At 38.2% G+C, this 57,671-nt stretch carries 51 protein-coding genes (2 of these 51 cut by a window edge); 29 read left to right on the top strand and 22 right to left on the bottom strand.

What is annotated here, in order from left to right; genetic code table 11:
- A protein-coding gene (locus ABXZ36_RS03085; protein WP_354614000.1) for a S8 family serine peptidase crosses the window boundary here: on the top strand, positions 1 to 1,411 show its 3' portion. The gene continues 800 nt to the left of window position 1, outside the view; only the last 1,411 of its 2,211 coding nucleotides appear in the window; its start codon lies off the left edge, out of view; it ends in the stop codon at positions 1,409 to 1,411.
- On the opposite strand, the gene ABXZ36_RS03090 is transcribed toward ABXZ36_RS03085, so the two are convergent.
- From ABXZ36_RS03090 to hemA, 11 genes are all read right to left on the bottom strand, one after another.
- The gene (locus tag ABXZ36_RS03090; protein ID WP_354614001.1) at positions 1,408 to 2,121 is read right to left on the bottom strand and encodes a 3'-5' exonuclease; all 714 of its coding nucleotides are present in this window, start codon (positions 2,119 to 2,121) and stop codon (positions 1,408 to 1,410) included. The genes ABXZ36_RS03085 and ABXZ36_RS03090 overlap by 4 nt on opposite strands.
- 305 nt (positions 2,122 to 2,426) lie before the next feature.
- Positions 2,427 to 2,900, bottom strand: a complete 474-nt coding sequence (locus tag ABXZ36_RS03095; protein WP_354614002.1) for a methylated-DNA--[protein]-cysteine S-methyltransferase — start codon at positions 2,898 to 2,900, stop codon at positions 2,427 to 2,429.
- Entirely contained in the window at positions 2,900 to 4,021 is a 1,122-nt protein-coding gene (locus tag ABXZ36_RS03100; RefSeq protein WP_354614003.1) for a CNNM domain-containing protein, read from the bottom strand. Before ABXZ36_RS03100 ends, ABXZ36_RS03095 begins: the two co-directional genes overlap by 1 nt.
- Before the next feature lie 383 nt (positions 4,022 to 4,404).
- Complete coding sequence (locus ABXZ36_RS03105) at positions 4,405 to 4,908, bottom strand: DinB family protein (protein ID WP_354614004.1); 504 nt, start codon at positions 4,906 to 4,908, stop codon at positions 4,405 to 4,407.
- A 105-nt stretch (positions 4,909 to 5,013) separates the two neighbouring features.
- Complete coding sequence (hemB, locus tag ABXZ36_RS03110; RefSeq protein WP_354614138.1) at positions 5,014 to 5,988, bottom strand: porphobilinogen synthase; 975 nt, start codon at positions 5,986 to 5,988, stop codon at positions 5,014 to 5,016.
- A gap of 91 nt (positions 5,989 to 6,079) precedes the next feature.
- The gene (locus ABXZ36_RS03115; protein ID WP_354614005.1) at positions 6,080 to 6,475 is read right to left on the bottom strand and encodes a YchJ family protein; all 396 of its coding nucleotides are present in this window, start codon (positions 6,473 to 6,475) and stop codon (positions 6,080 to 6,082) included.
- A gap of 22 nt (positions 6,476 to 6,497) precedes the next feature.
- A complete protein-coding gene (gene hemF / locus ABXZ36_RS03120) occupies positions 6,498 to 7,400 on the bottom strand; it encodes an oxygen-dependent coproporphyrinogen oxidase (protein WP_354614006.1) in 903 nt (300 codons plus the stop codon).
- A 74-nt stretch (positions 7,401 to 7,474) separates the two neighbouring features.
- Complete coding sequence (gene hemE, locus ABXZ36_RS03125) at positions 7,475 to 8,503, bottom strand: uroporphyrinogen decarboxylase (protein ID WP_354614007.1); 1,029 nt, start codon at positions 8,501 to 8,503, stop codon at positions 7,475 to 7,477.
- Positions 8,504 to 8,520: 17 nt separating this feature from the next.
- Entirely contained in the window at positions 8,521 to 9,207 is a 687-nt protein-coding gene (locus ABXZ36_RS03130) for a uroporphyrinogen-III synthase (RefSeq protein WP_354614008.1), read from the bottom strand.
- Positions 9,208 to 9,247: 40 nt separating this feature from the next.
- Complete coding sequence (gene hemC, locus ABXZ36_RS03135; RefSeq protein WP_354614009.1) at positions 9,248 to 10,162, bottom strand: hydroxymethylbilane synthase; 915 nt, start codon at positions 10,160 to 10,162, stop codon at positions 9,248 to 9,250.
- The gene (hemA, locus tag ABXZ36_RS03140; protein ID WP_354614139.1) at positions 10,159 to 11,415 is read right to left on the bottom strand and encodes a glutamyl-tRNA reductase; all 1,257 of its coding nucleotides are present in this window, start codon (positions 11,413 to 11,415) and stop codon (positions 10,159 to 10,161) included. The genes hemC and hemA overlap by 4 nt, the downstream gene beginning before the upstream one ends.
- A gap of 204 nt (positions 11,416 to 11,619) precedes the next feature.
- On the opposite strand from hemA, the gene ABXZ36_RS03145 reads away from it, so the two are divergent.
- From ABXZ36_RS03145 to ABXZ36_RS03190, 10 genes are all read left to right on the top strand, one after another.
- Positions 11,620 to 12,510: a helix-turn-helix transcriptional regulator gene (locus ABXZ36_RS03145; protein ID WP_354614010.1), complete on the top strand. Its 891-nt coding sequence runs from the start codon at positions 11,620 to 11,622 to the stop codon at positions 12,508 to 12,510.
- A gap of 373 nt (positions 12,511 to 12,883) precedes the next feature.
- Positions 12,884 to 13,330: a hypothetical protein gene (locus ABXZ36_RS03150; protein ID WP_354614011.1), complete on the top strand. Its 447-nt coding sequence runs from the start codon at positions 12,884 to 12,886 to the stop codon at positions 13,328 to 13,330.
- Between the two features lie 211 nt (positions 13,331 to 13,541).
- A complete protein-coding gene (locus ABXZ36_RS03155; protein ID WP_354614012.1) occupies positions 13,542 to 14,726 on the top strand; it encodes a transglutaminase domain-containing protein in 1,185 nt (394 codons plus the stop codon).
- 141 nt (positions 14,727 to 14,867) lie between these two features.
- Complete coding sequence (locus ABXZ36_RS03160; protein WP_354614013.1) at positions 14,868 to 15,953, top strand: flavin monoamine oxidase family protein; 1,086 nt, start codon at positions 14,868 to 14,870, stop codon at positions 15,951 to 15,953.
- A gap of 89 nt (positions 15,954 to 16,042) precedes the next feature.
- Positions 16,043 to 17,170 carry an aminotransferase class I/II-fold pyridoxal phosphate-dependent enzyme gene (locus ABXZ36_RS03165; RefSeq protein ID WP_354614014.1) on the top strand — a complete coding sequence of 376 codons (1,128 nt, stop codon included), beginning with the start codon at positions 16,043 to 16,045 and terminating at the stop codon, positions 17,168 to 17,170.
- 88 nt (positions 17,171 to 17,258) lie between these two features.
- Positions 17,259 to 18,299, top strand: a complete 1,041-nt coding sequence (locus ABXZ36_RS03170; RefSeq protein WP_354614015.1) for a zinc-dependent alcohol dehydrogenase family protein — start codon at positions 17,259 to 17,261, stop codon at positions 18,297 to 18,299.
- A 36-nt stretch (positions 18,300 to 18,335) separates the two neighbouring features.
- Positions 18,336 to 19,490, top strand: coding sequence for an N-methyl-L-tryptophan oxidase (gene solA, locus ABXZ36_RS03175; RefSeq protein ID WP_354614016.1), 1,155 nt, complete (start codon positions 18,336 to 18,338; stop codon positions 19,488 to 19,490).
- A 208-nt stretch (positions 19,491 to 19,698) separates the two neighbouring features.
- Positions 19,699 to 21,135: a pyridoxal phosphate-dependent decarboxylase family protein gene (locus ABXZ36_RS03180; protein WP_354614017.1), complete on the top strand. Its 1,437-nt coding sequence runs from the start codon at positions 19,699 to 19,701 to the stop codon at positions 21,133 to 21,135.
- An 8-nt stretch (positions 21,136 to 21,143) separates the two neighbouring features.
- Positions 21,144 to 21,818: a M24 family metallopeptidase gene (locus ABXZ36_RS03185; protein ID WP_354614018.1), complete on the top strand. Its 675-nt coding sequence runs from the start codon at positions 21,144 to 21,146 to the stop codon at positions 21,816 to 21,818.
- A 127-nt stretch (positions 21,819 to 21,945) separates the two neighbouring features.
- The gene (locus ABXZ36_RS03190; RefSeq protein ID WP_354614020.1) at positions 21,946 to 22,347 is read left to right on the top strand and encodes a hypothetical protein; all 402 of its coding nucleotides are present in this window, start codon (positions 21,946 to 21,948) and stop codon (positions 22,345 to 22,347) included.
- Positions 22,348 to 22,545: 198 nt separating this feature from the next.
- Here the strand turns inward: ABXZ36_RS03190 and ABXZ36_RS03195 are convergent, their stop codons facing one another.
- From ABXZ36_RS03195 to ABXZ36_RS03205, 3 genes are all read right to left on the bottom strand, one after another.
- On the bottom strand, positions 22,546 to 23,391 hold the full coding sequence (locus ABXZ36_RS03195; protein ID WP_354614021.1) for an N-acetylmuramoyl-L-alanine amidase-like domain-containing protein: 846 nt from the start codon (positions 23,389 to 23,391) through the stop codon (positions 22,546 to 22,548).
- A 13-nt stretch (positions 23,392 to 23,404) separates the two neighbouring features.
- Positions 23,405 to 26,923 (bottom strand): TraB/GumN family protein, encoded by a 3,519-nt coding sequence (locus ABXZ36_RS03200; protein WP_354614023.1) that lies wholly within the window; start codon positions 26,921 to 26,923, stop codon positions 23,405 to 23,407.
- Positions 26,924 to 27,043: 120 nt separating this feature from the next.
- On the bottom strand, positions 27,044 to 28,117 hold the full coding sequence (locus tag ABXZ36_RS03205; protein ID WP_354614024.1) for a mechanosensitive ion channel family protein: 1,074 nt from the start codon (positions 28,115 to 28,117) through the stop codon (positions 27,044 to 27,046).
- A 187-nt stretch (positions 28,118 to 28,304) separates the two neighbouring features.
- Here ABXZ36_RS03205 and hemH point away from each other — a divergent pair, with 187 nt between their 5' ends.
- The 10 genes from hemH to ABXZ36_RS03255 all read left to right on the top strand — a co-directional run bounded on the left by hemH (position 28,305) and on the right by ABXZ36_RS03255 (position 42,320).
- The gene (gene hemH / locus ABXZ36_RS03210) at positions 28,305 to 29,336 is read left to right on the top strand and encodes a ferrochelatase (protein WP_354614025.1); all 1,032 of its coding nucleotides are present in this window, start codon (positions 28,305 to 28,307) and stop codon (positions 29,334 to 29,336) included.
- Positions 29,336 to 30,727 (top strand): MATE family efflux transporter, encoded by a 1,392-nt coding sequence (locus ABXZ36_RS03215; protein ID WP_354614026.1) that lies wholly within the window; start codon positions 29,336 to 29,338, stop codon positions 30,725 to 30,727. Before hemH ends, ABXZ36_RS03215 begins: the two co-directional genes overlap by 1 nt.
- A 49-nt stretch (positions 30,728 to 30,776) precedes the next feature.
- Positions 30,777 to 33,911 carry a WD40/YVTN/BNR-like repeat-containing protein gene (locus tag ABXZ36_RS03220; RefSeq protein ID WP_354614027.1) on the top strand — a complete coding sequence of 1,045 codons (3,135 nt, stop codon included), beginning with the start codon at positions 30,777 to 30,779 and terminating at the stop codon, positions 33,909 to 33,911.
- Between the two features lie 79 nt (positions 33,912 to 33,990).
- On the top strand, positions 33,991 to 37,122 hold the full coding sequence (locus ABXZ36_RS03225; RefSeq protein WP_354614028.1) for a WD40/YVTN/BNR-like repeat-containing protein: 3,132 nt from the start codon (positions 33,991 to 33,993) through the stop codon (positions 37,120 to 37,122).
- Positions 37,123 to 37,218: 96 nt separating this feature from the next.
- Positions 37,219 to 37,770, top strand: coding sequence for a CopD family protein (locus tag ABXZ36_RS03230; protein ID WP_354614029.1), 552 nt, complete (start codon positions 37,219 to 37,221; stop codon positions 37,768 to 37,770).
- Positions 37,771 to 37,892: 122 nt separating this feature from the next.
- Entirely contained in the window at positions 37,893 to 39,299 is a 1,407-nt protein-coding gene (locus tag ABXZ36_RS03235; RefSeq protein ID WP_354614140.1) for an ATP-binding protein, read from the top strand.
- Between the two features lie 78 nt (positions 39,300 to 39,377).
- Positions 39,378 to 40,160, top strand: coding sequence for an enoyl-CoA hydratase/isomerase family protein (locus tag ABXZ36_RS03240; protein WP_354614030.1), 783 nt, complete (start codon positions 39,378 to 39,380; stop codon positions 40,158 to 40,160).
- Positions 40,161 to 40,183: 23 nt separating this feature from the next.
- Positions 40,184 to 41,734, top strand: a complete 1,551-nt coding sequence (locus tag ABXZ36_RS03245) for a hypothetical protein (RefSeq protein WP_354614031.1) — start codon at positions 40,184 to 40,186, stop codon at positions 41,732 to 41,734.
- Between the two features lie 262 nt (positions 41,735 to 41,996).
- Positions 41,997 to 42,140, top strand: coding sequence for a hypothetical protein (locus ABXZ36_RS03250; RefSeq protein WP_354614032.1), 144 nt, complete (start codon positions 41,997 to 41,999; stop codon positions 42,138 to 42,140).
- 24 nt (positions 42,141 to 42,164) lie between these two features.
- Complete coding sequence (locus tag ABXZ36_RS03255; protein ID WP_354614033.1) at positions 42,165 to 42,320, top strand: hypothetical protein; 156 nt, start codon at positions 42,165 to 42,167, stop codon at positions 42,318 to 42,320.
- An 83-nt stretch (positions 42,321 to 42,403) separates the two neighbouring features.
- Here ABXZ36_RS03255 and ABXZ36_RS03260 read toward each other — a convergent pair whose 3' ends face one another.
- The 4 genes from ABXZ36_RS03260 to ABXZ36_RS03275 form a co-directional block, all read right to left on the bottom strand.
- Positions 42,404 to 43,819, bottom strand: coding sequence for a Gfo/Idh/MocA family protein (locus ABXZ36_RS03260; protein WP_354614034.1), 1,416 nt, complete (start codon positions 43,817 to 43,819; stop codon positions 42,404 to 42,406).
- 104 nt (positions 43,820 to 43,923) lie between these two features.
- Positions 43,924 to 44,583, bottom strand: a complete 660-nt coding sequence (locus tag ABXZ36_RS03265) for an HD domain-containing protein (protein ID WP_354614035.1) — start codon at positions 44,581 to 44,583, stop codon at positions 43,924 to 43,926.
- A complete protein-coding gene (locus ABXZ36_RS03270) occupies positions 44,580 to 45,317 on the bottom strand; it encodes a lysophospholipid acyltransferase family protein (protein WP_354614037.1) in 738 nt (245 codons plus the stop codon). The genes ABXZ36_RS03265 and ABXZ36_RS03270 overlap by 4 nt, the downstream gene beginning before the upstream one ends.
- Positions 45,318 to 45,415: 98 nt before the next feature.
- Positions 45,416 to 45,826, bottom strand: a complete 411-nt coding sequence (locus tag ABXZ36_RS03275; RefSeq protein WP_354614038.1) for a BrxA/BrxB family bacilliredoxin — start codon at positions 45,824 to 45,826, stop codon at positions 45,416 to 45,418.
- A gap of 131 nt (positions 45,827 to 45,957) precedes the next feature.
- Between ABXZ36_RS03275 and ABXZ36_RS03280 the strand changes: the two genes are divergently transcribed.
- The 4 genes from ABXZ36_RS03280 to ABXZ36_RS03295 all read left to right on the top strand — a co-directional run bounded on the left by ABXZ36_RS03280 (position 45,958) and on the right by ABXZ36_RS03295 (position 49,531).
- A complete protein-coding gene (locus ABXZ36_RS03280; protein WP_354614039.1) occupies positions 45,958 to 46,692 on the top strand; it encodes a TerB family tellurite resistance protein in 735 nt (244 codons plus the stop codon).
- A gap of 55 nt (positions 46,693 to 46,747) precedes the next feature.
- Positions 46,748 to 47,332, top strand: a complete 585-nt coding sequence (locus ABXZ36_RS03285) for a HupE/UreJ family protein (RefSeq protein WP_354614040.1) — start codon at positions 46,748 to 46,750, stop codon at positions 47,330 to 47,332.
- A 131-nt stretch (positions 47,333 to 47,463) separates the two neighbouring features.
- Positions 47,464 to 47,901: a deoxycytidylate deaminase gene (locus tag ABXZ36_RS03290; RefSeq protein ID WP_354614041.1), complete on the top strand. Its 438-nt coding sequence runs from the start codon at positions 47,464 to 47,466 to the stop codon at positions 47,899 to 47,901.
- A gap of 10 nt (positions 47,902 to 47,911) precedes the next feature.
- On the top strand, positions 47,912 to 49,531 hold the full coding sequence (locus tag ABXZ36_RS03295; protein ID WP_354614042.1) for a S41 family peptidase: 1,620 nt from the start codon (positions 47,912 to 47,914) through the stop codon (positions 49,529 to 49,531).
- A 13-nt stretch (positions 49,532 to 49,544) separates the two neighbouring features.
- On the opposite strand, the gene ABXZ36_RS03300 is transcribed toward ABXZ36_RS03295, so the two are convergent.
- Positions 49,545 to 49,748 carry a hypothetical protein gene (locus ABXZ36_RS03300; protein WP_354614043.1) on the bottom strand — a complete coding sequence of 68 codons (204 nt, stop codon included), beginning with the start codon at positions 49,746 to 49,748 and terminating at the stop codon, positions 49,545 to 49,547.
- Positions 49,749 to 49,802: 54 nt separating this feature from the next.
- Positions 49,803 to 50,381, bottom strand: a complete 579-nt coding sequence (locus tag ABXZ36_RS03305) for a MarC family protein (RefSeq protein ID WP_354614044.1) — start codon at positions 50,379 to 50,381, stop codon at positions 49,803 to 49,805.
- A gap of 121 nt (positions 50,382 to 50,502) precedes the next feature.
- Between ABXZ36_RS03305 and ABXZ36_RS03310 the strand changes: the two genes are divergently transcribed.
- Positions 50,503 to 51,072, top strand: coding sequence for a DUF3109 family protein (locus tag ABXZ36_RS03310; protein WP_354614045.1), 570 nt, complete (start codon positions 50,503 to 50,505; stop codon positions 51,070 to 51,072).
- Here ABXZ36_RS03310 and ABXZ36_RS03315 read toward each other — a convergent pair.
- Positions 51,065 to 52,972: a tetratricopeptide repeat-containing sensor histidine kinase gene (locus ABXZ36_RS03315; protein ID WP_354614046.1), complete on the bottom strand. Its 1,908-nt coding sequence runs from the start codon at positions 52,970 to 52,972 to the stop codon at positions 51,065 to 51,067. The genes ABXZ36_RS03310 and ABXZ36_RS03315 overlap by 8 nt on opposite strands.
- Before the next feature lie 79 nt (positions 52,973 to 53,051).
- Positions 53,052 to 53,786, bottom strand: coding sequence for a LytR/AlgR family response regulator transcription factor (locus tag ABXZ36_RS03320; protein ID WP_354614047.1), 735 nt, complete (start codon positions 53,784 to 53,786; stop codon positions 53,052 to 53,054).
- A 389-nt stretch (positions 53,787 to 54,175) separates the two neighbouring features.
- Between ABXZ36_RS03320 and ABXZ36_RS03325 the strand changes: the two genes are divergently transcribed.
- The 3 genes from ABXZ36_RS03325 to ABXZ36_RS03335 form a co-directional block, all read left to right on the top strand.
- Positions 54,176 to 54,352 (top strand): hypothetical protein, encoded by a 177-nt coding sequence (locus tag ABXZ36_RS03325; protein WP_354614048.1) that lies wholly within the window; start codon positions 54,176 to 54,178, stop codon positions 54,350 to 54,352.
- A gap of 619 nt (positions 54,353 to 54,971) precedes the next feature.
- The gene (locus ABXZ36_RS03330) at positions 54,972 to 55,958 is read left to right on the top strand and encodes a ribonucleotide-diphosphate reductase subunit beta (RefSeq protein ID WP_354614049.1); all 987 of its coding nucleotides are present in this window, start codon (positions 54,972 to 54,974) and stop codon (positions 55,956 to 55,958) included.
- 208 nt (positions 55,959 to 56,166) lie between these two features.
- Positions 56,167 to 57,671 carry the 5' portion of a ribonucleoside-diphosphate reductase subunit alpha gene (locus ABXZ36_RS03335; RefSeq protein ID WP_354614050.1) on the top strand. 988 nt of this gene lie beyond the right edge of the window, so only the first 1,505 of its 2,493 coding nucleotides appear in the window; the start codon lies at positions 56,167 to 56,169; its stop codon lies beyond the right edge, outside the window.

The raw sequence follows: 57,671 nt of genomic DNA on the forward strand, positions 1-57,671 counted from the left end.
AATTTATGGTAAGTCTTCTGATGGTTTTGACCTGATGTTAGGTTTTGCTGCTTCAAAAAATGGGGTGACGGTTGCTGCCGCAGATACCAGAATTAATACTGATGGGTCTTTGGTTTCGGCCACTGTTGCGAATTACAGTAATTTTGGTCCTATGGATGATAGTCGCATTAAACCAGACATCGCAGGCGGAGGAAATAATATCTACGCAGCCAATTCCTCAAGTGCTACAAGTTATGATACATCTTCTGGTACTTCTATGGCTACTCCAGGCATCACGGGATCTATGTTATTGTTACAAGAATATTACGAACGTTTAAATGAAAGCTTTATGAAGGCGGCTACCTTAAAAGGTATTGTACTACATACTGCTGACGATGTTGATGCTCCGGGCCCAGATTTTAAAATGGGTTGGGGAATTATGAATTCCAAAAGAGCGGCAGAACTTATTACCAATAAAGACTATACATCTATCATATCTGAAGAAATATTAAATGAAGGGGATACGTACTCTATTATTGTAAAAGCGGATGGAAATAATACACTTATCGCTTCTATTTCTTGGACCGATCCTGCTGCCGATTATGTCAATAGGGGACTATTAAATGATATTACTCCTGCTTTAGTGAACGATTTGGATATTAGGATATTAAAAGATGGAAAAGAATTTCTTCCTTGGAAATTAAGCGCAGCCAATGCTACTGACGCTGCTGCTAAAGGAGATAATAGCGTGGATCCTTTTGAGAGAGTTGAAATTGCTAATGCTTTTGGAGAGTATATCATACTAGTAACTAACAAGGGTAATTTTAAGGAAAAGTCTCAAAATTTTTCAATTATTGTTTCTGGGATTAAAACGACGGATTGTATGATCGCCGTTCCTACAGGAGTTTCTCTAGAAGAAGCAACGGAAGATGCGGTGAATATAACTTGGGATGCACAGACAGATGCACTTTTCGAAGTACAGTATAGAGAGGTAGGCATAGGAGATTGGACAACAGAATATCATTACGAAACCACAGATTCTTTAAAGGGATTGGTGAATGGAAAGTCGTACGAAGTGAGACTACGAACTTTTTGTAGTGAGAACGTTGTGTCCGCTTATTCTCCTATTATCGAATTTACCTTTCAGGGAACTGAAACCCACTTGGAAGAAGTATTTGTTTTAGAAGAGCTTTCGGTAATAGAGCCACTTAAATTATCCATCTATCCTAATCCTGCTGTGGAGCAGATTAGCATTAATGGTTCGGTTTCACAGAATGCAATGTTTTCTATAGTTAACACCATGGGTGTGACTATAAAAACAGGAGAAGCCAATCAGAAAAAGATAGATGTGGCCAACCTTTCTACCGGACTTTATATTCTTACAGTTCAGGATTTGGTCGGTGTAAAAGCCACAAAATTCTACAAGAGCTAAACCCTTTTAATATCTTCCTCCAAAAGGTATTCCTCATTTCGTAATCGCAGAAATACCTGTACGGTGGTGATCACATCTAATTCACAATATTTAATTATTCTGTCTATATCATTCTCCTTATAATACACGTCCTTCACCATACTACCGTCTATATCTTCTTTAGGAGACGGAATGCCTAAGACATTCGCCATGAGTTTCAGAGAGGTAAAATGTTTATAATCTCCAAATTTCCATAGCTCCATAGTGTCTAAATGCGGAATTTCCCAAGGCTTTTTGCCGAAAAGATCAAGTTTTGCAGGCAAATCGATTCCGTTTATGATCATTCTTCTTGCGATATATGGGAAATCAAATTCCTTTCCGTTATGGCCACAAAGTAGGTATTTGGGATGGTTGAAATAGGAGTCCAAGAGATTTTTGAATTCTTTTAAAAGACCTTTTTCTTCCCCATGAAAGCTAGTAACCCTAAGGGTTCTAGTTTCTCCCTTATGGGAAAAGTATCCAACGGAAATACATATGATTTTACCAAATTCTGCCCAGATGCCAGCTCTTTCATAAAATTCTTCAGCTGTAAATTCTTCCTTGCGTTGGTATTTAGATTTCAGTTCCCAGAGTTCCTGTTTTTCTCCTTTTAGCTGTGAGAATTTTTCGTGTTCTGGGACCGTTTCAATATCGAGGAACAGGATATGTTCTAGGCTTATTTTATGCAGCATCTAGATGTATTTTATAAAAAGACGGGTTTTGTAATTGATTGTTTAGACTGAATCTTCTTCCAAATTAAATATAAACAAAATTGGGATATTGTTTAAGTTCTATAATTTCATTATTAAATAAAGAGGTACTATAGAGCTAGGTTTTTGCAGAAGATATGTTTTTAGTGAGGTTATTTAGCTTTGGATGGTAATGCGATTTAAAAAAAACAATAAGAAAACTTAACTATAGTGAATGAACTTTCTCTGTACACACCCGTGACGATCTGCGTTATAAATAGAAAAATCAACTAGATGGTCAGTTTTTTTTAAAAAAGAGATTGTTGTTTAGCCGGACTTTCGTGTTCCAAAAGCCATTTTTTACGCTGCAAACCCCCAGCATAGCCTGTCAGGGAACCATCACTTCCTATGATCCTATGGCATGGAACAATAACCCATAGTGGGTTTTTACCGTTGGCGGCCGCAACGGCCCTTATCGCTTTGGTATCACCTAGATTTTTGGAAAGCTCTAAATAGGAAATCGTTTGGCCATATGGGATATGTTCCAAGGCTAACCAAACCTTTTTTTGGAAATCTGTTCCTTCAGGATTTAAGGTTAAACTAAATTGGGTGCGCTTTCCCTCAAAGTACTCGTGGAGTTGATAAACAGCATCTTCTAATTCTTCCGGTATTATATCGGTTAACTTCTCATCGGAATCTAATAGGGTTAGATTTGACAGTCCCATTTCATCCCCTTCCAATTTTGCGATGCCCAAAGGTGTATTTATAAAAACAGTTTCCATTAGCTATCTTCCTTGGTAGTATCTATAATGCCGGTTCGCATTGCCCTATTTTGCCAATTTTTTCGAGCTAGTTGTTGCAAGTTCTCTATATCGTCGCTTTCATCCATGATTTCCAGACCCAATAAGGTTTCTATTACGTCTTCCATGGTTACCAATCCACTTACAGACCCATATTCGTCTACCACCAGGGCTATATGTGCCCTTTTAGCTATAAATTGTTCAAATAATTTAGGGATAGGTTTGTCTCTTTCGATGACGTGAATATCCCTTTTAATTTGGGATAATGGAATGTCTCCATTTTCATTGATAATTTCTTCTAAAACCTCATCTTTAAGAACAAACCCGGAAATATTGTCCATCTTTCCGTTATACACAGGGATTCGGGAAAAACGAAGATTCTGATTGGCTTGGAAAAATTCTTTGATGCTCGTGTTTTCTGATGCCGTCTTCATAACGGTGCTTGGGGTCATAATATCCTTTGCCAAAATTTGGTCAAATTTAAGAAGGTTTTTAATGACGGTAGATTCTGATTTTTCAAAGACCCCTTCTTCTTGGGCAATATCTGCCATTGCCGTAAAATCTTCTCTGCTCAGAATACTACCATGATGTCCTTTTGTTCCTATGAGTTTGGTAAATAACTGTAAGATCCATAACAAACCTGTCCATTTAAGGCCTAATACCATCACTTTCAACGTTTTCGCACAGAAATTTGCCAATTTCTTCCAATACGTAGCACCTATGGTTTTAGGAATAATTTCTGAGGCTACTAAGATGAGAATTGTCATGATGGTGGAAACGACTCCGACCATAGCTTCTTCTGTAAAGGGAATTCCAAAAAGACTTTTTTGACTGCTTCCATAAAGTTCCACATAAGCCACTTTGGCCTGGACACCAACTAAGATGGCACCAACGGTATGTGCAATGGTGTTCAAGGTCAGAATTGCTATTAGTGGTTGGTCCACATCTTTTTTAAGCTCCTCTAAGGTAGCAGCAAATTTTTTTCCTTCCTTCTTTTTTACATTGATAAATGTTGGAGTAATGCTTAAAAGTACCGCCTCCAAGATGGAACATATAAATGATACAAGGATGGATATAATGGCAATTAAAATAAGTAAGCCCATATGTTTTTCTAAAATTCTAAGGTAAGCATAAAATGAAAAAGAGAACACCCCTTACCAATTAGTTTGTGTTATCTATTTAAAATTAAATACACTCTTGAATTATTTTAAGAGGTGTTGATTTCGTAAAATATGTGATTTAAAAATTGCAAAAAAAAGGCAGCAATAATATGTTATACCTATAAGTTTATTGTACCAATAATTATATTATATTTTAAATATTCGTGATTTATATATTTAAACTAAAGTTAGCTTATATAGTTGTAACTAATTAATATTGAATTAATAATGTGATAATATAACGCATTAAATAAAGAGTTTAAGATAGGCGCTAAGGAGCAGATGTCAGGTAGTAAATTAACTTGATCTATTCGAATATCTAGATATTACCAGCCCGTATATTTAGGAGGTTCAACGTTGTTGAGGTTGAGATATACAATCAGCTGACCTCTATGATGAGTAACATGATCCTGTAATAAGTTCAACATTTGAAACTTTGTCTTTTCACCGGCAAAGAAATCTACTTTAGTTTTTAGTTCTTCAGGATACGTGTTTAATACAGCTTGGTTAATACGTTCAAAAGCATCTTTTAGATTGGCTATGGTTTGTAATTTAATATTAGTTTTTATAGCTGTGGATCCTTCTTCCTTATCAAAATAGGTTGTTCCTAGCCACTCCATATTCTGTTGTATATGTTGTAACTGTGCTAAGAAGGTCATTTCCCTATTAGTAGGTTTGTAATCATATTTTTCAAGAGGCATGGCTTCGGCTATTTTCAATAGATAGGTTTTGGAGTTCTCCCATTTTTCCAAAAAGGTAGGTATGGTTTGATCTTGTGCATGCCCATAGCTAAATAATAAACCAATGAATATAAATAGTATCTTTTTCATTTTAAGAAGGTAGTTTGCAATTCATTAATGTGTGAAATTAATCAAAAAAAAAGCCTTTATATGCTTGATATAAAGACTTTTTAAAATATGTGATTTTTGTTATTCTTAGCTCATTAACTTCACGGCGTCTTTTGCAAAATAGCTGGCTATGATGTTTGCGCCTGCTCTTTTAATGGCCAATAATTGTTCCATCATGACAGCATCATGATCTAACCATCCTCTCTCGGCTGCTGCTTTTACCATGGCGTACTCTCCTGAAACCTGATAAACGGCTACGGGAACATCAACCGCGTTTTTAATTTCGCGTACAATGTCCAAATAGCAAAGCCCTGGTTTAATCATTACGATATCAGCTCCCTCGTCAATATCCATTTCGGTTTCCTTGATGGCTTCAAACCTGTTAGCTGGATCCATTTGGTACGTTTTTTTATCTCCAAATCCTGGAGCGGAATCTAAGGCATCCCTAAATGGGCCATAAAAAGCACTGGCGTATTTGGCACTATAGCTCATAATACCTGTATTAAACAAACCTTCTTCTTCCAAAGCTTCACGAATGGTCAATATTCTACCGTCCATCATATCGCTTGGGGCTACAAAATCTGCACCTGCCAAAGCGTGGGAAATACTCATTTCTGCCAAGACCTCTGTGGTTTCATCATTGATGATTTGTCCATCTTCCACAATTCCATCATGTCCATAAGAAGAATAAGGGTCCAAAGCCACGTCTGTCATCACTAGCATGTCTGGACAGGCATTTTTAATGGTCTTTATAGCCCGTTGCATTAACCCATCAGGATTCAAGGCCTCCGTACCTTTATTGTCCTTTAGGTTGACTGGGACCTTCACAAAGAGTAAAACGGCACCAAGCCCCATATACCAAAGTTCTTTGACCTCTTTTTCCAAATTATCCAAACTCAGTCTAAAATAGTTGGGCATAGATGGAATTTCTTCCTTAACACCTTTTCCTTCAACAACAAAAAGAGGAACCAAAAAGTCGCTTGGGGTGATAATATTTTCCCGTACTAATGTACGTATGGATTCATTTGTGCGCAGTCTTCTATTTCGTCTAAGAGGGTACATAGTATTTTTTAGTTTGAACATCAAAGATAATGCAACTTCACTTCTTTTTTAGGCCTCTTCTTCAGATGTTGATTTATTAAATTTCGAATTTTTATTCTTTGTTTTCCGCCAACCCAAGATAGACCCAATTGCTATCTTCCCGTGTAAAAGCAGAATTCTCGCTGATTACCTCGACTTTGCCATCTTCAAAATAATAGGCGTTAAAGGATACGGTACCGTCATTGTCCTTTTGGCTACCCTTTGATTTTTCCAAGACTTCCAGGCGAATCCAATTGACGGATTTGGCCCAATTGACCGCTGAATTTTTTTCTTTGGTAGGGCGAGTAGCCGAATGATGGCTGCGCATTAAATAATTCCCGTTAGCCATAACATAAGCCGTATATCTGGAACGCATTAATTGCTCTGCCGTTTTTACAGCCGATAGGTCATTGTGGGCAATTTCACAACAATCGGTATATTCTTTGTTGCTTCCGCAGTAACAATCCATACATTAATGCTCCTTTAGTTAATTAAACCCAGTCTTTTGGGGCTTTCAATACATTTAATAATTGTTCTTCTGTGCTTCCTTTTTCGGGATGATGGTCATAAACCCATTGGACATGTGGAGGCAGGCTCATTAAAATGCTTTCTATGCGTCCATTGGTCTTTAATCCGAACAAGGTGCCCTTGTCGTGAACTAAATTAAATTCCACGTATCTACCGCGACGAATCTCCTGCCAGTCCATATGTGCTTGGGTATAAGGCAATTCTTTTCGTTTTATAACAATTGGTACATAAGCTTCTAGAAAGCTGTTGCCTACTTCGGAAACAAAGTGGAACCAATCTTCCATTCCGATGTTTTCTGTAGCCTTGCAATAGTCAAAAAAGAGTCCGCCAATACCTCTAGCCTCTTCCCGATGGGTGTTCCAGAAATACTCGTCACACTTTTTTTTGTAGGTTTCATGAAATGCAGGATTATGGGCATCACAGGCCCTTTTACAAATTGTATGGAAATGTACGGCATCCTCTTCGAACAAGTAATAAGGAGTGAGATCCTGTCCTCCCCCAAACCATTGGTCCACAAGGTGGCCTTCCTTATTATACATTTCAAAATAACGCCAGTTCGCATGAACTGTTGGCACCATTGGATTTTTTGGATGGAGTACCAAACTCAGACCACAAGCAAAGAAATTAGCATCTTTGACCCCAAAATAGTCCTGTATGCTTTTGGGCAGTTTCCCATGTACACCAGAAATATTGACCCCACCTTTTTCAAAGACTTTACCGTTTTCTATCACTCGTGTGCGACCGCCCCCACCTTCCGGGCGTTCCCAAACGTCTTCCTTAAAAGTAGCTAGGCCATCAATTTCGGTTAGCTTTGTTGTAATGGTATCCTGTAGTTGAAGTATATAGTTGTAAAATTTATCTTTCATGATCTTATTAAATTGACCTGTAAGGTTTTCTTTCCGTCCTTTAAGGTTTTAAACTTAGCAGGATAAGGATGTGATTAGCCTTTATATTCCTTTACAGCATCAACAAAGGCTTTTGCATTTTCCAATGGGATGTTCGGTAAAATACCATGGCCCAAATTCGCTATATATCTGTCCTTCCCAAATTCATTGATCATTTGGGTCACCATTTTTTTTATCTCCGTAGGGGGCGATAACAATCGCGAAGGGTCAAAATTCCCTTGTAGGGTTATTTTTCCTCCGGTCAAGTATCTGGCATTTTGTGGGGAACAGGTCCAATCTACGCCTAAGGCTGCTGCACCTGAATTGGCCATTCCTTTTAGGGCAAACCAGCATCCTTTTCCAAAAGCAATGACAGGAATTTCATCTTTTAGGGCATCAATGATTTGTTGTATGTAGTACCAAGAAAATTCTTGATAGTCGGTTGGGGACAACATTCCACCCCAAGAATCGAATACCTGTACGGCGTTTACACCAGCGGCTACCTTTGCCTTTAAATAGGCAATAGTGGTATCTGTTATTTTTTGCAAAAGGGCATGGGCTACTAGTGGTTGGGTAAAACATAGCTCTTTGGCCTTATCAAAATTCTTGCTCCCTTGTCCTTGTGCACAATAGCAAAGTATAGTCCAAGGGGAGCCAGCAAAACCAATAAGCGGGATATCATCATTCAACTTTTCCTTGGTCATTTTAATGGCTTCCATCACGTAACCCAAAGAATCCTGAATATCTGGAACAATCACCCGATCCAGATCTTTTTGTGAACGGATAGGATTTGGTAAATACGGTCCAAAATTTGGTTTCATTTCTACATCTATGTTCATGGCCTGTGGAATCACTAAAATATCAGAAAACAGAATGGCGGCATCCATGCCATAGCGGCGAATAGGTTGTACGGTAATTTCCGAGGCCAATTCCGGAGTTTCACAACGGGTGAAGAAATCATATTTTTCCTTTAGTGCCATAAACTCTGGCAGGTAACGCCCTGCCTGGCGCATCATCCAAACTGGAGGGCGTTCTACCGTTTCCCCTTTTAAAGCTCTTAAGAATAAGTCGTTTTTTATGCTCATATATGAATTTTCTGACCCTAAGCGCTCTCTAAGGGCCTATTATTAAATGTTTTTATTACTTGTGCCAATATGTTTTCCACGGTTGGTTTGTTGGCAATTACAATGTTGTAGCTGTGTTTTTTTACAGCTTCGGCAGTGGTGTTTCCAATACAAAATGCTGTGCAGTTATCTAGGGAATTGGAAGCCGTATAGCTTTCAACGCCAGACGGACTATAAAAAAGGACCCCATCAAAATGGCGATCAAAGGCCTTGGGATTCAATTGGGTAATATAGACTGTAATTTCTTTAAAATTTATGCTGTCCTTTCTTAAACCATCGGGAATTTCATCCCTCCTCAGGTTTCCGCATAAGAACAAAAAGGACTGGTTTTTATAGCTTTTTGCAATTGTTTTAGCCAAATCTGCGCCATAATTGGCTAGTTCTATCACTTTTAGGCCATTTTCTTCCAAAAAGGAAGCGGTCTTTTCACCTACGCAAAAGCAGTTAAATTGACTTTTGTCTATATTTTTCTCATGCTCTAGATTTTGCAGATAAGCAGCAACAGCATTCTGACTGGTAAAAATGAGGTTTTGGATGTCGCCATCCATAGTAAAGGGTTGGTGTTGAATTTTTATGGCGTCATACGAGACCACGGCAATCCCTGCGTTCAGCAAACGTTCCTTTTGTGCAAGGGTCAGGATTTTTGTGGAAAGTATTGTCTTCATAGGTGTATCAACTTGCCTATTCCCTGAGCAAAGGAAACGGTTAGTTTTTCATTGCTTTTTTTATAGAAGCCATCAGCTCGCTTCCGCCTTGTTCTAATATTTTTTGGGCACAGCTTTTACCAAAATGTGTTGCTTGAGCCACTGGAATGCTTTTTTCGATCTCTAGTTTTTGGGTGCCGTCCAAAGAAAAGAGGACCCCTTTAAAATGTAACGTACCGTCATTTATTGTCGCTAGTGCTCCAATAGGTGCGGTACAACCCCCTTCCAATGTTTTTAAAAACGCCCTCTCTACCGTGGTGCAGATTTCTGTTTCTGAATGGTTCAATTTTGCTAAGGCCTCTCTACAAAAAGAGTCGTTTTCCATGGCGGCAACCACCATAGCTCCTTGTGCAGGTGCTGGAACCATCCAATCCAAGGCTAAGAAATGTGCGGGTAATAGGTTGATGCGTTCCAAGCCGGAGGCGGCAAAAATTGCGCCGTTCCAGGTATTGTCTTGTAGTTTTTGCATACGGGTGTTTACATTGCCCCTAAGGTCTACCACATTATGTGAGGGGTACTTGTTGAGCCATTGTGCCTTCCGTCTTAAACTTCCTGTAGCGATGGTTCCTGATGTATTTAGAAAATCCAATCCTTTGTGCACCATAATGTCTTCTGTCCGTGCGCGTTCCAAAACAGCGGCTTGCACCATCCCCAAAGGAAGAGCGGTAGGCACATCCTTCATGGAATGTACTGCGATATCAATGGTATCATTGATCATGGCAATATCCAACGTTTTGGTGAAAATGCCTGTAATACCAAGCTCGTACAAAGGTTTGTCCAGAATAATATCTCCTTGGGATTTTACGGGCAAGAGCACAGATTCGTATCCTAAAGCGGTTAGCTTGTCCTTAACGGTATTTGCCTGCCATAGTGCCAATTCACTATCGCGCGTACCAATGCGAATCACTTTGTTCATTTAGATTCTATTTCTAATTGAAATACTTTTTGGATAAGATCAAGGCTAATGTCTGCATCGGTATCATCTCCCTTCAGGTGGTTGGCGAAATGGGTGGTAATTTTTTGAATGAAGCGGTCAGATATGATTTCTGCCTGAATTGAATTGAAATCGGTCAGTTTTTTGCTTTGGAAATCTAGTTCCTCATCCTTCATCGTCTTAAGCTTCTTTTTCAAGGCTTTGATAACAGGGGCAAATTTTCTGGTCTCCAACCATTTGATAAAATCGTTCTTGGTCTCTTCAATAATGACTTCCGCCTGTGGGATAAATTGCTTCCTTCGTTCTAAGGTCTTATCCGTCATTTGGGAAAGATCGTCTAGATGCACAACTGTAACATTCTCCATGGCCGCTACATCGTCAGAAACGTTCTTGGGGATGGAAAGGTCTAAGATCAACAACGGCTTTTTGGTATAGATCAATTCCTTGGAAATGGTAGGAGATTGCGCGCCCGTGGCCACTACTAATACGTCTGTGGTGCGTATTTCTGTCTGTAGGTCCCCATAATCCTTTACTAATAAATTGAACTTGCCGGCAATCTTTTCTGCTTTGTCTTTAGTACGGTTGATGAGGGTGATATGGGTGTTCTTGGTGTGTTTTATTAAATTTTCACAAGTGTTGCGACCAATCTTCCCGGTCCCGAAAAGCAAAATATTCTTTTCTGAAACGTTGGGCACATTGCTCATAATGTATTGTACGGAAGCAAAGGCCACGGAGGTGGCACCAGAAGAAATCTCGGTTTCATTCTTAATCCGCTTGCTTGCCTGTATGACTGAATTGCATAAACGTTCCAAAAACGGATTTGCAATTTCCAAACGTTTAGATCTTGTGAAACTTTGTTTTAATTGGGCGATAATCTCAAAATCACCCAAAATCTGACTATCCAATCCAGTACCTACTCGGAACAGATGGCTGATGGCATCATTGTTCTTGTAGACATAGGCTACTTCTTGGAATTCTTCAACGGTACCGTTGGTATTGTCGCAAAGTAATTTGATTAGTTGATAGGGGTGCTGTGCAAAACCGTGCAATTCTGTACGGTTACAGGTAGATGTTACCAAAAGGCCATCAATATCCTGGTCCTTGGCCTGCCTTAACAGATTCTCCATCGTTTCCTCTTCCAAACTGAACTTACCGCGAACCTGGGCATCTGCCTTTTTGTAGTTCAGCCCTATGGTATAAAAAGAGTTATGTTTGGAAATATGGTAATTCTTCATACAATCCTTTGAATCGACCACAAAATTAAATTCATAAAAGCGATAAAAGTAACGCTGTAGGAACAATAAGTATCGATTCAAGTTTTTTAACGTCATTTTTAGATCATATCCGGCCATATATATTATTTTTGTTGGGGTTAGGACGTTACCATCCAAAATAATTTAGAACGTTTCTAAATAGATTAATCTTGTAGAAAAAGGAGTATGGAAACAAAAAATATCGCTGAAGGTTCTTTTGAGGAAGTATTTATTGAGGACGGATTTTATGTACTTAAAATTCAGAACGATGCCCCTCATATAGAGAAGGTTACGCGCCAGATAGATAGTTCCTTCATACAGTTTCATTTCTGTTTGAAGGGGAGTGTTAAATTCATTTTCAATGATGGGCGGTATGCTTTGGACGTATCAGAGGAAAACTCCCTACTGTTGTACAATACGCAAATGGACCTGCCCCTGAACTTGGAACTCAACCCGAACTCTTGGTTAGTTTCCGTGGTAATGACCATCCGTAAATTTCATTCCCTATTTTCCAAGGAGGCCAATTATATTCCGTTTCTAAGTGCGGAGAACAAGGATAAGAAATATTATACCCAAGAGGGGGTGACCCCAGCTATTGCCGTTATTCTAAGTCAGATCATGAATTATCATCTGCACCGGTCCATTAAGGAACTCTATATAAAAGGCAAGATCTATGAACTCATTGCCCTTTACTTTAACCGGAGCGAAGATGCCGATGTGGAGCAATGTCCGTTCTTGGTAGATGAGGACAACATTAAACGTATCCGCAAGGCCAAGGAGATTATGATTTCCAGAATGGCAGAACCGCCCACCTTGGCAGAACTGTCCGAAGAAATAGGACTCAGCCTTAAAAAATTGAAGGAAGGGTTCAAACAGATTTATGGGGACAGCGTCTACAGTTTCTTGTTCGACTATAAGATGGAGTATGCCCGTAAGATGTTGGAATCTGGTATGCACAATGTAAACGAGGTAGGCCTCAAAGTAGGGTACAGTACCGCTAGCCATTTTATAGCGGCCTTCAAGAAAAAGTATAGCACTACCCCAAAAAAATACCTGATGTCTTTGGCCAATGGCTAGGGCGCTTGCGCCTTTTGGTATTGGGTTTTGGAAATTGAAAAGGGGACGTGGAATTTGTCTCTTCTTGGAGGAATTCTCTCTTTTTAATTAATAATTTGAATTATTCACTAATTTTTATTGATGCCATTTAGTTATCAATAAGGCTCTATTTATACCCTATATAGTGCCTTATTAATGCTTTTGGGTATTAAAATGGTGTTTTATTGTATTTATCTTCCTATGTGTGGTGTCAATTTTTGGGCTAAAACATGCAGATTTATTTTCTACTATTTGGGAAGCGTACTATCGTATTATTTTCTATATTGTTCCTTATTGTAAATTGTTTTGATAGCAATAGTGTTAACTTTATACGGTGTTACTAAATACTAGATAGATGAAGAACATACAATTAAAATCATTCGCAAACGGAGAAATAAACCTAAAAGAGAAATCGGTTGAATTTGACGATAAAAGTAGTAGAGTGAATAAAGGAATCTTTAAAATTTATCATTTCATATTTTTATTTTTTGGAATTTATCAAATTTACTCTGGAATCATATCAGAAAGAGAGATTCAAATAATTTTGAGAATTATATCAGGAATTTTATTAATCTCGATTCCTGCATTGTTTTATCATTCTAATTTTATCAGAACAAATAAAAAGGAAATTGAACTGGATGAAATTAAGGAAGTAAAAATGAAAAAAATTTTTGGAGAAATTTTGATTGACTTTAAGTTGAAAGATAACTCTACAAGACGAGTTTATAATATTAAAAATATGACCGATTGGAATTTAATTAAAAGCTACCTGACAGAAAGAAAAATTATGTGCTTGAATTAAAAATATTTGGTAATACCGTATAAAATTAATTCCTAGTGCAACCCTACTTAAGTGGGACTCGCGGATTTTCTATTCGGTTTGTAGTTGCTAAACTAGGTGCTTAAAAGATGCAAATAATCTTATATCAACCGTTACTAACATAGCCATTTAATACTCCTTGGCAAGAAAATTGATTAATAGCTACTTAATTAAGAATAAAGCCATTTCAAAAATGACAAAATTACTTTCCTTTTTAATACTACTTTTATCAGTCGTCTCTCTTTTCGGGCAAACTGGTTTTGAGGAAATAGACAGCGCTTCCCAAAAGGTGTCCAAGGGATTAAAAACTGTAGATGAAATTGCACTTTATCTCACCAAGGATCTTAAACAAAAAGAAGAGAAAGTTAGGGCCATTTATATTTGGGTGACCCATAATATCCAATACGATATGGCTTTGGTCAATAATCCCATTACTTATACAGAAGAGACGAATATTGCGGATGAGGCCCTAAAAAACAGAAAAGGGGTTTGTGAACATTATGCCCAACTCTTTAACCGCATGTGCACTGCTATTGGGATCACCTCCTATGTGATTTCTGGTTATACCCGCCAGTCCGAAGGTGCCACCATAGACCCACTGAACCATGCATGGACTGGGGTAGTCATAAATAACCAATATTACTTGGTAGATGCCACTTGGGATGCAGGATATTTTGATAAAAGCACCTATGTACACGAGTTTCAGGACGAGTTTTTTCTGCTAGAGCCAAAAGAATTTATAAAAACCCATATGCCTTTTGACCCTATTTGGCAGTTTCACAACAATCCCATCACCCATACTGAGTATATGATCGAGGATTTTTCAAAACTGAGTCGCGTTGGTAATTATACGTTTCGTGATTCTATAGCAACAATGATCGCTTTGGATACAATTTATAGGATTGAAAAAAGCATTGCTAGGATTCAAAAGGCTGGGGTGACCAACACCCTCATTCAAGAAGAAATAAATGCCAATGAAGAGTTGTTAGAATATTACAAGTACAATAGCTGGCTTGAAAGTTTCAATAACTTCAATGGAGAACTTATAACCGCAGTAAATGAGATCAATTTGGCGGTAGCCTATCACAATTCCTTTTCCAGAGCCATTAACAAGAAGCGAGGCAATGCCCATGGAGAAGAACAGGAGATGAGTGAATATCTCAATAATGCTCAGGAACATATCACCAAAGGAAAGGAGCTCTTAAAAATATCCAGGTCTCAGATCTGGGCTTTGGAATATTCGGGGAAACGTAAAGAGCAAATAGTGAACACCAAAACCAACAAAAAAAAGCTCCTCGACTATATTTCCCAATTAGAGCAAACCGTCCTAAAATTGGAACCTTCCATTAAAAAGAACCTGGAATTTTACAAGGACTAGTCTTTTGCCACAGCAACATTTAATTTTTTTTTAAGAACACCCTTTGTGTCAATCGGTGCACTGAATCTCTATCTTGCGTTGCTGATAAAACAATCATCCTATGATTAGGGAATTGATTGTTTGTAGGTAGCAAAGTCAACTATGGAAACAGTAAAAACAGATATTATAATTATTGGTGCGGGATTAACTGGACTCACCTTAGCTTATTATTTAAAAAAACACCACATAAATGTGGTTCTCATAGAGGCGAGGGAGCGTTTAGGGGGCAGAATATACACCAAACAAAACCCAAATAATCCACCTTTAGAAATGGGGGCCACATGGATAAGCCCACAACACACGCTTTTGTTGGAACTGCTCCAGGAACTGGGATTAAAAATCTTTGAACAGAAAATGGGGGATACAGCCATATACGAGGCCTTTTCTACGAGTCCCTTTCAGTTGGTAAGCCTTCCCAAGTCGGACACCCCTAGCTACAGAGTACAACATGGAACCCAACAGATCATTGAAAAACTGGCCTCTAAAATCGACCAAAAACAGATGTATACCTCTCAAGTGGTACAATCCATTGTAAAAGAAGGAAATGCAATTATGGCAACATCGGAAACCCATAAATTTGTAGGGTCAATGGTGATTTCCACAATACCTCCTTTGTTGTTTGCAAACACCCTTACAGTAAGCCCATCGCTACCCAATGATTTGAAGGAAATTGCCCAAAGAACCCATACCTGGATGGGAGATTCCATCAAAGTTGCGCTCTCGTACAAAGAAAAATTCTGGGATCAAAAACAGTTGAGTGGCACCATCTTCAGTAATGCCGGACCCATTTCTGAAATGTATGACCATAGCAATGTGGAAGATTCTCTATTTGCCTTAAAAGGGTTTTTTAACGGAGCTTATTTTGCTATTTCCAAAGAAGAGCGATTACAACTGGTTCTAGACCAATTGGAAAAATATTTCGGCAATCAGGTAAAGGATTTCCTAAACTATGAGGAGCTAGTTTGGAAAAATGAACCCTATACAGCTACTGAGGCTTCTGGCTACATCTTACCACATCAAAACAATGGTAATGCAGTTTATCAAAAGGGATATTTGGATAATACGTTGTTTTTAGTGGGTACGGAAACGAGCCCTATAAATGGTGGTTATATGGAAGGAGCGGTGCATAGTGCAAACTATTTGTATACTACGTTGAAGTCAAAAGGGTTGCTTGGCCAATTGGTATAACATTCTTAAAATCGCACAAGTTGTAGATGGGTAAAGTTTCTTATCTTGAACCTTATATTTTAGGGTAAAACCCAACTAAAAATAGAGGAATGAAGATTAATGATTTTAAATTGGAACGCTATTTTGGGAAACACGAGTTTACGGCAAAATATATGCTTTCTAGTTCCGATTGCGATGGGTATGAAATGAAATATGTATTGGATCAGGCAACAAAGCAGGAGCTCGATCTTTGGGAAGGAATAACGCTGGGATATTCCGAAAGCGAGGGAAATTCTATATTGCGAGAGGCTATTTTGCAACATTATACTATAAAGAGCCTTGAAAATGTGATTGTAGCCACTCCCGGGGAGCTTAATTTCATTAGCATGAACGTGCTCTTGGGAGCATCAGATCATGTGATCACGGTTTCGCCTTGTTACCAATCCTTATACGAGGTGGTGAAATCCCTTAACTGCGAACTTTCCTATTGGCAGCCCAATCCAGAAAATTGGGAGTTTGATACTGATGATCTGGAAAAGTTGATTCAGAAAAACACCAAGTTGATCATCTTGAATTTTCCGCACAACCCAACGGGAAGCTATATTTCGCCCGCTCAATTGAATGAAATGATTGCTTTGGCAAGAAAGCATGACATTTATATCTTCTCAGATGAAATGTATCGTAAACTTATCATCAGTGATGTTCCCGAGTTGCCTCCTATTTGTGATCTATATGAAAAAGGGATAAGTCTGTGGGGGACCTCTAAATCTTTTGGATTAGCTGGTCTGCGTATCGGATGGCTTGTTTCCCAAGACACTAATTTTCTTCAAAAAGTAATTGCGTTCAAGGATTATCTGAGTATTTGTAATAGCACACCTTCTGAAATATTATCCATCATCGCCTTGAACCATATGGACAAGTTCCTACTACCCAATATTGAAAAAATCAAAAGGAATATGTCTGTATTTACCAAGTTTGTTGCAGAACATGATATCATCTCCTCCTTTATTCCCCCAAAAGCAGGATCCATTTCTTTTGTAAAACTGAACATTAAAACATCCTCTTTGGATTTTAGCAACCAATTGGTGGAAGCAACGGGGATAATGACGGTGCCTGCAGAAATGTTCGAATATCCGGGGAAATATATTAGGGTGGGATTTGGAAGAAAGAATTTGCCTGAAGTATTGGACGTTTTTGGGGCATATCTAAAAACCAAAAGGGATAGCCTTATCATGTAATAGTTAAAAGGGCAACTATTTACAGGAACTTTTTTGAATAGAGTTCTGGGCAAAATGGCATTAGAATATTAATTTTAAGAAATGAACAATGCGAGCAGCAATTTTTGAGAAGTTCCAAGGTCTTATTAGCGTACAAAATGTTGCAGATCCTACACCAAATGAACATGGAGTTGTAATTAAAGTGAAAGCTACAGGACTTTGTCGCAGCGATTGGCATGGTTGGATGGGACACGACTCGGATATCATATTGCCCCATGTCCCAGGTCATGAATTGGCAGGAACAATAGCCGCTATTGGTAAAAATGTTCGCAATTTTAAGGTGGGTGACCGTGTCACTGTTCCTTTTGTTTGTGGGTGTGGTACTTGTGGCCAGTGCATTTCTGGGAACCACCAGGTATGCGATCATCAATCTCAGCCTGGGTTTACACATTGGGGTTCGTTTGCAGAATACGTAGCCTTAGATTATGCAGACACAAACTTGGTACTACTACCAGAAGAGATCACTGATGTAACAGCAGCTACCCTAGGTTGTCGGTTTATCACCTCCTTCAGGGCCATAGTGGAACAAGGAAAGGTAACTGGGGGTCAGTATGTGGTGATTCATGGTTGTGGTGGGGTTGGACTCTCTGCCATAATGATTGCCAACGCTTTAGGAGCACAGGTGATTGCCGTGGATATTAATGAGGATACCTTAGATTTTGCAAAACAAATGGGGGCTATGGCCACGGTCAATGCAGCCAAGAGTGCTGATGTGGTCGGGGAGATCAAAGCCCTCACCAAGGGAGGCGCTCATGTCTCCATGGATGCCCTTGGAAGTCAGGCCACTTGCTTTAATTCCATTGCCAATCTGAGAAAAAGAGGGAAGCACATACAGGTTGGACTAATGACGGGGAACCATCAACACCCAAAAGTACCCATGGATAAGGTATTGGCCAATGAGCTAGAGATAATAGGCAGTCATGGCATGCAGGCTTTTAAATATCCTGAAATGTTGGACATGATCAAAAACGGGAAATTGCATCCCGAAAAACTCATAGAAAGAATCATTACGCTTCAAGAGGCGACCATCGCCTTACCCAATATGAACACGTTTCAGCATAAGGGGGTGTTGGTGATCAATTCATTTTAATCGATAAAATCAAAGAAAAAATTAAAACGAAGTTTTATGTCCAGTCAGCATTATGATGTAATAGTCGTAGGGATAGGTTCCATGGGAGCGCCAACCTGTTATAATTTGGCCAAGAGAGGGGTAAAGGTACTCGGTTTGGAACAGTTTACAATTGTACATGAAAACGGATCCCATGCCGGACAGAGCAGGATGGTGCGAAAGGCCTATTTTGAAAACCCGGATTATGTCCCTTTGTTAGACACAGCGTATGCCTTATGGGAGGAATTGGAAGAAATTACAGGCCAAAAACTATTTCATAAAACAGGCTTGTTCTATACAGGACCTAACCAGAATAATTTGCTAGAAGGGGTTAAGTTATCCGCTCAGAAATATAATATCACCATAAATAATCTAAATGAATCAGAGTGTTTAAAAAAATTCCCAAGCTTTAAGCTGACAAAAAATTATGAATATCTTTTTGAACCAGATGCAGGGTATGTGGTCCCGGAACAAATTATAAAGCTTTATACCAAATTGGCAATAAATGAAGGCGCTACCATTTTGGAAAATCAATTGGTGGAAGCTTGGAGTGATACTGAAAATGTCGTGAGCGTTAGGACTAAAACCGCTACCTATATCGCTGATAAAATTATTTTTACTGCGGGCGGATTTACGAACAACCTATTTCCTAAGGGAAAAAATCAATTGGTACCCCGTAGACAGGTAACTTGTTGGTTTCAACCTAAAAAGCCGTCGCTGTTTACCAGTGAAAAATTTCCTTGTTTCTTATATACCACTCCAGAACTACCAGGAGCGTTTTATGGCTTTCCCTTGCTTTCTACTGGGGATATGAATAGTAAAATGGGAATAAAAGTTGGCTATCATTATCCTGGGGAGGTCATTGATCCTTATACATTGCACAATTTTGATCATGAAAAGGAATCGAAGCTGATCAAAGAATTTATGCACAGCTACATTCCCGATGGGTATGAGTCGGTCTTGTCCACGAAAAGCTGTATCTATACCTATACAGAAGACGGAGATTTCATTTTGGAAAATCATAAGGACTACCAAAATGTTAGTATAGCTTGCGGGTTTAGTGGTCACGGATTTAAGCTAGCGCCCTTAGTAGGGGAGATTTTGGCAGATCTTAGCCTTGAAGGTAAAACAAAACACCCTATTGGATTTTTATCCTCTAATCGGTTTTTGTAATTGAAACCTACTTTAGATATGAGAGCCAAGGAATTGGTTTGCTGATCCCCAACTAATCCCATGAAACTTCTAAAAAAGGCATTAGTTTTTCTGCCAATATTTCTTATAGGTATGTAGCTTTTAATTGTTCTTTTTAGTCCCTATTTTAGCATGTCTTTAAACTCTCAGCGATATTTCCTCAAATTTTAATAGAGCATTAAATTAAATTATGAATCCAGACGAATTTCGAAAACAAGCCCATCTGATGGTAGAATGGATGGCAGATTATATGGAACATGTGGAGGACTATCCCGTAAAATCACAAGTCGCTCCCAAAACCATATACAACCAGATAGAATCCAGTATCCCAGATCATGGTCAAGAAATGGAGGCTATTTTCAAAGACTTTAAGGAGGTAGTACTCCCAGGAATTACCCATTGGCAGAACCCCAATTTTTTTGCCTACTTCCAGGCGAATACCAGTCCGCCTTCCATCTTGGCAGAAATGCTCACCGCCACTTTGGGGGTGCAGGGCATGAAATGGGAAACCTCTCCAGTAGCTACGGAATTGGAGGAGAAAATGATGGAATGGTTAAGGGATGGTATTGGAATTCCGAACGAATGGGCCGGAGTCATACAGGATTCGGCTTCCATGGCTACCCTATCGGCTATACTAACAGCTAGAGAACGTCTATCCGATTACCAAGTCAATGAAAATGGTTTTGAAGGATTTACCAAGTTGAGGGTATATTGCTCGGACCAAACCCATTCCTCTATAGAAAAGGGAGCTAAAATAGCTGGTGTTGGGAAGAAGAATGTAATCAAAATTCCCACGAATGATTTATTGGAAATGCGATCGGGCCTGCTACAGGAGCAAATAGAAAAGGATATAGAAGAAGGTTATCATCCCTTGTGCATTGTAGCTGCTTTAGGGACCACAGGAACCATGGCCATGGATCCCTTGGAAGCTATAGGGAGAATCGCAGAAAAGCATGGAATTTGGTTGCACGTGGATGCTGCTTATGCCGGTGCTGCCTTTTTATTGCCAGAATATCAAGGGCTAATGAAAGGTATTGAAAAAGCGGATAGTTTTGTATTCAACCCCCACAAATGGTTGTTCACCAATTTTGACTGCACGGCCTATTTTGTAAAGGATAAGAAGGTACTTTTGAATACTTTTTCCATCTTGCCAGAATACCTCAAAACGGCATCGGATGGTCTGGTGAACAATTATTGTGATTGGGGTATTCCATTGGGAAGACGTTTTAGGTCACTAAAATTGTGGTTTGTGATGCGGCATTATGGCATGGAGGGATTACAAAAACTATTGCGACTTCATATAGATCTGGCTATGTGGCTAGAAACTGAAATTGATAAGAATTCTTCTTTTGAACTTGTAGTTCCCCGCAGTATGAATCTGATCTGTTTCCGATACAGACCATATGAAATTGAAGATGAGGATGCGATTAATACTATTAATGAGCAACTGTTACAGCACCTAAATGCTATGGGTAAGCTCTATTTGACGCACACCAAGATCAATGGCATATATACTTTGCGCATGTCCATAGGGCAGACCAATGTCGCAAAATCTCATGTGGAAAAGGCATGGGAAACTATACAAAAGGTAGCTGAAGAAATAGCAATGAACAAGAAAATAGAATAGATGTACCAATGAACGTAGCAAAGCAAAATTTAATAAAAGCGGAACGGAAGGCAGAGGCCTTGTTCGATGAAATTGAAAATAGAGGGCTCATGCAGCCTGGAAAAACAGAAAAAGAACTGAATAGCGATATTTTTAACCTGGCTTTTGAGCTCTATGGGATAGAAAAGTATTGGCATAAGAGGATTGTTAGGGCTGGTAAGAACACCTTAAAGCCTTATGATGAAAACCCCGATGACCTTACTTTACAAGAGGACGATATACTTTTTATAGATTTTGGGCCGATTTTTGATGAATGGGAGGCAGATTTTGGACGAACTTACGTCTTGGGTAATGATCCTTTAAAACATAAGATCAAAAAGGATACCGCTTTAGCATGGGCAGAATGCAAGGCTTATTTTGATACCCAAAAGGAAATAACCGGAGCGGAATTTTATGCCTATGTAGTGGATATTGCCCAGAAATATGGATGGCAATACGGAGGGGAAATAGCCGGACATTTAGTTGGCCATTTTCCGCATGAGAAATTGGAGAAGGAGATAAAAACCAACTATGTGCATCCCAAGAACTATCAAAATATGCTATCACCTGATACCAAGGGCAATAAAAGGGAGTGGATTTTGGAAATTCATTTTGTGGATAGGGAAAAGGAAATAGGGAGTTTTTATGAGCAACTACTTACCTAATATAAAGTTTTAGATTGGTCTTTGTGTTTGCAAAATTTAACCGTGCCTTAATAGGTATGGGATCTACAGTTTTGGGCTATGGGCTTATACTTTTATAAAACGTAATTATTTAAATGAAAAAAATAACATGAAGCATATCCATTTTAATAAGTTAAATCGATTTCAATCGATTATTCTACTATTGATTGGGCTACTCCTAATCTTGATCGGATTTTATAAAAATTATCTAGGGGAAGGGAGCCTATGGACCACCACTTCCACTGTAATAGGGTATTTATTTTTTGGCCTCCACTTCAGTAAAATGTTCTGGTATAAAAATTATGTAGAATGGAATAAAAAGGGAATTGTCTATAAGATTAAAACGCGATTTGGAAAAACCCTAAGGTTCAATCAAATTGGAGGGGCAGTACTTAAAAAGGATATGCTGTTCATCACTTTGACCGATGGTTCCCTAATTGAGATCAATTTACATGAGGTGTTTCCGGAAGACCAGAAAAAGCTACATGAAATCTTTGTTAAGAAAGGGTAGTACTTGTAAAATGGATTACTATTTACCAAACCGAACACTTGGTTGGTTTTGGTTCATACTAAAATCGAACTGGAGACAATTGTTAAGGATGTAAAACAAAGAGCATCGCTAACCTGCGCCATTACGTAAAGAATATTCAAATAATTTGCCAATAATAAACTAGGTGGTTTGTATAACGATTCTGCAATGACTTCCTTTTTATAGCGGCCTGGCTATCATAATGCCCGTATTGCTTTTAATCTTTTTAAGATAATCTATCAAAGGAACATCTGAGACCTCTACCTCCATAGATCCTGTAGAGGCATGTAATAAATGAATACGCCCATCTGCTCCCCTGGTGGCAAAGCCGGTATGGGTAATATCTAATCCTTTTATGGAAGTGGTCAACGCGATGATATCTCCGGATTGTATAAGATGTTCATTTGCTGCTATACGGTCCTGTTGTAAAATACAGATAGTTTGGCCGTTGAGTTCCTGTTCTGTTTGCTTTATTTTTTCAAAATTTTGATTGTTTTTTAAAAAAGGATAGAGTTCCCTGTGGGTTCCCATAAAATTGATTTCTTTATCCAGGGTAATACCTCCTATATCCTTTGTTATATCTTTGACCAAACCTTTCTTTTCGTTGTTTTTGATCCATTGGGAAAAGTAATGGAGTCGAGACGGATATCCATCCAGCTTACCATCTAAGTATCTAATCTCTTCCAATGTCTTGGTGTAGGTGTCAAAGTCGGTTTTTTGGTTCCTGACCATAGTGCCAAAGGCCAGTACATTTTCCACATAAGTGGTACAATCCAATCCTTGCAGATTAACCACCAAGGCTTCAGTTGTTCCAATTTCCAAAGTTTTGGCTACATAGGGGATGCCAAAGAACGTTTTACCAACAGCAATTAAAAGGGCGCCATAAGTGGGCTGTTCTTTAAGTTGCTGCAGTGCCGTAATTTTATTTTCAAAAGCTACCTTGTCCTTTTGGGAACAAACCACTTCTTGAGCTAAAATGGGTTGGATCAAAAGAATGAAGGTTGTTATAAGAAGTGATTTTTTCATTGGGCTTTTGATTTTAAAATCCAAACTGATTAAAGGTACTAAATTGATAGGGTCGGTAAACAACGGCACGTTGCCTATCTTTCAACATAAACTCTTCGGTAACTAATTCTATTAGCTCCTTGTCTGTGTCGGTATCCTCAATGCGGATCCCTTGGCTCTTATAAAAAGGAATCGTATGAAGGTCATCTGTATTTTTATATACCACTAAGTACATTTTATATCCATCGTCATAATCTTGATTATTCCGCAATTTAAAATAATAACCTGTATATTCTGAATCTCTATATGCTATTGGTCTTTGGGTGATAAATAGTATTTTATTTTGCGTTTCATCATATTGTTCTTGATCAAAAAATGAAGCTTCTGCCAGCTGTTGTTGTGTCCTTAATTTTAAAGGGAAGAGAAAGAGTTTGCCTAAATTTTTTAGCTTCTTGAACAAGAGAGATCTGCTGTTTATATCAGTAGCTAAGGAGTCAATCATTCCAAAGGGTATGTTTTTATTGTCCTTCGCTAATAAGGCAACATAGGTGGTTCTTATTTTTGGATCGCTACTGAGTAAGAGACGATTAAAAAATTGCTGTACCTCTTTGTCTTTTATAAATGGGTAAAGCAGTATTTCATAGTCTTCCAAAATATTCGTGTTCTGAATTTGGGTATTACTAAAAAATCGCTTTTGACTATCTGGAGAGACCCATTGTCCCAAGTGCCTTTTAAGCTGTAATTTGGCATCATTTAAAATTTGCATCCTGTATTTTTTATAGCTTTTAGACTTTATAAACCCTTGGGTTAATAGATCGGCTAAAACGGAAAATATGGGTCCATTATATTCTTCAATAGTACTATAGTCCAAAATTTGAGGATATAATTTTTTTGCCAGTTCAAGGTTCTCCATATAGGGTTTAAATATGGTATAGATTTCCAGTTTATTGGAAACTAAGGGCAAGTCTTTGGACATTAGTTCTAATAGAAGCTCCGTGGAGTAATCGTCTCCTCTTTTAGAAATTGCCTGCAATATTTTGGTTTGGGCATTAGAGTTGTTGTAGGAGTTTACGTAGAGGTCTCTAAAGAATGGAAAAATAGCTGGGTCGTCTATTTCACCCATTTTTTGGATCAAGGTAGCCTGTATATTTTTTTGATCTTCCTTAAAATTAAATTCTGAAATGTAATACATAAGAGAATCTAAATGCTTGTTCGAAAATAGCAGAAAACGGATGCCATCTGTACTGATACTATCTTTTTCTCTCAGTGCCCTGAAAAAGTCTGGGACTTTATCCTCCATGAGATCTCTACCAATAAGGGTATCTGTAGGTTGAAAATTAGTATAGAACTCCGTTATATAACGACTCGGGGCGCCAAGGGTATCCAAGTTTGTTTTAAGCTCATAAAGTAGTCCCCCTTTTGATATGTTTTTTATTAAAATTCTCGTTGAACTAGCGGTATCTCCTAAGGTAAGATTTAGTTCTTGATATCCTGTGGGAGAAATGGATATCTTTTCATCATAGATGGCAAACTTACCATTAGAATAGAGCTTTTTACGGAGAGCCCAAACAGAATCAATATTTGGGAACATTAAAAAATCATGCGCCTTACTTACTTCAACGGTAATAGTTTCATTGTTCTTGTTTTGGTATTGTGTTTTCTTTACATAAGGACTAAAAGGCTTTGGCTTGTTTTTGCCTGTGTAGTAATTGTTGCTGTTTTCTACAAATTTTGGCGGAGCAATGTTGGTCACTGTTGTAAAATAAAGGGCCGTGTCCTTTACTTTTTCAAAGGGCTCTTTGTACAAGGGTGGTTGTATTGAAAATGAGTCAAAGTAGGCGTTGGCTTCTGCCTTGTTTTTTGATAATGCCCCCAATAAAAAGTAATCGCTTCCTTGGATTACAGTCTTTAAATATAATTTTTGATTGGCTTCAAAACTGGCTTCTGATGCTAAAGATTTTTGATCGAATGCGCCATAGGAGGGTTCCAAATGTAGATCTTGGTAAAAGCGTTTTTGTACCTGTTTCAATTCAAAGGTGTCCTCTTCTATAAAATTAAAATCATTCAAATTGGCTTTTTTAAGAAAGAAGTAGCTTCCTGTATTTTCGTCATAGCCTTCAATAGATCGTGTTCCATTTCGGAATTGATTTGGAAAAGTGTAGAAGGAAGGCATCTTAATCTCAAAATCCTTAAAACCGGAAGTGACTAGTTCTTTTTGTTTGTTAATCTTTTTAAAATTTATACTATTAAAAATGGTGTCAGAATATTGAGTAACATAATTGCCCTGTCCCCCCATTTTGAATATTAGAATTTCTAAAGGGGTAATATAAATTTGATATCGTTGGTGGTCCCCATTTTTCAATTCATTTTTTATGTCTAGTCCAAAATATCCGTCTTTGTTCAGTCTTTTTTTTTCAATGATTTTTCCTGGAATATTTTCAAAAAGAAACTTGTCAATATCCTCAATGGAATACAAGGCATCTTTCTTTAAAAAAGAAAATGTGGGTATACGATTCACCATGAAATAGCTCCCATTAGCTAAGTCGGGTGCTATATATGTGGTATTGGTCACCTCCGAGATGGGGTAAAGTTTGCTGGGCAATAAAAGGGAAAACAAACCATCATCAGGCGCAGTTTCCTTGTAGGTGTTCACCTTGACCTGTTTTTCAAGCCGCTCCTTTATACGTCTACCAGCACCACTTATTTTAGAGCTTAGGGGCTTAACTAGGTATCCTTTACTGCGCAATAAAGCAATAACTCCGTTAATTCCTGGTAAATGAGCAGCTCCAATACCAGCGAAAACTTTGTCCTTCTTCATTATAGTATCTAAACGTTGAACCATTTGGTAGTTGCGCACGTAGAGCATATTTTTTAAGTAGTACCTACTGTAAATCCCTTGGTTGATACTGTCTATAAGATTAATGTTTCGTGCTCTATAGGCATCCTGCATCAAGGTAACTGGATCTTGCTGTTGAATTATTTTCTTTAGCCATTCATCAGGTTTGGCCTTTAAAGCATTTAAATTAGCCCTGCCAACCAAGGCGGAAGATTCCCCTAAATCTTCCAAGGCTAGTATAGGTTTGTTTGATTTTTTTCCGGCTTGATAAATAAATAGGTCTAGGTAGGTTTCCTCCTCAAAGTTGCCAGAGAAGCCATCAGAACGGTATAAAATAGAATTGATTATCCTATCCTCAAAGGCTAAAAAAGCAGCGATCTCCTCTTTCTTAGGATTATTTACTAGGAATGGATAGATGTAGAATCCTTTTGCAGGAAAAGTCGAACCTCGACCATATCCAGAATTTTCCAAACTTTCCTCATCATCTAACCATGTATCTGGGTCGGATTCTAGGGCGATAATATTACTTTTTTCTAAGGCCTCATAAAATACATCATCTAAACGGAACGCAATTTTTTTGCTTACATGCATTGTACCATAGAGGTACGAGCTCTGCTCTAATCCGTTTCCTGAGATTTCCCAAAGCAAGCTGTTTTTTTCTTGGGCAACAGAACCCGTAGTAATAAATGTGATGGCCAAGGCCATGAAAAAGCGCATAGGGATCTCTTAATAGGGATTAAAAATGCTTCAAAAAAACATAGAAATAAAAAGTTATTGGTTAATTAACGTTTTCTTTGTCATGAAGGTATTTTGATGCAGTTTATTTTTTACTTGTTTTTATTCCTTTTCTGCTTCTTGGTCATTCATGTTTTTAATATATAAGCGGGTGTGGGGTAGGCTTTCTGGATAATTTTCCTGCAGAAAGGTAATCAGTTTTTCCCTGACCAAGACCCTCAGGTCCCAAGCAGTTGGAGAATCCAGAGCACTCATTAAAGCCCTAATCTCCACGCTCCTTTCTTTGGCATCTGTGACTTGAAGAACATTTACTTTTCCATCCCATAGTTCGGTGCTCTCTAAAATTCGGGTGAGCTCTCCCCTTAATTCATCAAAAGGAACGTGATAATCCGTATGGATAAAAACTGTTCCCATGATATCCGAAGAACTTTTAGTCCAGTTTTGAAATGGCTTTTCAATAAAATAGGGGGTTGGCACAATGAGTCTTCTTTTATCCCAAATAGCAATGATTACATAGGTTAGGGTTATTTCTTCGATTCGCCCCCATTCGCCTTCAACAATTACCACATCATCAATTTTTATGGGTTGAGTAATGGCTATTTGAATGCCGGCTAGGATAGTTCCTATCATTTTCTGAGCAGAAAACCCGATGATAATGCCTGCCACCCCTGCCGAGGCAAATAGACTTATTCCAAATTCCCTGATGCTTTCAAAACTAATCAATGCGGTAGCAATGGCCAGAAGGACTACAAGTACCATAAAAACACGTTCCAGAATATTGAATTGGGTGTATATTTTACGTGCTTTTAAATTGTCAGTGGCTTGTACATCATAATTTTGGATAATCAATTTTTTGGTAACCTTTAATGCTACTAAGATGAGCCAAGTAATACTGCCGATAATCAAAAGGGTGCTAGTTTTACCAATGACATAAGAGAAATCCTCTACCCTGAGAATGGTCTGAAGGGGTTGTGAGCCTATCAAAAAGGCAAAAAATAATAGAAACAATGGTGTACCAACTTTTTTTATGGTATCCCTGGGAATAAGGTATTTTGGATTGGCACCTAATTTTCGCAACGTATAATTGGCAATAATATAAAGAATGGCAAGCAGGAGAATGGTGCCCAAGGCATAGACGGTTGTCTGGATGTCAGAATTATTGAAGAACTTATCCATATTTTGAGACCCGTTATTTTGTAATTAGGGCATTAACTTACAAAAAAGAGTACTTCTATGGTCATTTTATGGGTTAAAATTAGATTTCTCTATGTAGGCATCAATAAAGTATTTAACACTTTTAATTTATAGTTCCTCCACAAGTGTTATTTTTGTTGTGAAAAAGAAAATTTAAAGAGAACGGTACATGAAAGGAGTTTTGTTTGTAAACCTTGGGTCGCCAGATAGTCCTACCCCAAAGGATGTAAAGCCTTATTTAGATGAGTTTTTAATGGATGAAAGGGTAATAGATGTTCCCAAAATACTGAGGAACATTCTTGTCAGGGGCATTATTTTGCAGACAAGACCTAAAAAATCAGCCAAAGCTTACAAGAAGATCTGGTGGGATGAAGGATCGCCATTGATTGTAATTTCTCAAAGGTTTACGGAAAAAGTAAAGGAACATACCAAGATGCCTGTGGCTTTGGGAATGCGCTATGGCACCATGACTATAAAAAAAGCACTTCAGAATCTTAAAGACCACGGTGTGGATGAGGTGTTATTGGTTCCTTTGTATCCTCATTATGCCATGTCCTCCTATGAAACTGTGGTGGTTAAGGTCATGGAGGAACAGCAAAAATATTTCCCTGAAATGAACCTTACCACCCTTCCTGCGTTTTATAAAAATCCGGATTACATCAAGGTGCTTTCCGAGAGTATTACTGAGGGCTTGAAAGATTTTGAATACGACCAAATTTTGTTTTCCTACCACGGGATTCCAGAGAGGCACATCAGAAAATCCGATCCTACAAAATTCCATTGTAAAATTGATGGTAGTTGCTGTCAGATAAATTCTGTGGCCCATCATACCTGCTACCGTCATCAATGTTATGAGATGACCAGATTAGTAAGGGAACATATGGGGTTGCCAGAAAGTAAGGTTAGCGTTTCTTTCCAATCGCGTTTGGCTGGTGATCCATGGTTAAAGCCTTATACTGACTATGAGTTTGAGCGCTTTCCAAAAGAGGGGAAAAAACGTCTAGCGGTAATTACTCCTGCCTTTGTTGCCGATTGTTTGGAAACATTGGAGGAAATTGCTATGGAAGGGAAGGAACAGTTCGAAGAGGGTGGTGGAGAACACTACAAGCATATCTCATGTTTGAACGACAGCCCAAACTGGGTGAACCTTATGGCCCAATGGGTCAATGAATGGGAGGCTACTGAAACCCTACCCCTATAATGGCAAATGTGTCTTCGGAACAGCTGGGTTCTGAATCTATAGGAAAACTGCTCATCAAGCAGGCCCTTCCGGCATCCATCGGTATTTTGGTGATGTCGCTCAATGTTCTTGTAGATTCTATTTTTGTTGGTAATTGGATTGGCTCTATCGCTATTGCAGCGATTAATGTGGTATTGCCAGTTTCTTTTTTTATAGGGGCTTTAGGGATGTCTATAGGTATTGGCGGTTCTAGCATCATTTCTCGTGCGTTGGGTGCTAATAACACTGAAAAGGCCCTAAAAGTTTTTGGTAATCAAATAACCCTATCGCTCTTGGTCACTATTTCCATGGTGCTCTTGGGGCTGTATTACATAGATACGCTAATCCCTGCCTTTGGTGGGAAGGGTGATATTTTTGGCCCAGCAAAGATTTACTATACCATAGTCCTGTATGGAGTGCCTTTTTTGGCTCTTTGTATGATGGGAAATACCGTTATCAGGGCAGAAGGGAAGCCCAAATTTGCTATGATCGCAATGATTATTCCTTCTGTAGGAAACCTAGTGATGGATTATATATTCATTTATATATTTGATTGGGGTATGGCAGGAGCTGCCTGGGCTACTACAATTGGGTATTTTCTTTGTTTTAGTTATGTCTTGTATTTCTTTCTCTCCAAAAATTCAGAGTTAAAGATATCTTGGAACCATTTTGGTTTAGATCGTATTATTCTTAAAGAAATAGGAGCCTTGGGTTTTGTGACTTTGGCAAGGCAAGCTGTAATAAGCCTTATTTACCTAATCATGAACAATATACTGTTCAATTTGGGGGGGGAGGCCATGGTGGCCGTCTATGCTATTATTGGGCGGATGTTGATGTTTGCCCTTTTTCCTGTTTTTGGGGTAACACAAGGTTTTCTTCCTATTGCTGGATTTAACTATGGTGCTGAAAAGTACGAAAGGGTAAGGGAGACTATAAATACTGCGATAAAATATGCGGCCATTTTAGCAACAATTGTTTTTGTGGGCCTTATGATTTTTCCAGCTGAAATAGCTTCCTTATTTTTAAGTGATAAACCAGGGATGTCGCCTTCAGAATTGGCTATGAATGCCTTTGTCCTGGAAAATACCCCTAGTGCAATGAGATGGGTTTTTGCAGCTACACCAATTATAGCCCTTCAGCTCATAGGAGCTGCGTATTTCCAAGCCGTGGGCAAAGCTGTACCTGCTTTGCTGCTCACCTTGAGTAGGCAAGGTTTCTTTTTTATTCCCTTGGTGCTAATTTTACCACAGTTCTTTGGTGAATTGGGGGTTTGGATATCATTTCCAATTGCAGATGTTTTGGCAACTGTTGTTACAGGATATTTTCTACGAAGGGAAATTCGCACTAATTTAATCACAAAGATTTCGTCATAAATAGTTTTTATCCCTACTTTTAGAGGGACTAATTCTAATACAACCTTAAATGAAAACTTTCCTTTCAAGGATTGGCATGCTTTTGCTGGTCTTTTTTCTACTACCTTTAAGTACAACAGCACAAAAAAAGAAGAAATCTTCAAGTTCGGATACCCAATATCAGGAAGAATTATACTCAAGTTTAGAATATCGTTTAATCGGTCCATTCCGAGGAGGCCGTTCAGCAGCCGTAACTGGGGTGCCAGGGGAGCCAAATCTATTTTATTTTGGTGCGGCCGGCGGCGGTGTCTGGAAAACGGAGAATGGCGGACGTGAATGGGAAAATATTTCAGATGGCTTTTTTGGAGGTAGTATTGGCGCTATTGAAGTGGCCAAAAGTGATCCTAATGTAATTTATGTTGGAGGAGGTGAGAAAACCTTGAGAGGAAATGTATCTTCAGGATACGGAATATGGAAATCTGAGGATGCTGGAAAAACATGGGTTTCTGCAGGATTAAAGGATAGTAGACATGTTCCAAGGATTCGTATTCACCCAACCAATGCCGATGTGGTATACGCAGCGGTGTTAGGGAATATATATAAACCAACTCAAGAAAGAGGTGTTTTCAAAAGTACAGATGGAGGGAAAACCTGGATCAAAAAACTATTTGTAAACGACCAGGCAGGAGCGGTAGATCTTACTTTTGATCCCAATAACCCAAGAATATTATATGCTTCTACATGGCGTGCCCAAAGAACGCCATATAGCTTGAGTAGCGGAGGGGAAGGTTCTGCCCTTTGGAAAAGTACCGATAGTGGCGAAACTTGGAAAGAAATTTCAAAAAATGAAGGATTCCCAAAAGATACCTTGGGAATCATTGGGGTAACTGTATCACCTAAAAATAGCGAACGTGTTTGGGCCATTGTAGAGAATAAAGAAAAAGGAGGCTTATATCGAAGTGATGACGGAGGTTCTAAATGGACCCTAGTTAATGATGAACGTAAATTGCGTCAAAGGGCTTGGTATTATACTAGACTTTATGCTGATACTGAGGATGAGGATGTCGTTTATGTTCTGAACGTAAATTACCATAAATCTTCGGATGGTGGAAAAACCTTTAGCACCTTTAATGCCCCACATGGAGATCACCACGATCTTTGGATAGCTCCAGAAGATTCCAATAGAATGATCATTGGAGATGATGGCGGAGCCCAAATTTCTTATGACGCCGGGGAGACTTGGAGTACCTACTACAACCAACCTACAGCTCAATTTTATAGGGTTACCACGGATAATTCGTTCCCATACCGCATTTATGTAGCGCAACAAGATAATTCTACCATTCGTATCAATCATAGAAGCGATGGTTCTAGCATCAGCGATGAGGATTGGGAGGAGACCGCAGGTGGTGAATCGGCCCACATTGCAGTAGACCCAGCAAATAATGATATCGTTTATGGTGGTAGTTACGATGGTTTCTTAACTCGTGTAAACCATAAGACGGGAACAGTAAGAGGGATAAATGTTTGGCCAGATAACCCTATGGGACATGGTGCAGACGGAATGAAATATCGTTTTCAATGGAATTTTCCTATTATATTCAGCAAACACAACCCAAAGAAATTATATACGTTTTCTAATCACGTTCACGTAACAGAAAATGAAGGGCAGAGTTGGACATTATTGAGTGGAGACCTAACTAGGAATGACCCAACGAAATTGGTTTCCAGTGGGGGGCCTATTACACAAGATAATACGAGTGTAGAGTATTACTGTACCATTTTTGCGGCCAATGAAAGTCCCTTAAAGGAAGGCTTGCTTTGGGTTGGTAGTGATGATGGTTTGATCCATGTTTCCAAGAATGGTGGACAAAGTTGGGAGAATGTAACCCCATCAGGAATGCCAGAATGGTCCATGGTAAACAGTATTGAGCCTTCGGCTTTTGATGAAGGAACCTGTTATGTAGCAGCAACTAGATACAAATTGGGGGATTTTCAGCCTTATTTATATAAGACCACTGATTACGGTAAAACATGGAGCAAAATTACCAATGGTATAGCCAATGAGCATTTTACCAGAGTGGTAAGGGAAGATCCTAAGCGCAAAGGCCTTTTATATGCTGGTACAGAAACAGGAATGTATGTTTCTTTTAATGATGGTTCAGATTGGAAGCCATTCCAATTGAACCTTCCTATTGTTCCGATCACTGATTTAGCGGTAAAAGACAACAACCTTATTGTAGCTACCCAAGGTCGAAGCCTTTGGATCATTGATGATCTTACAGTTCTTCACCAATTGAACGAAGCAAAGAAAAACACGTCAACTATTTTGTACAAACCAAAAGATTCCTACAGAACCAAAGGAAGAGCAGTAAAAACCCCTTCAAAAACGGCTGGGATGAATCACCCCAATGGAGTTATCACTCATTTCTATCTAAAGGATGTTAAAGAGGATGATAAAATAGCATTGACTTTTACTACAATGGCTGGGGATACCTTAGGGTCATTCAATACAAAAGCAAAAGAGAAGGATAAGAAACTTACGGTTAAAAAAGGTGGGAATACCTTTGTTTGGGATACCCAAGGTAAAGGTGCCGAAGAATTGGATGGAATGATTCTTTGGTGGGCAAATCTTGAAGGTGCTAAGGCAGTTCCAGGAGATTATAAGGTTCATTTAAATGTGAATGAAGCAACTTCCACGGAGACCTTTACCATTTTAGCGGATCCAAGAGCTGAGGTAGGGGTAGCGGCCATGCAAAAGCAATATGATTTTGTAGAGGATGTAAATGCAACCGTAGATAGAGCACACCAATCCATTAAAAAGATACGTAAAATCAGCACCCAATTGGATGCCTTTACCAAACAATACAAGGATAATGAGGCTACAAAGAAATTGGTGGAGAACGCTAAAAAGATGAAATCAGATTTTGAGAGCATCGAAAAGGCTTTGTACCAAACCCAAAACAGAAGTGGTCAAGATCCATTGAATTTTCCGATTAGACTTACCAATAAACTAGGACATTTGAATAGTTTGGTGACTATGGACGATTTTCCTCCTACGGATCAGGATATCCTTGTTAAAAACGAATTGACAGCGGAGATCAATAAGGAGTTGGGCACTTTTGATACCCTAGTGGATACCGAGATAAAGGCATTTAATGAGGCTTTCAACACTTTAAAACTCAATTATTTATTTTTAGAATAACAACACATCATTAAAAGGTCTCAAGAATATTTTTCTTGGGACTTTTTTCTTTATCATACCACCTAATCATTTTTCACTTATGAGAAAAAATCTTCTATTTCTAGTGTTCTTGTTACCGTTCACAATGGTATTTAGTCAGTCTGCGGAATCCTATTTTACACCTTTAAAATATCGCAATATTGGACCTTTCAGAGGGGGTAGGTCTGTTACTGCAACCGGTGTCATTGGTGATCCATTGACCTATTATATGGGAAGTACGGGAGGTGGATTATGGAAAACATCTGATGCGGGACAACGGTGGGAAAATATTTCAGATGGATTTTTTGAGCTAGGATCTGTTGGGGCAGTTGCAGTGGCAAGCTCAGATCCCAATATTGTATATTGTGGTATGGGAGAACATGCACCTAGAGGGGTAATGGCTTCCTACGGAGATGGAGTGTATAAATCTACCGATGCAGGAAAGACATGGAAAAAGATGGGCTTGGAAAAAACCCAACATATTTCAAGAATTGTTATTCATCCCACGAATCCAAATATCCTATGGGTAGCTGCACAAGGGGCACTTTATGGGCCTACTAAAGAACGGGGAATCTATAAATCCATAGATGGGGGGCTTACTTGGAAAAATGTACTTTTTGTTAATGACTTGACGGGTGCAGTTGAACTATCCTTGGATGTAAATTATCCTGAAGTACTTTATGCCGCTATGTGGCACCACCAACGTAAACCCAATATCGTGATCAGTGGAGGGGAAGGAAGTGGGTTGTACAAATCTATTGATGGAGGTGAATCTTGGTTTAAAATCCATGAAGGCCTACCGAAAGAAAAAGGTAAAATGGCCATAGCCGTTAGTCCTGCAAATTCAAATAAAGTGTATGCTTTAATTGAAAGTGATTCAGATAAGGATCAAGGCGGACTTTTTGTGTCAGAGGACGCAGGAAAATCTTGGAACATGGTCAGTGGGGATAATCGGTTGGTGCAGAGGGCATGGTACTATATTGAAGTTTTTCCAGACCCCAACAATGAAAATACGGTGTATGTCATGAGTGCACCGGCCCTACGGTCCATAGATGGCGGTAAAACGTGGGAAACCCTTTCGGGGCCACATGGGGACTATCACGACTTATGGATCAATCCAAATAATTCCAAGAACATGGTCATAGCCGATGACGGTGGGGCAGGGATTAGCTTTGATTTTGGAAAAACATGGAGTACCCAAAGTAATATGCCCACTGCACAATTCTATCGAATTAGTACGGACAACCTGTTCCCTTATAATATTTATGGGGGACAACAAGACAACACTTCTGTTAAAATAGCCAGCCTTTCTGCAGGAAGAAGCAGTATTACCCGGGAAGATTGGAGCTATTCGGCAGGAGGAGAAAGCGCTTTTCTTGCTTTTGATCCCGATAATCCAAGGTATGTTATGGGGGGTAGTTATTTAGGGACTATTGAGCTTTTGGACATGGAATCCAAGGCATCCACTCAAATCATGGCAGCTCCAATCCAATATCTGGGACGGGCCGCCAGAGACATGAAATACCTCTATAATTGGAACGCCCCAATTATTAAATCACAACATGAACCAGACACCTATTTTCATGGAGCACAACTAGTGCTTAGAACCCGTGATAGAGGGGTAACTTGGGAAGAAATCTCTCCCGATCTTACCCGAAATATGGATGAGAAACAAGGAAAAGGGGGAGGACCCTATACCGTTGAGGCGGTAGGGGCTGAAAATTATGGAACCTTAGCCTATATGATTGAATCCCCTCACGAAAAAGGCGTTTTCTGGACAGGTAGTGATGACGGCTTGGTCCATATCACTAAAAATGGAGGGGAAAGCTGGGAAAATGTAACCCCAAAAGGTCTTCAGGAATGCTTGGTAAATGCAATAGACGTTTCCCCGCATGACCCTGCAACGGCCTATATTGCTACTACTCGTTACAAATTTAATGATTATACCCCGGCCCTATATAAAACAACGGATTATGGGAAAAGCTGGGTAAATATTAGCTCTGGTCTTCCTTATGGTAGTTTCACGAGGGTAGTTAGAGAAGATGAAACCCGAAAAGATATGTTGTTTGCAGGAACGGAAAATGGGATTTATATTTCTTGGAACGGCGGTAAAAATTGGGAAAGCCTTCAATTGAATCTTCCTAAAGCACCAATAACCGATTTAAAAGTTCATAAGGGTAATTTGATTGTTGCCACTTCTGGGAGGTCTTTTTGGATTCTAGATGATCTTCAAGCCCTATCACAATATGTTCCCATTAAAAAAGGAGTTAAGATTTTAAAGCCAAACGCTGCTTACAATGGGTCTTGGGGTAGTCCTTTGAATGGAAATTCAGAGGATTTTAAAGGCACGGATCCTTTTGAAGGGGTTAATCCAGCCAACGGCATGGTCATATATTATGAGTTACCCAAATTGGCCGATTCATCAAGTATAGCACTCGATATCCATGATGCTAGTGGAAAACTTGTGCGTAGCCTTAGTTCCGAAAAAGATCCTAAATATGTTAAGAACAATGGAGGGGGACCACCACCTGCAACGGTTCTATCTAAAAAAGAAGGACTCAACCGCTTTGTGTGGGATATGAAACACCCTACCATGGTTGGCATTCCAGAAGTCTATATGGAGGCAAATTTTCGTGGGCATGTGGTTTCTCCAGGAGAATACACCATTAAATTAAGGACCCCAAACGAAACCGTGGAGACTATGGGAAACATATTGGAAATTCCTACCTATGAAACAAGTCCCGGGCAATATGAAGCCTATGATATATTGATGACGGCTATGGAACAAAGCTTGACCGATATGCATCATAAAGTCAACAAACTGTTTGCAAGTCAGAATCAATTAAAGAATGTGGTATCTGAATTAACAGCATCTCCATTGAAAAAGAAGGGGGAAGAGTTGATCGCACAATTGGATGCTTGGGACCAAGAAATGGTGCAACGCAAATCTCAAGCATATGACGATGTGGAGAATTTTCCTAATAAATTTACTGCCGAATATTTGTTTTTGATCAATCAGACCAGTAGTGATATTCCTAGGGTAAACCAATCATCATTAGATCGAAAAATGGAGTTAGACGCTCAATGGAAAATACTGAACCAAAAGGCCTTAAAATTGATTGAGGCAGATATTCCAGATTACAATAAGGCGTTATGGAATGAAGGAATTGGCGCTATTAGAATAGGGGATTAAGGTTAGGAATTAAAACCTTATTTATTATTAGACGGAATATTTCCATTTGGAACTGAAAATTTATTACCGAAATTTGTGGGCTCATAGGAGAACGAAATGCAAGACTACTACAATTATTTAAAATCATTACATCTCATCTTTGTAATTACTTGGTTCGCGGGATTATTTTATATCCCTAGGTTGTTTATATACCACATAGAAGCGTCACAGAAAGGTTCCCCGGAAAAGGAAATCCTTACTGAGCAGTTGAAACTAATGACAAAAAGATTGTGGTATATTATTACCTGGCCTTCGGCCGTCCTGGCCACCCTTTTTGCCGTTTGGTTGTTGGTCCTGATGCCGGTATGGCTGCAGCAACCTTGGATGCATATAAAATTGGGGTTTGTGTTGTTGCTGATTCTTTACCATCTTAAAAACCATCAAATATTTAAGCAATTGCAGCGAGATGAGGTTCGTTATACCTCAAATTTTATGCGACTCTGGAATGAAGGTGCCACCTTAATTCTTTTTGCGGTGGTATTCTTGGTCATCTTAAAGAATACATTTAATTGGATTTTTGGGGTAGCAGGGATAGTTGCCCTTGGGGTACTACTAATGCTAGGTATTAAACTGTATAAAAGTATCCGCAGGAAAAACCCAAATGCCTGACATGGTATATTTTCTGTAAGCTGTAAATGGCACCCCATTTGGCTTGATAATTGCTATATTTAGCACAAAATAAGACATTACTTTTGACAAAATTATCATTACGATCCCGCATATTTATCACTATGATCTTGCTGGTGCTCATTGCATCTGTACTGATTGCAGGGGTAACTATTTATCAATATAGGGAACAATCCAAGGATTATCACGCAGATCGTTTGGAGCGTAAGGAAGAACAGATCAAACAAAGTATAGCGTATACCATTCAAAAGACAACTTATCCAGTTACCACGGAAAATCTGGAATTTATCTTTATGGATGAAATTTATCAGATTGCCGATGTGCAAAATGTGAATTTTAATATTTATGATTTAGAAGGCCAGTTGATAAAGAGTTCAAGACCCACCTTTGAGAGGGACTCCATTTCTACCTGTCTTTCGGCAGAGGTATTAAATAATTTGGCGGCAAGCATAGATGAACGTTATGTAGAAGAAAAAAGTACGGCTGGGGACAAATACCAAGCTTCTTATACCTATATAACAGATACCAGATTTAAACCAGTAGGGATACTTAATTTACCCTATTTTGAGGATAATTCCTTTAATAATCACGAACTAAAGGAGTTTTTGATGCGTTTAGGAGGGGTATATCTTTTGATGCTATTATTAGCAATTGCCCTTGCTTATTTTATATCTAAGTACATTACTAGGTCGTTGCAGACTGTATCAGATAAATTAAACCAAACTAATTTTGAAAAGCGTAACGAAAAGATCCTGGTGGACAATCCCAGTCTGGAAATAGGTAAACTTATAGAAGCCTATAATGCCATGATTGATGAGTTGGAGCAGAGTGCTGCTAAATTGGCGCGTAGCGAAAGGGAACAGGCATGGCGGGAAATGGCAAAACAGGTAGCTCATGAGATTAAAAACCCCTTGACTCCCATGAGGCTAAGTGTTCAGAGTTTTGAACGGAAATTTGACCCCAAAGATCCAAATATAGATAAGAAGGTAGATGAATATTCAAAAACCTTGATCCAGCAGATAGACACTTTAAGTAATATAGCCTCGGCATTTTCTAATTTTGCAGATATGCCAGCGCAGCAGAATGAGACCTTAGATGTGGTAAAGATTGTGAAATTGGCATTAGATATCTTTCAAGAAGATTATATTCATTTTGTAAGTGAAAAGGAAGAAATAATTGCCAAGTTGGACCGCACCCAATTGATACGGGTGGTTACCAATTTGGTAAAAAATGCCATCCAGGCTGTTCCAATGGCAGAATCACCTCGTATTTTGGTTTCTGTGGCTATAGAGGACCAGTTGGTAAAGATTATAGTGGCAGATAATGGAGTAGGTATAGAAGATGAGTTTAGAGATAAGGTATTTGAACCCAAATTCACAACTAAGACGAGCGGCATGGGACTTGGTCTTGGGATGGTAAAGAATATTGTGGAAACATACAAAGGAACCATAGATTTTACCTCTCAAAAAGGTAAGGGAACGGTATTTACAGTTAGGTTCCCAAAAGAATAGTCCTTTATGATAAAATGAGGCCTAACTTGTATACGGGAAACTAGTTTGATAATTTACAACTGATAAAATACGAAGACAATGAGTTACGAAAATATATTGGTAGAGCAGAAAGACTCTAGAGCAGTAATAACAATCAATAGGCCAACAAAATTAAATGCATTAAATAAAGCAACTATTAAGGAACTGCAAGAGGCTTTTAAAGCATTGGATAGGGATAAAACAGTTAAGGCGATCATCATTACAGGGAGTGGGGAAAAAGCGTTTGTGGCCGGTGCTGATATTTCAGAATTTGCTAATTTCAGCGAAAGAAAGGGACATAAATTGGCTGAAAAAGGGCAAGAACAACTTTTTAGTTTCGTAGAAAACCTTTCTACCCCTGTCATCGCAGCGATTAATGGGTTTGCACTAGGCGGTGGTTTGGAATTGGCTATGTCCTGTCATTTTAGGGTGGCAAGTGATAATGCCAAAATGGGACTGCCAGAAGTTTCCTTGGGCGTTATACCGGGTTATGGAGGTACGCAGCGTTTACCTCAGCTAGTAGGTAAAGGAATCGCTATGGAAATGATCATGACTGCTGGGATGATAGATGCCCAAAAAGCACTATCCCATGGTTTGGTTAATTATGTGGTAGCTCAAGAAGAATTAATGCCCTTATGTGAGAAATTAGTAAGCAAGATATCGAATAACTCATCTGTGGCCATTGGTTACGCAATAAAAGCCGTAAATGCGGGTTTTAAAAATGATGTGGACGGTTTTAAAGCTGAGGCAAAAGCATTTGGTAAATGTTTTGGTACTGCAGATTTTAAAGAAGGAACTTCAGCATTTTTGGATAAACGCAAAGCTGAGTTTCCGGGTTCATAACCAATCTTAATCCTACGATTCTCATGAAAACCAAGCTTATTGTACTTTTTCTATTGGCTACCAACATGGTTGCTTTTGCCCAAAAAATGCCTGTTAGTTATGAATTTGGAGAACGGTATAATGACCGTTATAAATATTCTAATCTACTGACTATTGCAGATGATGGGGAAGGCGGTTCAATACTGGTGAGATCTTATTTTACCGGCTTGATTCTTAGGCCAAAAGGATTTTTTATTGAACACTATAATAAGGATTTAGAATTAGTATCCGAGTTTAATTATAAGCTAACGGATATAGATTTTGTTGATGGGTACGTTAAAAATGGTAAGCTACATCTTCTATTGTTAAAATATAACCTAGGGACAGCCTCCTATGAATATGTAATTCATACTTCATCATTAGCGGTCATGGATTTTAAAGAGGATGTTATTCTGTCCATAGAATCTGTGCAAGTAGAGAACGCTTTGGATAAGAATTATTATAATAGAAATTTTAGTTCAGGGTTTACAACCTCCGTGCTGTTTAATGAAGATAAATCGGCCTTCGCCATAACAACCCATTTCAAAAAAAGAAGTGATAACCAGCACTTTATCTATTTGTTTGATACGTCTGGAACTAAGTTAATGGAGTATGATTTTTCTGCCGAGATAGAGGAGAAGAATTATGCTTTTGAGGATATAGCGGTGTCCAAGGATCTAAAAAAAGTTTATCTTATCGGGAAGGCGTATTACAAGAAAAAACGATTTGCTGCAACCGAACGAAAGTTTCAATATGAATTATTACATATAGACGAAAATGGGGGCAGGACCCAAACATTTGATGATCCAGGCAAATTTTCAGAAGCATTAAAGCCAATCCTAATAGAAAACAAGTTGGTTTTTGTTGGGTTCTTTGCCGATCGTAAAGACAACCGCTATAATGGACTCGTCTATTTTGAACTAAACCCTAATTCCTTAGAGATTGTCCAAAAAAAATACCACCCTTTTTCAGAGCAATTCATGGCGGATAAATTTGGTATAGGGGAAGAACGGGAAATTAGTAACCTAATTTTTAAGAACGTCACTGTAACCGACGAAAAGGATATCCTTTTTAATGCGGAGGAGTATTTTGTAACCAGTAGTGTTCAACAAGATGCCAGTGGCGCAAGATTGCATATAGATCGATATCATTATAATGATATGGTTAGCGCCAAATTAGATGCTTCAGGCGAGTTGATATGGACTAGAAACATCAATAAGTCAGAAGTTACCCAAAACGATGCTGCTTATGCATCATACAGTTCATATACCTTGGGGAACGACACCTACTTTTTTATTAGTACGGCAAGTGAAAATCCCCAGCAATTAAGCAACGAAAGGATCATCTTTAGGCAGGGTTACAGTAGAAATAGGAATGTCTTTCTGATAAAACTTGACGTGCAAGGCAATATGAGTTATGAAAAGGTCATTGATGACAAAGATGCCAGACTCCCATTAATGGTCTCTATACCCTTCACGGATAAGAAGGATAATAGCATGCTCTTTTATGCCAAAAGGGGCTCTAAAAAACAATTGGTTAAAGTATCCTTTAAATAAAAATTATTGCAAGGAAATATTCTAGAAATACGGTATATTTCCAAAATTTGGCTCCAAAAAAGTATATCAAAGAGCGAGGAGCTCAGCAAAATATTCCTAATCGCTTTTTAAGGCATATACACGGACAGCGTGATGATTTCTAGGAGTTCTGTCGTATAGATGGGGAAGAGGTGGATAAGAATAAAACCCTTTACCTCTCTAATTTTCCTAAAACTAATGGCATGTTGGCGCTGATTATTCCGGAATCAATAGTCATGAAATTATGGATTTTGCAAGAGTAGTTTCAGAGCACGGAGCCGTTTCCATGGCTTTCACCCTAGTAAGACTAAATGGGTCAATAGGTCAAATATTTACGGATTGGATTAATAAAACCTTGCCTGATAGGGCAGCAAAAGTACTTCATTAAAAAGAGGTTTGTAATGAAGGTTCCTTGAACGATAGTAGATTTGATGTTAGAGGAAAAGGGGATGGTAAAATAACAGAACACATTCATGCAATGATCCATTTGGCAAAGAAAAAATACTTCAAGGATAAAGCTTTTACGAAGCCCAATACTGATCTTCATGAACGTTATAAGGATGCATAGTTATCGCTGTTTTAATTACAAATCATACGATGAAATAACCCTCTTAATTAAAATTAAAAGGGCTACATGGTTAGGCAAATTTATTAACTAAGTTCCCAACCTGGTCTATAGTCACGCTTAACCCATTCATTGGCCTTGTCGTAATTGGTGACCTTCATGTTTTTTCCATCCCAAAGTAATTTGCGTCTGCCTGGATAGTTAAAAGGATCCCAATCTCCTGCTTTTTTACCTTCTTTAAATTCTTTGTATTGGTAGGCTTTTATAGCTAGGTTCCCCATGAGCACTGCTTCCGTCAATGGCCCAGATCTTGCAAAATCAGACGACGTATTGGTGCCGTTCATGCAGCCTTCTACCCAATTATTGGCATGGGAGCCTGTAATTCTAGGAAGATATGGTTCCGGGGCATTAAAAAGTTTCATAGTATCTGAAGGTAATAATCTGGGGTTTCTGGAATAGGTATCGCACACTAATATGCCTTTAGTCCCATAAAAGATACTTCCACCACCTCCATCACCAATAGTTTCATCATTTTTTAATTCATCTGGCAGATCTGGTTTAAGTCCGCCATCATACCAGTTAAGGGCAATATCCCCATGGGCAGCTGTATTGAATTTGAGCCTTACAATAGAGGAAGGAGGGCAAGAAGAACTGTAATCTGCTTCTACAAAATCACCTACCCAAACGGTAGTGCAACTAGCCTCGGCTTCTGTGGGATAACCCAAGTCTAGCGTACTGAAAGGTGTTTCCATAATATGACAACCCATATCCCCTAGGGCACCGGTTCCAAAATCCCACCAGCCTCTCCATTTAAAAGGAAGGTATGCTGGGTTGTAATCTCTCATTGCTGCCGGTCCAAGCCAAAGGTCCCAATCTAATTCTGTAGGGATAGGTTCCTTACCCACAGGTAATTTTACACCCTGTGGCCAAACGGGTCGGTTCGTCCAACAATCTACTTTTTCTATATTTCCAATAATGCCTGCATCTATCCATTCTTTGGCCTGTCGGCTACCATCACTGGAGGCACCTTGATTTCCCATCTGTGTTACAATCCCGTTTTCTCTAGCCACTTCGGTCATCAAACGTGTCTCGTAAATATTATGGGCCAGAGGCTTCTCTACATAGGCGTGTTTTTTGGCGCGCATATAGGGTAATGCTATGGTTGCATGGTTATGGTCTGGTGTTGCCACCATAATGGCATCTATTTCCTTTAAATGTTTATCGTATACTTTTCTAAAATCCTTATACATTTTAGCCTTAGGGTGTAATGCCTGACTTTCTGCAACCATCCGCATATCTACATCGCATAATGATACAAATTTTACTTTACCGGTATCGGTCAAATCTCGTATTACTCCACCACCACGTCCTCCAACGCCAAAGGCGGAAACGTAAAGGGTATCACTGGGTGGGACATGATTTTTTCCTAGTACAAAACTAGGTACAATGGAAAAGGCTGCCGAGGTGGCAGCCACATTTTTGATGAATTTTCTTCTTTGCATTTCGGTTGGATTCTAGTTTTCTAGCTTGAAGATACAAAAAATGAAAACTATAAAGACAGTATTTGTAAATGAGGCAAGAATTCTTCAAAGGTTTTTATGTCCTTTTAAGAGTTACCGTTCCATTCTAAAAAGAACTGTTCCAAATAATTTAACATAAACTGATGTCTTTGTTCTGCTATGTTTTTGCCACTTACAGTATTCATCTTCTCTTTTAGCAATAGAAGTTTCTCGTAGAAATGGTTGATTGTAGGGGCAGTAGATTTTTTATATTCCTCTTTGGACATATTGAGATTGGGCGCAATATCTGGATTATAAAGTTCCCTATTTTTAAAGCCACCATAATTAAATGCCCTTGCGATACCTATGGCACCAATGGCATCTAAGCGATCAGCATCTTGAACCACGGCTAATTCTGGAGAGGAGAATTTATTTTTACTTACTTCTAAACTAGATTTAAAGGATATATTTTCTATAATGTCTACCACGTGACTAATAACCTTTGGATCAACTCCTATGGAGCTCAGAAATTCCATGGCGAGTTTAGGTCCTATAGCTTCATTTCCATTATTAAATTTTGCATCCGCAATATCGTGGAGCAGAGCCCCAAGGCTAACTACTAAAATATTTACCTGTTCATCTTTCGCAATTAGAAGGGTGTTTTTAAATACACGCTGAATGTGGAACCAGTCATGTCCGCCTTCAGCCCCTTTCAGAGTTTCCTTTACAAAGGCGATGGTTTCTTCTACTATTTCGCTATCTGTCATGCAAATGAATTTATACCGGTTTTGATGTTTTCTTCTACTTTGGCAATTAATGCGTCTTTATCCTCACTTATTTCGAGAGGTTGGTGAACGTCTAGAATGATATGGGTCCCCAAGGCATTTGGAAATTTCCCAAAGCGCAACATTTTCCAGGAATTATTGATACTAATTGGGACAATCAAGGCTGAAGGGGCATTTTTCATTAAAATCTTTAAACCCATGGTCTGAAATTTCTTGGGATGTCCCGTTTTGCTTCTTGTACCTTCCGGAAAGATAACAGCACTGCGATTATGGGCTTCTATATATTTTCCAAGTTTGGCAATTTCAGTCAATGCTTGTCTGCTATCTTTTCTGTTGATCAGTACCGAACCTCCGTGACGTAAGTTATAGGAAACGCTGGGAATCCCTTTTCCAAGTTCCTGTTTGCTCACAAATTTGGGATGATGCTGCCTCATATACCAAATAATGGGAGAAATATCGTGCATGCTCTGATGGTTAGCAACAATAATCAAAGGTCGGTCTGTAGGTATGTAGTAAGTGTTGTTATAGGTATAGGTAGTGCCAAGAACGTTTGAACACCTCAGAAGGCATAAATTTAAAATACTTACGGTTTTTTTCAAGGCAGGATATCCATAAACCTTGAAAGCCATCCATTGGATGGGATGGAATACCAACAGAGTTAAGCCAAATAAAATCTGGTAAACAATGGAGAATGGGTAGGCCAATATTTTAAGCATGTTACAAAAATAAAAAGAGAAACCATGACTAGCATGATTTCTCTTTTTATTTTTTCTCTTTTACGCTAACAGCCTTCTAAAAGGCTAGAAAAGATAAATTAACAGAATTCGTTGTAGGCTCCTATTAAATTTTCAGCAATCATTTCGGCTGGTCTTCCTTCAATATGGTGGCGCTCAATCATATGAACCAGTTCACCATTTTTGAATAAGGCCATACTTGGAGAAGATGGAGGGAAGGGAACCATAAGTCCTCTAGCGGCATTTACCGCTTCCGTATCAACACCAGCAAAGACAGTCACTAAATGGTCTGGTTTCTTAGTGTTAACTAGGCTCATTTTCGCCGCCGGTCTTGCGTTGGCTGCAGCACAGCCGCAAACAGAGTTTACAACTACCAAAGTAATACCTTCTTTGTTGATGGCCTTCTCAACAGCTTCGGCCGTATGTAATTCTTCAAATCCAGCAGATGCTAGATCTTGTCTCATTGGTTTAACTAATTCTGCAGGATACATAAGCTTATTTTTAAAAATTCAAATATGAGACAAAGGTAACCAATTTGTATCGTTTAAGGCATGTGCCTTAACTTTTCCTTAGGGCTACTTTTCTATCTGAATATTATATCTTTGAAAAAATTTTGAATAGGATGATAAAATGGTTTACCGCCATCTTGGGGTATTATGTGTTTCGGTTTCCGGGCGCAATTGTAGGATTTTTTATTGGAAGTTATATAGACAGCCTTAGGAGCGGTGGTTCAGGAGGTAAATCAGTTTTTTTGGGGGGAACCAGTCAGACTGTTTCTCCTGCAGATTTTGAGTTGAATCTACTTTCTTTATGTTCAGTAGTTATAAAAGCCGATGGGAATGTAACCCAGAGCGAGCTGGATTATGTAAGGCAATATTTTTTGAGCACCTACGGTAAAGATAAAGCAAATGCTATTTTCAGGACTTTTAATGAGGTTATCAAAAAAAGAGAAATCTCTGCTGATAGAATTTGTGCCTATCTGAATCAGCGTACGCGTTATGAGGTGCGACTCCAATTACTGCACTTTTTGTTCGGAATCGCACAGTCCGATGGGAATATAAGTCCCCTTGAGATTGATAAAATCAAAGAGATTGCTGGGTATTTAAACGTGGGGATGATCGACTTTGAGAGTATAAAGGCCATGTTCATCAAATCTGCCGACACAGCATATAAAATTTTGGAAATTGAAAGGTCTGTATCCGATGAGGAAGTGAAAAAGGCGTATAGAACTATGGCCAAAAAGTACCATCCAGATAGGGTAAATACCGAGAATGAGGCTATTAAGAAGGGGGCTGAAGAAAAGTTCAAAGAAGTTCAAAAGGCGTACGAGACCATTCAGAAAGAACGAGGTTTATAGTCTTTGATGGGTTTTTTTAAGGTCACTATCATAAATAAACTAATTTGAATGTTACATGGAAAATTTCTGGTTCTATCTTCAAATGGGTTTGGCTCATGTTTTAGATCTAAATGCATATGATCATATTCTTTTCCTTTCTGCCTTGGTATTGCTATTTACTTTTAAAGACTGGAAGAAGGTATTGTTGTTAGCAACAGTTTTTACAGTAGCTCATTGTATTTCTTTAGCCTTGTCTGTTTATGGTCTGCTTATCTTGGACACTGCCTTAATTGAGTTTTTAATACCTCTTACCATTTTGTTTACGGCCTTTTATAATCTCTGGCATGCCATAAAAACCTTGGAGAATAGAAACACAAGTATACATTTGATTGCCACGGCATTTTTTGGGTTGATCCACGGATTTGGTTTTTCCAATTACTTTAAAATGTTGATGGCAGAAGAGGAACAAAAACTGACTTCATTACTAGGTTTCGCCACTGGAATAGAACTTTCTCAAGTGTTTATAATCCTTTGTATCTTGTTAGTGTCTTATCTGATTCAATCAGTGGTAAAGATAAAGTCACAATTATTTATTGGAGTAGCCTCCATAGTAATCATCGCTATTGTGATACCAATGTTAGTTGAAACGTTTTCTTGGTAGATTTTCACTAAATATTAACCTTATTACGTTGTCGGAATATTACAAAGAGGGTATATTAGTGTACCTTTGGCACGGTGCGTTCCACTAGGAAAGGGACAACCTTTGGCAATTGATTGTGATCTAATTTTTGGATGGAGAGTAAGAAGCAAAAAAAATATGATACGGCTTACCTAAGGATGGCAAAAGAATGGGGTAAATTGTCCTATTGTAAGCGGAAACAGGTAGGAGCTATCATAGTAAAGGATAGGATGATCATATCTGATGGCTATAACGGGACGCCTACCGGTTTCGAAAATAGCTGTGAGGATGGAGAGGGGTATACCAAATGGTATGTGCTCCACGCAGAAGCTAATGCCATATCTAAAGTTGCTTCCTCAACACAATCCTGCGAGGGCTCTACGTTATATATTACCCTTTCACCTTGCAAGGAGTGTAGTAAGTTAATCCATCAATCTGGCATAAAACGGGTGGTTTTTCAAAATGCCTATAAAGACGATTCAGGATTACAATTTTTGGAGAAGGCCGGGGTGATAGTCACTCATATGCCTATCGAGGAATTCAGTTCGTAATAAGTAACTTATGAAAAGTAAATACAATTATATATGGCCTACGGTTATTGCATTGGCACTTGCAGTTGGGATATTGATTGGCGGAAAGTTACATTTTAATGATTCTCCAGAGAAGCTATTCACTACCAATTCAAAAAAGGACAAACTTAATAGGCTTATAGATTATATAGATTATGAGTATGTAGATGATATCAACACAGATAGTATCGTAGATATTACCGTAAATAACATCTTAGATAAACTAGATCCTCATTCTGTGTACATCCCAAAAGAGGAAATGGAAAAGGTTTCTGAGAGCATGAAAGGAGATTTTGTGGGTATCGGAGTAAATTTTTATATGTACAAAGATACTATTGCCGTAATCCGCACCGTAGAGAATGGACCTAGTTTTTTAAAAGGATTACAACCAGGAGATCGTATTTTGGTGGCAGACAGTGATACTCTTTTTGGAAGAAATATGCCCAACAGTTCTATAGTTAATAAATTGAAAGGAGAAGAAGGTTCTTTAGTTGACTTAAACATATTCCGAAAAAAGGACAATAGAAAGTTCAATGTTAGTATCAAAAGGAATCTGATTCCTATAAAAAGTGTGGAAGCTTATTATATGTTGACTTCGGATATGGGTTATATAAAACTGAACCGTTTTGCCGAATCGTCCTATAAAGAGTTTAAGGCGGCATTAAAAAGTTTACAGAAACAAGGGGCAAGGAAGTTGACCTTAGACCTTAGAGATAATCCCGGAGGATACTTGGGGATAGCAGAGGAGATTGCCGACGAATTTTTACCAGACAAAAAACTAATTTTATTCACTAAGAATAAGAATGGAAAAATTAGCAAGTCTTTCGCTACCAAAAAAGGCGAATTTGAAGATAAACCAGTCTATGTATTAATCAACGAACGTTCAGCGTCGGCAAGTGAAATTATTGCTGGTTCCTTACAGGATAATGATATAGGAACAATAGTAGGACGCCGTTCTTTTGGTAAAGGCCTTGTGCAGCGGGAAATGGATCTAGGGGATGGATCCGCAGTTCGCCTCACCATTTCCAGATACTACACTCCTACAGGAAGGTCTATTCAAAAGGATTATAAAAATGGAAACAAGGACTACTATGAAAAGTTCACAAATAGGTACCACAATGGTGAACTACTTTCTGTAGACAGTATTAAGGTGGCCGATTCCTTGAAATTTACTACCCCAAAAGGGAAAGTAGTCTATGGGGGTGGTGGAATTATTCCAGATGTATTTGTGCCCATAGGTTCCAATGAAATGGAAACTATAGGATCAGTAGAAAGTCTGGGGTTGATATCTCGGTTTGTATTTGAGCACTTGGATGAAGACAGAAACCGGTATTCTTATTTGTCCAAAAATGATTTCGTTTACAATTTTAAGGTAGATGATATATTGTTTGAAAAGTTCATCAAGTACGCCGAAGGGATTCCTGTTATTAGTAATTTAAACTTGGCCTATTACGATCTAGAAGATCAGATCAAATTATATTTAAAGGCTTCCTTAGCAGAGCAACTATATGACCCAAATACGTATTCCAAAATCAAAAGTGAAGGCGATGCCATGTTGCAAAAGGTGAAGGAATTGGACAATCCAAATATCCAAAAAAGCTCTAAAGAATAATAAAAACTACCTATTAGTTTTCATCTACCTTTTTCTGAATTTTTTTTGATGCTATAAAAATCAATAAAAGAACCAGTGCACAAAGGGAGGCTACAATACCAATAATTGCAATGATGCTATCTCCTTGCATTGGATCTTCAAAATTGATCAATGTTACATTGTAGGCAATTAAAGCAATGGCCAAGGTAATAAGGATAATGCTTAGGATTTTGTTCATAATTTTGATGCTTAAATAATATAACCTTCAAATAGTAATTGGTTATATAGGTGTTTAAAACAATTCGTTAATATTGCTGGCAAATAACTTCACTGCAATGGCAAGCAAAATTACGCCAAAAACTTTTCTAATCACACCAAGGCCATTTTTACCCAGTACTTTTTCTATCTTTTTAGATGACTTTAGAACTATATAAACGAAAATTATATTTACGATTACCGCCACTATGATGTTTTCAACATTATATTCAGACCGTAATGAAAGAAGGGTGGTAATGGTTCCCGCCCCGGCAATCAAAGGGAATGCTATAGGAACGATTGAGGCAGTTTCGGGAATATCGTCTTTATATAATGAGATGCCTAAAATCATTTCTATGGCCAAAAAGAAAATAATAAAAGATCCGGCCACGGCAAAAGAATTGACATCTATCCCAATCAATTTTAGGATTTCTTCTCCAATAAACAAGAAGGCAATCATAATGCAGGCGGCCACAATAGACGCCCGTCCCGAATGAAGGTGGCCCACTTTGCTCCGAAGGGATATGATGATGGGAATACTACCTACAATATCTATTACTGCGAATAAAACCATACTGGCGGTAAATATTTCCTTGAAATTAAAATTAAATTGCATTTTAAGCTATTTATTATTTTTGCAAAATTACGTTTTCTAAAGTGCTTTTGGTTGTCCAAATGGAAATTATTCTGTCTCATTTTATGACGAAAGAAGTATCTTTGCTGCTTATTTGTTAATTATGTTCCAATTAGGTAAAACTTTAGTGTCTGAAGAAATCATTGAGAAGGATTTTTTGTGCAATCTGAATGCTTGTAAAGGAGGTTGTTGTGTGGATGGTGAGGCTGGAGCACCATTAGAGGATAAAGAGACCGAGATATTGGTGGATATTTACAGAGATGTTAAGCCATTTTTGAGACAGGAGGGTATTGCTGCTATTGAAGAGCAAGGTGCTTTTATTAGGGGTGAGGACGGAGAATGGGAAACGCCTTTGGTGAACGGCAGCGAGTGTGCTTATGTGATTATTTCCGATGACGGAATCACTAAATGTGGCCTTGAAGAGGCCTATAACCAAGGAGTCACCAAATGGAAAAAACCCGTTTCTTGTCATTTATATCCTGTTCGCATTAAGGAGTACACAGAATTTACAGCGGTGAACTACCATAAATGGGAAATTTGTGATCCGGCCTGTGCCTTGGGAGCTGAACTGCAGGTTCCTATTTATAAGTTTGTAAAAGAGGCGTTAATTAGAAAATTTGGCAATACGTGGTATACAGAGTTGGAAATAGTTGCCAAGGAATACGCTAAATAACGGGAATATTCAGGCTTATCATTGTGCCACGAGAACGATTTTCGTCGTCATATAGATCCAAAATATCAAAGGTAAAAGAATTTTGGTAGCCCTTAGAAAAGTTGGCCAAACGCTCCTTGGTAATTTTGATCCCTACCGACTTTCGTTTGATGATTCTATTTTTTTTAATTCTTTCGGAGCTTTCCCTCCCTATACCGTTATCGGTAATGGTAATGTTGGTAAAGTATATATTTTCTTTTTTCACCCTCAATTCTATGTGCTTTACGCCTTCCTTTCCAGAAAGTCCATGCCACAAGGCATTTTCTAAAAAAGGTTGTAAGATCAAAGAAGGTATTTTAATGGTGTGGGTATCTATATTTTTCTCCACCACCACTTCAAAATTAATCTCATCGTTAAATCTAATGTTTTCGATATTCATGTAGAGTTGAACCGTTTCCAATTCATCTGCCAGTGATATTTCCCTTACACTGGAGGCTTCTAAAATTTTACGGATCAGTTTTGAGAATTTGTTGAGATAGTGTACTGCATTCTTTTTCTCATTATTTATAATATATAATTTTATGGAGTTTAAGGAATTGAATAAAAAATGAGGGTTCATCTGGCTGCGGAGCATAGTTGATTCTAGTGTTAATAATTGTTTCTCATTCTTTAATTGTCGTTGGTAGAAAAGTATATATAGTATACCTCCTAAGAGGGCCAAGGCAAATCCACTAATCAGTAATGTTGTTTGATTTTTTCGCAATTTCAACTTTACAATTTCATTTTCTTTGCCCAATACTTCTATTTGACTATTCTTTTTTTCTGTTTCAGAACGGTAGATCAAATCTGCTACATAACGAATGTTTCTGTCATTCAATGTTTTTCTTTCAATACTTCTTGCTCTTTTGTAATAGTTCAGGGAAGCTTCATGATTTCCTTCTTTAGCACTTAAATCGGATAGGAATATATACGCTTCTTCTAATTCGTTGTTAAAATTGTAGTTTTGGGCAATCTCGAAGCCTTTGAGAAGGTTTTCCTTGGCCATGTCATTTTGCATAAGGTGTATGAGGGTCCACCCAATATTGATATATAACTCTGAAAGGAGTTCCATATTCCCTAATTTTTTAGCAGGTTCAAGAAGGGATTCTAAGATGCGTAATCCTTCATTAAACTTTTCTTGGTGCACATAGATATGCGCTATTCCTAAGTTAGATTTTATATTGATACTACTAGAGCCAATGTTTTTGTTATAGAACAATGCGTTGTTATAGTTAATCAATGCTTCTGATAATTTTCCCTGAGCCTCCAAACTTTCCCCAATATCTTGATAGTTGAGGGCTAAACCCATATTATTTCCAAGTTGCTTTTCTAGTTCTAGCGCTTCCTGAAATTTGGGAATAGAATGTTCCCATTGTTCCAATGTTTTGTAGATGTTACCTATTAAGTTCAGTGATGTGTTGTAATTTTTTTTTATCTCATCTGAAGGGTTTTCTATTTCTTTGGCAAGGAATAAAGCAGATTGGGCATTGTCCAAAGCTGATTGAATGGAGTTCTGTCTTAAATGTGCCAAGCTAAGCATGTTTAAGCTAAACACCTTAATCTCAAGGTTCACTGCTAATTCAGATGCGGATAATGCGGCTGTATGTAGCGTTATTGCCCTTTTAAAAGAGGCTTTTTTTTGGTAAATTGCACCTAATTGGTTTAACGCAAAAGCTTCCCCTAAATGGTATTTTCTTTTTTTGGAAGAATCAATAAAATAGGTTAACACTAAAGTGTCTTGAAGAGCGGGCTTTAATGCCGTTTCTAATGCTTTAATAGTACTGGGTCGCTCTTGTAAAATTGTAGCAATGTTATTTTTATTTTCACCTGTAATTTCCTGAGAGTGGACTGTTGATATTGTTGAAACGGCAAAAAATAACAAGAATGTGTATTTCCTAAAAGGGAGAAATGGTAAAAAATGAAAATTAGTTTTTCTTATCATTGGACAACCTCAAAATGACTCATAACATATCTAGAAAATCTGATTTTTTTTGACGTGAGACAGGAATTTTATGATTGGACTCTAAAACTACATATCCGTCGGTTTTCAGAAATTCCTTTATTTTGTTGAGGTTAACAATATATGAATTGTGAACTCTAAAGAAACATTCTTTTGGTAACATTTCATAGACTTCTTTTAATTTTTTAGTAAGCAATATCTTTTGTCCATCACTTAGAAACAAAGTGGTGTAATTACCATCGGACTCGGCATAAAGCACCTCATTATTTTCAAGAAACAGTAATTTTCCGTCTGTATTGATGGTTATTTTCTTTTGAGTGGCAGTAGAATTTAAATTCATTAATATTTTTTCTAACCTATCGGCACTGTAATGTTTTAGATTAAATTTTTTGACTTTAGCTATAGTTTCACTGAGATCATCACTGTCTACTGGTTTTAATAAATAATCTATAGCCTCATTTTTTAACGCTTTAATAGCGTATTGGTTGTAAGCAGTGGTTATAACTACTGGGAAGTCTCTATTGGTAAGCTTTTTAATAAACTGAAAGCCATCCATGGATGGCATTTCTATATCCAAAAAAAGACAATCAGGAGTATTCTTTTCTAGATATTCCAAGGCTTCAAAAGGATTTGTAAAGGAGGCGATAACCTTAATCTCGCTACTAAAATTAGTAAGTTCCCAAGATAATCCTTGAATGGCTCTTATTTCATCATCTACTATTACTGCTTCTAACATCGGAAATGGATAAACTTAAACTAATTTCTTTTTACTATAAATAGTGCCCATTTCGAAATGGAGATTAGGCTTTTAAAGATTACATGTTAATAATTCTTAAAAATAGGCAATAATTGAAATTAATGCCATTATTGCGAAGGAATTTTCTTTGTTTTTGTCCAAATTTTAATTTAAATAATAAATCCTAAATTGGAACTGCTGATTATACAAAATTGAATGTCATTTATACAAGGGAGCTTCTCAAAGTAGTGTCTAACAACTATATTTGATTTCCTAAGGTATTCTAGAAGTTCTTTTATTAAAGGAAAAGAAGCATTTTTGGTTGGTGAAGTTACATCTGTTTTTTGATTCGTTGTAAAACCATTCAATAGAAAGTAAATGACTGAATTATGCAGAAGTGTTTAATTTTATTTTCCATACTGGTAGTCTTGTTGATCGCTGCGAGTTTAACTGGCATCAATGAAGAAAAGGTAGACTCTCCGTCTGTTGTGATCAAGGATAACAACATAGAAGACTCTTCGAGAGAGAATGTAAAAGAGATTGACAAAATATTGGTCAAAAACTGAAAATTTAAAGCCTAGTTGGCTATTTAGATATTAAAAATTAGTAATTAGTTATTTAGTTAATGAAACTGTCAGGCCACAAGTACGACCCAATGTATTTTGTGTTTATTAAATGAAGGTGCATTTACGGCAATGCCTTACTCAATGGAAATACAAGCTATTGTTAAACCTAGCCAACCTGTTGGTTTTGGAAATCTGCTTGGTTAATAGGTTTCGGGGGAACTACCTAAATCAGCAGAACCATTTAAGGTAATTTTGAATATTACCTATTGAGGGGTCGTAAGGTTTGACAGAATCATTTGAGAATTATTTTAGGAGCAACTTGTGAAAGTTGCTCCTTTTTTTTGGAGTAAACCGAAAGGTCTAATTTTTAATACTTTTTGGTTTATTTTTTCTAAACCATTTTTGTTGAATTGTTACATAGAACGTATTCCAAATCTATTGTTTTGCATAAAGGCAACAAACATCGCTGTCGAGCTTAGATTTCAACATACAGTGTTAAAAACTTTGTGATTTAAATGATGAAACAACCTTTATTTATTGCTTACATTTTTCAATCTTTGTTACTCCCAGAACAGGGGTAAATTTCACCCCTAATACACAAATACTTAAATCAGAAGATATGTCAACAGCAGTAGAGCCCATTTTACAGGAAAATAAGGATAGATTTGTGATCTTCCCCATTCAACACCACGACTTGTGGGAATGGTATAAAAAGTGTGAAGCCTGTTTTTGGACCGCTGAGGAAATAGATCTGCATCAAGATCCTATAGATTGGACAAACAAGCTCAACGATGATGAGCGGTATTTTATAAAGCACATATTGGCATTTTTTGCGGCTTCAGATGGGATTGTAAATGAAAATCTAGCAGAGAATTTTGTGAGTGAGGTACAATATTCTGAAGCTAAGTTTTTTTATGGCTTTCAGATTATGATGGAGAATATCCATTCAGAAACCTACTCACTTTTGATTGACACCTATGTGAAAGACGAGAAAGAAAAAAATCTTCTTTTTAATGCCATAGATAATTTCCCTGCTATTAAGAAAAAGGCAGATTGGGCTTTGAAATGGATTGAATCTCCAAGTTTCGCTGAAAGATTGATTGCATTTGCAGCGGTGGAAGGAATTTTCTTTTCCGGTGCTTTCTGTTCCATTTTTTGGTTAAAGAAAAGGGGGCTTATGCCAGGACTTACCTTTTCCAATGAGCTTATATCTAGGGACGAAGGAATGCATTGTGATTATGCAGTTCACTTGCACAACCACCACTTGGTGAACAAAGTGCCTAAAGAGCGAATTACAGCTATTCTTGTGGACGCCCTTAACATAGAACGTGAGTTTATTACAGAATCGTTGCCTGCAAGTCTAATTGGAATGAACGCCAAGTTGATGACACAATATCTGGAATTTGTTACAGATAGGTTGTTGGTAGAATTGGAATGTGAAAGAGTGTATAACTCCTCTAACCCGTTCGATTTTATGGATATGATATCTCTACAAGGAAAAACTAACTTTTTTGAAAAGAGGGTTTCTGAATACCAAAAAGCAGGAGTTTTAAACAAAGAAAAGGAAGTAGACAATAAGAAATTAAGTTTCGACGCGGATTTCTAATCTAAAAGAATTAGAACCCCTTTGCAAAAGGGGTTTTTAGGCCCTTGGATTAAAATGTTAAAGAAAACTAAAAATTATAAACCCCGACTTTTAGGTCGTTGTAAATCGGTCTCAAAAATCTTTATGCCAAAACAGTTCAACGGTATTGGATAATAAAAGAATAAAAGAAGGACTTGTAAATAATCGTTTCATTTAAAAATTGTAGCACATGTTTGTATTAAAAAGAGATGGCAAAAAAGAACCGATGATGTTCGACAAGATCACGGCCAGAGTTAGAAAATTATGTTATGGCCTTAATGATTTAGTAGACCCAGTAAAGGTAGCTATGAGGGTTATAGAGGGCTTGTATGATGGTGTGTCTACCTCAGAGCTAGATAATCTGGCCGCAGAAATAGCCGCAACCATGACAACAACGCATCCGGATTATGCTAAGTTGGCTGCACGTATCTCTATTTCAAACCTACATAAGAATACCAAAAAGTCATTCTCTGAAACGATGAATGATCTTTACGTATATGTAAACCCAAGAACCGGAAAAAAGGCACCCTTGTTATCGGATGAGGTCCATAAGGTGATTGAGGAAAATGCAGAAATTTTGGATTCTACAATAATATATAACCGTGATTTTGGCTACGATTATTTCGGTTTTAAAACATTGGAACGCTCATATCTTTTAAAGCTTAATGGTAAAATTGCTGAACGCCCGCAACACATGCTGATGCGTGTGTCTATAGGCATTCACTTGAATGATTTGGAGTCTGCTATAGAGACCTACGAGTTGATGTCCAAAAAGTTCTTTACCCATGCAACGCCTACCCTATTCAACGCAGGGATGCCAAAGCCACAAATGTCCTCTTGTTTTTTACTGGCTATGAAGGACGATAGTATTGATGGTATTTATGACACATTAAAACAAACCGCCAAAATTTCCCAATCTGCTGGGGGCATTGGCTTATCTATTCATAATGTTAGGGCCACCGGGTCTTATATCGCAGGAACCAACGGAACCTCTAATGGAATTGTTCCTATGCTACAGGTATTTAATGATACCGCTAGATATGTAGATCAAGGTGGAGGAAAACGCAAAGGTAGTTTCGCTATTTATGTAGAACCATGGCATGCGGATATCTTTGAATTTTTGGACCTTAAAAAAAATCATGGTAAAGAAGAAATGCGCGCAAGGGATCTTTTTTATGCCATGTGGATTCCAGATTTGTTCATGAAAAGAGTAGAAGCAAATGAAGAATGGACCTTAATGTGTCCTAATGAGTGTCCAAATTTGTTTAATACCCATAGCGAGGAATTTGAAGCTCTTTATTTGAAATATGAAGCAGCTGGGAAGGGAAGAAAAACTATTAAGGCTCGTGAACTTTGGGAGAAAATATTGGAATCCCAAATAGAAACAGGTACACCTTATATGTTATATAAGGATGCTGCCAATAGAAAGAGCAACCAGAAAAATTTAGGAACTATACGTTCTTCCAACCTATGTACGGAGATCATGGAATACACATCTCCAGATGAGGTGGCCGTATGTAACTTGGCATCTATTGCATTACCTATGTTTGTGAAAAACGGGGAGTTTGATCACAAGGAACTTTTTCGCATTACCAAGAGGGTTACTAAAAATCTAAATAGAGTAATTGATAGAAATTATTACCCTATCAAGGAAGCGGAAAATTCCAATATGCGCCATAGGCCTATAGGTTTGGG

The sequence above is a fragment of the Sediminicola arcticus genome (assembly GCF_040566695.1).
Classification (GTDB): domain Bacteria; phylum Bacteroidota; class Bacteroidia; order Flavobacteriales; family Flavobacteriaceae; genus Sediminicola; species Sediminicola arcticus.

What these genes read in the sequence shown, in the direction of transcription:
- ABXZ36_RS03100 (WP_354614003.1), bottom strand. Translation starts at nt 4,021, where the DNA reads ATGGGCTTACTTATTTTAATTGCCATTATATCCATCCTTGTATCATTT.
- ABXZ36_RS03230 (WP_354614029.1), top strand. Translation starts at nt 37,219, where the DNA reads ATGCAAGACTACTACAATTATTTAAAATCATTACATCTCATCTTTGTA.
- ABXZ36_RS03275 (WP_354614038.1), bottom strand. Translation starts at nt 45,826, where the DNA reads ATGTATCCTGCAGAATTAGTTAAACCAATGAGACAAGATCTAGCATCT.
- ABXZ36_RS03205 (WP_354614024.1), bottom strand. Translation starts at nt 28,117, where the DNA reads ATGGATAAGTTCTTCAATAATTCTGACATCCAGACAACCGTCTATGCC.
- ABXZ36_RS03180 (WP_354614017.1), top strand. Translation starts at nt 19,699, where the DNA reads ATGAATCCAGACGAATTTCGAAAACAAGCCCATCTGATGGTAGAATGG.
- ABXZ36_RS03155 (WP_354614012.1), top strand. Translation starts at nt 13,542, where the DNA reads ATGACAAAATTACTTTCCTTTTTAATACTACTTTTATCAGTCGTCTCT.
- hemH (WP_354614025.1), top strand. Translation starts at nt 28,305, where the DNA reads ATGAAAGGAGTTTTGTTTGTAAACCTTGGGTCGCCAGATAGTCCTACC.
- ABXZ36_RS03305 (WP_354614044.1), bottom strand. Translation starts at nt 50,381, where the DNA reads ATGCAATTTAATTTTAATTTCAAGGAAATATTTACCGCCAGTATGGTT.
- ABXZ36_RS03170 (WP_354614015.1), top strand. Translation starts at nt 17,259, where the DNA reads ATGCGAGCAGCAATTTTTGAGAAGTTCCAAGGTCTTATTAGCGTACAA.
- ABXZ36_RS03325 (WP_354614048.1), top strand. Translation starts at nt 54,176, where the DNA reads ATGCAGAAGTGTTTAATTTTATTTTCCATACTGGTAGTCTTGTTGATC.
- ABXZ36_RS03160 (WP_354614013.1), top strand. Translation starts at nt 14,868, where the DNA reads ATGGAAACAGTAAAAACAGATATTATAATTATTGGTGCGGGATTAACT.
- ABXZ36_RS03185 (WP_354614018.1), top strand. Translation starts at nt 21,144, where the DNA reads ATGAACGTAGCAAAGCAAAATTTAATAAAAGCGGAACGGAAGGCAGAG.
- hemB (WP_354614138.1), bottom strand. Translation starts at nt 5,988, where the DNA reads ATGTACCCTCTTAGACGAAATAGAAGACTGCGCACAAATGAATCCATA.
- ABXZ36_RS03225 (WP_354614028.1), top strand. Translation starts at nt 33,991, where the DNA reads ATGAGAAAAAATCTTCTATTTCTAGTGTTCTTGTTACCGTTCACAATG.
- ABXZ36_RS03290 (WP_354614041.1), top strand. Translation starts at nt 47,464, where the DNA reads ATGGAGAGTAAGAAGCAAAAAAAATATGATACGGCTTACCTAAGGATG.
- ABXZ36_RS03115 (WP_354614005.1), bottom strand. Translation starts at nt 6,475, where the DNA reads ATGGATTGTTACTGCGGAAGCAACAAAGAATATACCGATTGTTGTGAA.
- ABXZ36_RS03195 (WP_354614021.1), bottom strand. Translation starts at nt 23,391, where the DNA reads ATGAAAAAATCACTTCTTATAACAACCTTCATTCTTTTGATCCAACCC.
- ABXZ36_RS03235 (WP_354614140.1), top strand. Translation starts at nt 37,893, where the DNA reads ATGATCTTGCTGGTGCTCATTGCATCTGTACTGATTGCAGGGGTAACT.
- ABXZ36_RS03240 (WP_354614030.1), top strand. Translation starts at nt 39,378, where the DNA reads ATGAGTTACGAAAATATATTGGTAGAGCAGAAAGACTCTAGAGCAGTA.
- ABXZ36_RS03130 (WP_354614008.1), bottom strand. Translation starts at nt 9,207, where the DNA reads ATGAAGACAATACTTTCCACAAAAATCCTGACCCTTGCACAAAAGGAA.
- ABXZ36_RS03190 (WP_354614020.1), top strand. Translation starts at nt 21,946, where the DNA reads ATGAAGCATATCCATTTTAATAAGTTAAATCGATTTCAATCGATTATT.
- ABXZ36_RS03260 (WP_354614034.1), bottom strand. Translation starts at nt 43,819, where the DNA reads ATGCAAAGAAGAAAATTCATCAAAAATGTGGCTGCCACCTCGGCAGCC.
- ABXZ36_RS03330 (WP_354614049.1), top strand. Translation starts at nt 54,972, where the DNA reads ATGTCAACAGCAGTAGAGCCCATTTTACAGGAAAATAAGGATAGATTT.
- hemE (WP_354614007.1), bottom strand. Translation starts at nt 8,503, where the DNA reads ATGAGCATAAAAAACGACTTATTCTTAAGAGCTTTAAAAGGGGAAACG.
- ABXZ36_RS03270 (WP_354614037.1), bottom strand. Translation starts at nt 45,317, where the DNA reads ATGCTTAAAATATTGGCCTACCCATTCTCCATTGTTTACCAGATTTTA.
- ABXZ36_RS03245 (WP_354614031.1), top strand. Translation starts at nt 40,184, where the DNA reads ATGAAAACCAAGCTTATTGTACTTTTTCTATTGGCTACCAACATGGTT.
- ABXZ36_RS03285 (WP_354614040.1), top strand. Translation starts at nt 46,748, where the DNA reads ATGGAAAATTTCTGGTTCTATCTTCAAATGGGTTTGGCTCATGTTTTA.
- ABXZ36_RS03215 (WP_354614026.1), top strand. Translation starts at nt 29,336, where the DNA reads ATGGCAAATGTGTCTTCGGAACAGCTGGGTTCTGAATCTATAGGAAAA.
- ABXZ36_RS03090 (WP_354614001.1), bottom strand. Translation starts at nt 2,121, where the DNA reads ATGCTGCATAAAATAAGCCTAGAACATATCCTGTTCCTCGATATTGAA.
- solA (WP_354614016.1), top strand. Translation starts at nt 18,336, where the DNA reads ATGTCCAGTCAGCATTATGATGTAATAGTCGTAGGGATAGGTTCCATG.
- ABXZ36_RS03165 (WP_354614014.1), top strand. Translation starts at nt 16,043, where the DNA reads ATGAAGATTAATGATTTTAAATTGGAACGCTATTTTGGGAAACACGAG.
- ABXZ36_RS03105 (WP_354614004.1), bottom strand. Translation starts at nt 4,908, where the DNA reads ATGAAAAAGATACTATTTATATTCATTGGTTTATTATTTAGCTATGGG.
- ABXZ36_RS03220 (WP_354614027.1), top strand. Translation starts at nt 30,777, where the DNA reads ATGAAAACTTTCCTTTCAAGGATTGGCATGCTTTTGCTGGTCTTTTTT.
- hemA (WP_354614139.1), bottom strand. Translation starts at nt 11,415, where the DNA reads ATGAAGAATTACCATATTTCCAAACATAACTCTTTTTATACCATAGGG.
- ABXZ36_RS03300 (WP_354614043.1), bottom strand. Translation starts at nt 49,748, where the DNA reads ATGAACAAAATCCTAAGCATTATCCTTATTACCTTGGCCATTGCTTTA.
- ABXZ36_RS03295 (WP_354614042.1), top strand. Translation starts at nt 47,912, where the DNA reads ATGAAAAGTAAATACAATTATATATGGCCTACGGTTATTGCATTGGCA.
- ABXZ36_RS03310 (WP_354614045.1), top strand. Translation starts at nt 50,503, where the DNA reads ATGTTCCAATTAGGTAAAACTTTAGTGTCTGAAGAAATCATTGAGAAG.
- ABXZ36_RS03280 (WP_354614039.1), top strand. Translation starts at nt 45,958, where the DNA reads ATGATAAAATGGTTTACCGCCATCTTGGGGTATTATGTGTTTCGGTTT.
- ABXZ36_RS03150 (WP_354614011.1), top strand. Translation starts at nt 12,884, where the DNA reads ATGAAGAACATACAATTAAAATCATTCGCAAACGGAGAAATAAACCTA.
- ABXZ36_RS03265 (WP_354614035.1), bottom strand. Translation starts at nt 44,583, where the DNA reads ATGACAGATAGCGAAATAGTAGAAGAAACCATCGCCTTTGTAAAGGAA.
- ABXZ36_RS03095 (WP_354614002.1), bottom strand. Translation starts at nt 2,900, where the DNA reads ATGGAAACTGTTTTTATAAATACACCTTTGGGCATCGCAAAATTGGAA.
- ABXZ36_RS03250 (WP_354614032.1), top strand. Translation starts at nt 41,997, where the DNA reads ATGGATTTTGCAAGAGTAGTTTCAGAGCACGGAGCCGTTTCCATGGCT.
- ABXZ36_RS03200 (WP_354614023.1), bottom strand. Translation starts at nt 26,923, where the DNA reads ATGCGCTTTTTCATGGCCTTGGCCATCACATTTATTACTACGGGTTCT.
- ABXZ36_RS03145 (WP_354614010.1), top strand. Translation starts at nt 11,620, where the DNA reads ATGGAAACAAAAAATATCGCTGAAGGTTCTTTTGAGGAAGTATTTATT.
- ABXZ36_RS03320 (WP_354614047.1), bottom strand. Translation starts at nt 53,786, where the DNA reads ATGTTAGAAGCAGTAATAGTAGATGATGAAATAAGAGCCATTCAAGGA.
- hemC (WP_354614009.1), bottom strand. Translation starts at nt 10,162, where the DNA reads ATGAACAAAGTGATTCGCATTGGTACGCGCGATAGTGAATTGGCACTA.
- hemF (WP_354614006.1), bottom strand. Translation starts at nt 7,400, where the DNA reads ATGAAAGATAAATTTTACAACTATATACTTCAACTACAGGATACCATT.